Below are 57,671 nucleotides of genomic sequence, written 5' to 3' on the forward strand. Positions count from 1 at the left end.
CGCCGAATTTCGTAAGACCGAAAATCCCCAGCGAGCAAAGGAACTCGGGTTTTCGGAAAAGTTCTGGGAGGTAACTCATGATTTTGTACTGGCGGCTCACCCAAAGCGACTTCGGCGCACGCGCGAAGAATAACCTACAACATCAGGGCGGGTACAATTTTACCTGAGAGAACGAGGCGGATCAGCTTTTAAGTGTGACCGCTCGATCAAAAAATCACCCCATCCGCTCGAGGCTACCGCAGAATGACCGTCTGAGCCGTTGCCAAGACGAATATCTCGGCCTATCGGATCCAGCTAAGTGTGTCCGGCCTGCGGGGGCTGATGCAGTGCCGTTATTGGCGACCACCCCGACTATAGGTCAAATCAAGCGCGAGAGTGAAGAGAGCGGACAATACCAAGCCAGACCGGAAAATTTGTATGTCGAAGCCGGGCTCCAGTAATAGGTCAACATGTATCCCGTCACAATTGCGACGCTGCGGCCAAAGCCAATCACTAAACCGACGCCCGTACCGCGCAACAGTCGGATAGATCGCTGGGGTGATCGCAAAGTATGCGGCAATACCGCCGTTCGTGCAAATGCCGACAAAGAGCGCCAGCCTCTTCGCAAAGCTTTCATTGCGACGTTGGCCGCATAAAGATGGTAAGCTAGGCTAATCCTCTCGAGCCCACGATCAGAACAGTTGCAATTCGTGGTTTGATTTTTGTGGCCAGTACGGCAAAAATGAGTGCACCGGGCACACGGCCAGATGCGATCAGCATGCCGACGACAATGGCAAGCTGGGGATCGCCGGAAGCGTCCGTCACTATTTTGGCATACCAGGTGTCGGCACAATAGAAGGCCGAAGTAAATGATGCGTAGCCCAGCCACAAAAACATCGTTCGCCAGATCAGATCGCGCTCAAGAACACCACCCAGACCCCGATGCTTCCTTTGTTCACCTGTCACTTCTGGCAGTACCATGCTTCGGAGTGACCGATCAACCTCGCGATCCGATTGTAGGTTGCGAGAGCATGCTTTGGCCGTTTATGGAGGATAATTCCACCGATTTCGGCAAAGCGCAATACGCAGCGAGGAGAGATAAGCCGGAAAGCCCGGCTCCGAAATAGAAAGGTGCGCGCCAGTCGAACGCATCTGTCAACGGCGCGATTGCAAAACCAGCCAGCGATGAATCAAGAGGAAATCCATCCCGGAGATACCAAATACGGTTTCTCTGCGTTTCTCGGATGAATATTCAGAAACCATGCTATTGAAGCTCGACACTAGCTCACCAATGAACACCCCAGCGAAACCCCTCGCCATGAGAAGCTGAGCCAACGACTGTGCCAATGCCGAAAGAACCATCGCGATGGTAATTGCGGCAAGGCACAGCAGAACGTGCTTGCGGCGCCCAATGCGATCCGCAATGGGCGAGATGATCAGCGCGCCCATTGCCTTTCCAAAAACACTGGCGCTCAAAAAGTATCCCACCTCATAGTTCGGAAGGCTCCAAACCGTCGCAATCGAAGACATTCAAAAGGCATGACGACGACTTCGTAGCCGTCTATTTTGCCAAGACAAGGCAAAGCCCAACAATGCCTTATTGAGCTGCACTCATCGGTCGTTGTTTGATGGCATCATTGACAGTCACGAGATCCTCGCATTTTGTCTCTCGGTATCATCGATGCAGCGCATGCATCCTTGAGCCGGCACCGCGGCCGAGGCACTACCGCCTGCTGCTACGCTCAACGGTCCGCGACGGACTGACACCGCGTCGCGTCGGCACATCAAAAAAATCAGCGCGGGCGTGGTTGGCTTACCTTAGGCGTCTTGGAATGTGTCATCAGACAACGGGATTTGAAGCTGTCGAGCAAGCTGCAACGTGAGCTTGGATAAGCCCGCGCTATCATCCGCCACCCCGAATACATAGCCATCGGGCCGGAGAATGACAGCCTTCACGTTCCAATCCGCAAGGGTCGCGATGAGCTCGGCGCTAAGATCATCTATCATTATCGCGCTAAGATCCTCCCAGATGCCTCTAATGCTTGGATCGACTAACTCTAGTTGACTTGCGTCCCCGAGGACGGCAAAGCGCCCTCCGATCCGTTCTTCCAAAAAACGTCCATCTCTAAGGCGCGTCTCGGGAAATAACCGCCCATTTGGTGCCGGCCCTTGGTCCCAAATTCCCTGACCTAACTGTGGCCTAGGATACTCAAAAACGTTGTCGGCATCGATCGCAAGACGGTGATCGCGCTCGGTAGCTGCCTGTTTGTCGGTGGTTTGGATGATACTTCCAAGATGGACGGCAAGCTCGATGAACGTCCTAGCATGCGGACGCCTTTCGCATTCATACGTGTCTAAAATCCCGGGATCGGCGCCCCCCCTGATGACCGCATCGAGTTTCCATGCCAAATTAACGGCATCGCGGATGCCCGCGCAAAGCCCTTGGCCAAGGAAAGGGGGCGTCTGATGACAACTATCGCCGGCCAGCAGCAGCGCGCCGTGTCGCCAACCTTCGGCGATCAGAGAATGAAATGTGTACACAGCCGAGCGTTCAATGTTGGCGTCGTTGGGGCCAATCCACCGGGAAAGTAATGGCCAGAATACCGATGGATCGGTCATCCGTTCCGGATCGTCTGTCGGCATAAGCATGATTTCCCAGCGACGTCGGTTATCTCCAACCCAAAAAAAGGTCATTGGCCGCTGAGGGTCGCACCACTGTATGGAATACTCCGGGAGATTTCGTGCTTTGGACGAGTTCAAGTCCATAAGCAGGTCAACCACTAGCCAAGGCTGATGAGATCCAAGGTCTTCCATTGCGGAGCCTATTTGTCTGCGGACGAAGGAGCGGGCACCATCGCATCCGACGACAAATCGTGCTCGGAATTCTTGTTCCTTGTCGCCAATAAGATCTTTGGCTCTCAGCAAGGCATAAGCGCCTTCAGGCTCAATGGCAATCACTTCGTGCTGCTGCAACACCGTAATTGTACTGTAGCGATCAACACCATGGCGCAGCTCGGCTTCCAGATGGGGTTGATGAAACAGCCAGTTGGACCCACGCCGCTTGAGCAAAGTTTCTCCTTGCGCGTTGATGAAGTGAGTGCCCTGGGTCGATGGCCGGGCGATTGTTTCGATGGCGTCTGCCAGTCCGAGCGAACGGAATACCCGCATGATCTCGAGGTCGAAACTTACTGCCCTTGGCAGAGAGTTTGAGCCCGCTTCCCGCTCTAGTACAAGAACGGAGAGACCTGCTTTACCAAGCAAATTTGCCATCGTGGCCCCGACCGGCCCGTACCCCACGATTGCCACATCGAAGCTATTGTTCTCGAGAATCATTGGTTCGTCCTGAATATGCGTTATGGTTATGTCCCAGCAGACCTCGGCGGAGAAAAAAGCTGCCTGCGGTCCTTGCTGCCGTGTCATCAGTACGGCCTTGGCTTTGCCGATTGCTGGCGCGTGCTTAGAGGTCCCCGTGGAGGGCTCTCCCTAGAATTGCCGCCCCGACGTGCGCGATGACCACATCTTCCTTCGTCGTGTCTGGCGTTGTCGCCATGGTTCAGGCGTACTTTCGATACCTTTCGCGTCTAGATCCCATAGCACTTCGAGAGGCCGCTCTCCCGGGGTTGAACGCTTCGGATGCCCGATCGCTATGAAGATGTGAAGACGTTGGGTGCTCACATCGTCGGTGTTGTCCAAATCACTGAAAGTCCCTCCCACTGAATATTCGCGCTTGACGAGCCCTAGAAATATTCCGCTATATGGAAACATATTTCAAGAGGCGGATTGAAACTTTGACCGTGGGAGGGTCTTATGGCGGTGATGGATGAAACAATGACCGTAGCTGAACGGATTGCGCTATCGCTCAGGCGTCATGGCGTGAAAATGATCTTCGCGCAGAGTCTCCCCTCCGCTGTGGTTCTAGCCTGTGAAACGCTGGGAATCCGTCAAATCGCGTATCGGCAAGAGAATATGGGCGGGGCGATGGCCGACGGGTATGGCCGCATTTCCGGTCAGGTTCCTGTTGTATGTGCCCAGAACGGACCGGCTGCCACATTGCTAGTCGCCCCACTAGCGGAGGCGCTCAAAGCATCTGTTCCAATTGTCGCTCTGGTGCAGGAAGTAGAGCGTCCATACATGGACCGCAACGCGTTCCAAGAGCTCGATCATTTCGCGGTGTTTTCGGGCTGCGCCAAGTGGACGAGACGCATCATAACCAATGATCGGGTAGAAGACTACATCGACCAAGCGTTTGTCGCGGCCGCAAGCGGTCGTCCGGGACCTGCGGTACTGCTGCTTCCGGGGGACTTGTTACGCGAACCTGCCCGCGAACAGCTCTATGAGCGCGCTGACACATTGGGCAATTGGCCGTTGGACACGATCCAGCCCGGCGCCGCGCAGGTTCAGCATGCGGCCCGATTGATCGCTGAGGCAGCCCATCCCGTCGTCCTCGCTGGCGGAGGGGTTCATTCCGCCGGCGGCGCTACGGCCCTGGCCCAACTTCAAGAGTTGGCCCATTTGCCGGTTTTTACAACGAATATGGGTAAGGGAGCCGTCGATGAGCATCATCCGCTTTCATGCGGTGTACTCGGGGCGTTGAACGGACCAAGGTCAGTGGGACGGCACACGCGACCGATCCTCGAGCGGGCGGATGTGGTCCTCTTGGTCGGGACGCGCACTAACCAGAACGGTACGGACACGTGGCGGCTGATCCCGCCTTCGGCCCGAGTGTTGCATATCGATATCGATCCCAACGAGATTGGACGAAATTATGAAGCCGTGCGACTGGTGGGAGATGCCGCCAGCACATTGAACGCTCTTGCCGCCGCCCTGCAGACGTCTAAGCTCTCCCGTCGCCGTGCCGGACGTTACGCGCTTGAAAACCAGATCGCGGCCGCCTGGGCGGCGTATGCGCGGGACCTCGAGCCTACATTGTCGCAAAATGCCTCGTCGATCCGACCGGAGCGGGTTATGGCGGAGTTGCAGAAGCTGCTGACCGAACGAAGCATCGTCGCCGCGGACGCCAGTTATTCATCAATGTGGGTAGCGGGGCAGTTGCGATCGTCCGCCGTGGGAACGCGTTACATTACGCCGCGCGGGCTCGCTGGACTTGGCTGGGGCCTGCCGCTGGCCATGGGTGCCAAACTGGCGCGACCGGATGAGCGGGTCATCGCCATCGTCGGTGACGGTGGATTTGCCCATTCATGGGCCGAACTGGAAACAATGGCGCGGATGCAGATACCGGTCTGTGTCATTGTTTTGAACAACGGTGTGCTTGGTTACCAAAAGGATGCGGAATCGGTAAAATTTGGGACCTTCACAACGGCGTGCCATTTCGCTCCCGTCGATCATGCTGCCATCGCTCAAGCCTGCGGCTGCCGAGCAGCCCGGGTCGGAGACGTAGACGAACTCGTTTTGCGGCTTACCGAAGCCTTCAATGATGACAGTCCATGGTTACTGGACGTGATGACCGATCCGGATGCGCATCCGCCTCTGTCCCTTTTCGCGGGATCGCTTAATCCCTTTGAATGAGAAAGGGCGGGAGGCTTCGCTTTTGAAGCTGGGAAGTCCAACCAGCGCCGCGTCACCTCAGCGCGAATCAGAAGAGGAAGTTTTCGGCCGGCTCGCAAATGTTGCCGTCATGCGCCATCAACAAGGATGAACCTATCATGGCCCCTGTAGTTCTTATCGATTCCTGTCGACACCCCGTGGCATACGACCTGCGCGGGCCTGATGCCGCACCGCTCCTCGTACTGCTCCCCTCGCTTGGGATTTCGAAAGAGATGTGGGAGCCGCAGATGATGGCGCTCACCGGATGGTTCAGAGTATTGCGCGTCGAGCATCCCGGACATGGAGGAGAGGGCCTGACACCAGGTCCGTATACGGCCGAAACCCTGGGGAGGCGTGTGCTGGAAGTCGTTGACAGTATCGGCGGTCACACCTTTTCGCTGGTCGGATCATCAATGGGCGGGATGGTCGCAATGTGGATCGCCGCGCGCTATCCTGAACGTGTCACGCGCCTTGTTCTGTGCTGCACCGCCCCTGTCATCGGGCCGGCCGATTTATGGAACGAAAGAGCCGGCAACGTGCGTCGCGACGGGACACGGCCGACGAAGCAGGAGCTTGCTGGGCGCTGGTTTACCCCGCGGTTTTCCGCCGAGAACACCGTACTCATCGACAGTTTACATAAAAACTTCACTCAGATCGATGCAGAGGCGTATGCTCTTTGCTGTGAACTTCTAGCCGAGGCTGACCTCCGCCAGGAACTCCCTGAAATCAAGGCTCCTACACTTGTCATTGCCGGCGCGCTTGATTCGGTGATCTCCATACAATCTTGTACTGAAACGACGCTGGCGATTAAGGGAGCGGCCTTAACCGCTTTGGCGGACGGTTCGCACCTGCCGAACCTCGAGCAGCCGGCGTCCTTCAATGATCTGTTGCTCCGTCACCTGATCGGTGAAACAATGGAGCGGGGAAACACCGTGCGGCGGGCCGTTCTTGGAGAGGAGTATGTCGTTTCTCAGGGTGGAAACCTGCCCAGAGAACCGTTCGAAGAGTTTATGACGAAAGTCTACTGGGGAGAGGTTTGGAGTCGCCCGGGCCTCGATATCTCCACACGCCGACTTTTGAATATTGCTATGCTGACCTGCCTAAAGCACACCGATGGCCTGGCAATCCACGTTCGAGCGGCGCTTCGCGCCGGAATTTCCGCAAACACTATTCAAGAGGTCGTCCTTCAGGCAGCCGTAGTCGCCGGCGTGCCGGCGGCAAACGCGGCCCGATTTGTGATCAACCATGTTATTAATGAAGAGCAGGCGACGAGACTTTGACTTCTCTGAAACGTAAGAGGCCCAGGGTACAGGCCCCGCTTTTTCAGTGGCGGCGCATTCGAAATTCGACCTACTTGCGTGGTCTGCCGGTGGGTCCTGAGTCTCCGAACTTTAGGAGCCTATCGGCTAATTCCCGCGCCAGCGACGTTACGTAGCGAGAAAGCGCTTGCTGGTTTCCGTTCGAGAGATCTAGGTCGCCTATGCAAAGAACGGCCAGAATCGGCTGCTGATCCGTACCAAGCACCGGCGCCGCGATGCCACGGGTGTCTTCAAAACGCTCACCATTGTCGACTGCGTAGCCTTGCGCCTGAATCTGTCCCATCTCTTTCTCGAGTTCGACGATATCCGTAATAGTCTTCGAGGTGTAGGTCGGGAGCCCTTCGACCTCATAGAGATATCTGCGCTCCGATTCGTCTAAAAAAGAAAGGAGCAATTTGCCGTCAGCACTGGCATGTGCCGGTTGGGCTAGCCCCGGCTCGAACTTCAGCTCTGGCCTTAGGGTTTTCGGGCCAGCAACATGGGCAAGAGAAACGACGCGCATGCCTACCAGAGTGCTCAGTTGAGCATCATGACCCGTAGCCTCGACAAGTCGAGCAAGAAAGGCGGTCCCTTCGAGCACCGCGGGATTTGTAAGCAAAGCTGTGGTTCCGATGCCGAGCATTCGCGTACCCAACCGATACTTCGAGGTCCGAGAATTCTGTTCAATCCAGCCGAGGCCTACCAGCGTCGCCATAAGCCGATGAGTACTCCCAGGCGAGAGCTGTACACGTTCGGCCAGTTCAAGGATCCCCATCGGATAGGGATGTTCGGCGAGAGTTGTAACAATCCTGGCAGCTCTTTCGACTGCTCGTACTTTGGGCACGGAGATTGGCGTAACCACTTGTTCTTTTTCCTGTCGATGGTAACTCGTTATGCCACAGTTAGTATAACCGCCATCAAAGGGCAAATTGTTTCCGCCTGCCGGAATATGTGACGAGCGGAAGGACAATGCGCGTGTCCTGCAGGATGCCGAACCTGTGGCGGCCTTGAATGCAATCGTGCGTAGCGGAAATCAAAGTGAGTTTCGTCTCACCCTAATCGCCGCGCTGTGCGATCGGCCAACGACCAATTGTATCCCTTGATTGATCCTTTTCCATCCACATAGGACGTCCTTTGTCCGTGAAGGTATTGTCCAGCCTGGAAATGCATGCTAATGGAAATGAAATGATGTTCCGTCTGTTGGAATGTGCGGCGAGGAATATGGCTTAAACCGGCCGCGGGAAGATGTTCAGTGCGAGTTGAATGAAAGTGTAGGCGCCACTTCAGGCATGGCGCCAGCGAGGAGGAGTGAAGCAAATGTATTCTCAACACAAGGTTCTCGACGTGCATGGCCACATGCGCGCCGTAGTCCCTGCATCCAGCTATCTGGCACTTCTTCTCGGGAGCAACACGGCCATTCCCAGTCCGCTCTCAGGACTGGCGGACGATCCAGTAGCGCCGTTCCTGACGATGAAGAAGCGAGACATGGTGCCGCAGTCTTCCAATGAAGACATCCGCAAACTCGCAGACCAGCATGCGCGCTATTTGGAAGCGCGCAACATCGACGCCCAAATTCTTGGCCCACATCCGGTCGAGTTTCACGGTTGGCTCCCGTCGGCGCTCTTTAAGGAATGGACGATCTTCATCAACGATTTGATTTTTCGTTTCTGTCAGGCGCGACCTGATCGTTTTGTAGGAGCTTGCCAACTCCCGCAGCTATCGACTGAAAATGACGCGTCCCACATGCTTCCCGAACTTGAGCGTTGCGTAAAGGAATATGCCTTCGCCGCCACCTATGTGTTCCCAGATCCCACTGGACGACGCGACACTCCACTGCTCAATCACCGCTATTGGGATCCGCTCTACGACTACTGCCAGGAGCATGACCTGCCGATTATCGTGCATGGCTCCGGCTCGCTGGATCAGCGGTTCGAAACCATTCCGATCGACTCGCAAATGGCCTTTGTGTGGGAGCAATACTATTCGTTGATGGCGTTGCGGCACAGCGACGTCTTCGAGCGGTTCCCCCGCCTGCGTGTTCTCATCTGCCACTGTGGTGGCGCGCTTGACCGTTTCGTTCAGCAATCGCCGCTGGTTAATCCCAAGCCCGAGCGGGATTTATCAGAAAACCTCTTTTTCGACACCTGTGCGCACGATCTCGATTTTCTTGCGGCGGCCGTGCATCAGCGCACCCCGGCCCAAATGTGCTTTGGAAGCGAGTCGCCCGGAACTGGCGGATTAAGACGTGCAGGCACGGAGCGAACGGTGGACGACCTTGTTCCAATGTTTGCCGAACATCCCAAGCTTGCCTTCCTCTCAGACGAGGAGAAGCTTAAGATACTGCATCACAATCCTGCAAAGTTCTGTCGGGGACTTGCTGATCCCAGCGCCGCCAACAAAAAGGCCCGACGCGCAATTGGCGTGAATTAGCGACAAGGATTATCGGGGAGGAAATCAAAATGATTAAATCTCGGCGACTTGGTTACGCCAGCTTCAGTACACCTCGCATGCAAGAGCAGGCAGAATATTTCAAGGAGATCCTCGGGCTATCCGTTTCACAACGGACCGAGAGAAAGGTCGTCCTCGCCACATCTTGTGGCCTGGAATCGATCGTTCTGGAGCCAGGCGATACGGCCGGCTTGCTCGGGCTCGCATTTGAGATCGCGCCAGCGGTAAGCCTGGAATATGCAAAGCGGGAGCTTAAGGCGCTTGGTATCAAAGCTGAGATTAGAGAGGGTCGCGCCTCCTCCGTCGGGCGGGTTGTCGCCTTCCATGATCCAGAAGGAACCGAGATCGAGCTTTTCAATTCTTCCGCATTCCTTCCTGAGATTCCGCATTATCGCCCTATAAGTCCCCTGAAGCTTGGTCATGTCGCCTGTCAGGTACCAAATATTGAGGATCTAGCGGAATTCTATGTCAATGCCTTAGGATTTAGGAAGTCCGACTGGGCAGAAGGCTTGGCGGTCTTTCTACGGTGCAGTCCTGATCACCATACGGTCAACTTTTTCTCTGGACCGTCAAGGCTTGATCACATCGCATTTGAGGTAAAGGATTTCTCGGAGCTTGTCCGAGCGGCTGACCATCTCACGATAACTGGCTACCCTCTCGAATGGGGGCCTGCCCGCCATTCAGCCGGTCATAATTGCGCAAGTTACCACTTTTCCCCAGATGGCTTCCCAGTCGAGCTTTATGCCGAAATGGACCAGATGAAAGACGAGGAACTCGGGTATTTTGAACCTCGTCCATGGCATGCTGATCGCCCACAGCGGCCAAAGAACTGGCGTCCAGATGAGTTTGTGCGAAATATCTGGTCACCTCAACCATTCGATGGAAGCGGCCCGAACAAAGGCTGACGCCACAGATGGGATCGCGCGACCGTACTTAAGCCCAAATGCTTCACTCAGCGAGCAGCAAATCCTAGCGCCGAGGACGCGTGACCGCGAGAGATATCACCAGACGCAATGACCCATAGCGGCTACAATGGAGTGATCAATGACGAGTCTAATTCGGCAAATTGGTATCCTCACCTTCTCCTCATCAGATATCGACACGGTCGCGAACGATCTGCAACAAACGATTGGATTGCGACGGCGGGCCTGCGGAGACAATACAGTGCAACTCTCCAGTAACGCGCGGGAATGCGAGATAAATTATGTGACGGCGAAAGAAACCGGCGTCGTTTCGATCGGCTTAGAAGCAACTGACGCCGCTGCCGTCGACGAAATAATGCAGCGACTGAGGTCCGAAGACCTTGAAGTCGTTCGCGACGACTCTACGGTTCCTGGAGTCGAGAGATCCGTCACCTTTAGAACCGGTTTTGGGCCCGTATTCGAAGTGCATACTCCCGTCGCCCGAATAAACGGGCAGCTCCACCGCTACAATCCGTGCAGGATTGCGCGGCTTGATCACTGCACTACCAGGACGAATGATCCGCAGGGCTTCCATGATCTGGTCACAAGGATGCTGGGTCTGCGGCTCTCTGACCGGACCGAGAATTTCTCGAACGCGTGGTATCGGGGGGCGGATGGTTACCATCACCTACTTGCCGCAGGTATCGGGTCTGGGCTGCATCACTACGGTTTTGCCGCGAGATCGGTGATTGACATAGCGGACCTGGCAGACACACTCGCCGCAAAAGGCAGGCGCTTGCTTTGGGGCCCAGGCCGCCACGGGGCGGGGAACAATATCTTTTCTTACTACAGAGATCCGCTCGGGTGCATCGTTGAGGTCTCAACTTCGATGGAGCATATCGATGTCGATGACTTCAGAGAACCTGGTATCTGGTCCGACAACGATAAGCAGGATCTTATGGACCTGTGGGGCTCCACGGCTCCTGATGGTTTTGGTACCAAAACACTTCCGTATGTCGTCAACTGACCTTTCACAGGGCCTGACAACCAGTCATCACCAATACCGGTAAGACACCGATGCTCCCGCTGGCGGCATGTGATTCCAGAACTCCTGAGATGATTGGCGGTTGTTGAGATAGCGGATTACGGCGAGATTCACTTGACAAGTAAGCGCAATAGTGGTCAGATTTCGTCTGACGGAATTTTATTCCGTTTTGGCCCCTTGCTCAGCTACTCAGCCAGGCAGATTCAGGCGACCTCGCAGGCGAGTCGTGCTCGCGCGCTGCACTCGAAGAAACGAAAGGAACGGCGGAGTGACACATCAAACGGCCACTATCACCAATAGCTGCACGGCTGTTGATTCTGCAGAGCTGCTGCGGCGCGCACAGGCGTTGGTTCCTATCTTGAAGGCGCGTGCCTCCAAGACCGCCGAGGCCGGGAAAGTTCTGGATGAGACTGTACAGGATATTCTAGCCGCCCAGTTAAACAGGATTGGAGTTCCATCCCGTTTCGGCGGATTCGACGTTGAATTCGACACACATCACAAGGTGGCGATGGAGCTGGCTAGAGCGTGTGGCTCGACTGCATGGTGTTACTCCCTTTGGGGCGCGCATACATACTGGCTGGCTTATTTCGGCCCCAACGCTCAGGAAGAGCTTTTTGCTGACGGTCCCGATATCATCACCTCGTCCGCCAGCTTCAGTGTAAAGTCTGATTATAGAAGAGTCCAAGGCGGCTTTCACGTTTCGGGCCATTGGCGTTTCGTCAGTGGATGTGACCACGCTCAGTGGGTGTTTGCTATCGTAGACGGGCCTGAAGGCAAGATGGATGCGATCTTGCCGCGATCGGCCTTCAAAGTGATTGATGGAACATGGGCTGTGTCCGGACTTGAAGGTACCGGCAGCAAGGACATCGTCGTTGACGAGGTATTCGTGCCCGATTATCGAACCCAGTTTGGCGGGGGAGAACTTTATCACGTAGACCATCCGGCGCAGCGCCCGCCTATGCCATATCACTCGCAGCGCAGATACACCGTCCCGAAATATGCCTTGGTCGTTTGGGACCTCGTGGCTCCGACAATCGGCATGGCTCAGGGGGCGGTAGACGAGATCGTCGAGAGAATGCGCGGGACCTCCGGAGGACCCCGTTCCGCGGATTCTGCGGTGGTGCAAAATAAGATCGCTGAATCTTGTGCGGAAATCGACGCAGCAAAGGCTCTCCTCCATCTGGACTTTCAGGACGCGCAGAACAAAGGGGAGCGGGGCGAGACGTTCACCACCGTCACGTTGGCGCGTTATGCCCGTGACCGGGCATACGCCGCGAAGCTGGCGGTGAATGCAGCCGACCGTATGTTTGGAATGGCGGGGGCGCGAGCGCTATCGCTCAAAGATCCTCTTCAGAGGATCGTAAGAGACGTACATGCGGCCGTACATCGTGACGGTTTGGTGTTCGATTTCGCGTCGCAGCCATTCACGCGGGCACTCTTCGGAATGGATCCTGGCTTTAGCGTTTTGCGCAAAGGGGAAAATAGCCGGCAGTAGATTGGTACTCCAATCCTATTGACCATCAGCCAAGCTGGAGGAGCCTCCGGGGAGGCGGAACTATATAATCGGGAGGAGAGCACGTCGTGCAATATCGGCACCTAGGAGGAACGGGCCTAAAAGTGAGCGTAATGAGCCTGGGAACGGCCAACTTCGGCGCTTCGGGCAATCCGGACCATACAGAAGCGCAAAAGGTGATCCATAAGAGCCTTGATGTTGGCGTCAATCTGATTGACACCAATGATGTCTACTCAAACGGAGAGGCAGAAGAAATTGTCGGCGCGGCTCTCAAAGGCCGCCGCGACGATGTTATCGTGTCCACCAAATTTGGCAGCCCTTCGGGCCCGGAAGTCAATCGAGCAGGCGCCTCGCGGCGATGGATCATACAGGCGGTCGAGGCAAGCCTAAGAAGGCTGCAGACTGACTGGATCGACATCTATCATCTTCATCGCCCCGCGCCGGACTGTGATCTGGAGGAGACGTTGGAGGCGCTGACCGATCTCGTAAAGCAGGGCAAAATTCGTTATTTCGGTTCTTCATCGACAAGCGCGCCCGATATTGTGGAAGCCCAGTGGGTGTCTCAGCGGCGCAACCTCGGCCGGTTCGCCAGCGAGCAAATTTGTTATAACCTCCTTGCTCGAGGGGTCGAACGGGCAGAACTCGCAACTTGCCAGAAGTACCGCATCGGAGTGCTCGTCTGGAGCCCGCTCTGTGGAGGTTGGCTTTCTGGTGCCTATAGAGTTGGCGCTGAGCCGCCGCGTCCATTACGCTCCAAGATCCCGATCTTTGCCAGTCTCTACGATACAGCGATCCCCGAAAACCAGCTAAAGCTAGAGGCGGCTGATCAACTAGCGACTCTCGCAGAAGAGGCAGGGATTTCCCTGCCTGAGCTGGCGCTGGCGTTCGCGCTCAACCATCCCGCAGTTAGCTCGGTGATTCTAGGCCCCGATGGCCTTGCTCACCTCGAGAGTGCGCTGAGAGGAATAGATGTGGTTCTGGCGGACGACATCATGAACGAGATCGATAGGATTGTCCCGGCAGGCACTACTATCAACGCAGTCGATTGGGGCTTTTCGCCTTTATCGCTCAGTCCGAAGGCGCTTCGGCGTCGCCGTTGAAGTTGCATCAGCTACAAAATGCGATGCGACACAACAACAAGACCTTAAGGGAGAGCTACAATGCGTTTGGCTTATTTTGATAATACGCGATTGGGTGTCGTGGTTGGAAATGAAATTATCGACGTATCGGACGCCGTCCTTGCACAGAAGGTCGCGGTTTATCCAAATGAACCCGGTGAGGCATATATTCGGCCTGGCGACTTTGGGGCGCTGATCGAGCATTGGGATCGGTTCGGGCCGTTGTTGAGCGAGGCGGCGCGTTCCGGTTCGGGGCGGCCCCTAAGCAGTGTGCAACTACTGGCACCAGTCCGGCGGCCGATCAATATCGATTGCCTGGCAATGAACTTCATTGAAGATGGCAGCGGTATCCCTCCCGCACCCATCAATGCCTTTCACAAAACGGCCGGCGCAATCAGTGGTCCCGGCGAGACTATGGTACTTCCTGACGTTCCGGGCAGCATTTTTGAGGCCGAAGCGGAGATGGCCTTGATTGTTGGTAAGCGGGGCTATCAGGTGCCGGCATCACAAGCGATGGAGCATGTGTTCGGTTACGTAAACCTTATCGACGGTTCGGTGCGTGGGTTAGGACCCGACAGGAACAATTTTTACCAGATGAAATCGCGCGACACTTTCTGCACCGTCGGTCCTTACGTGGTGACGAAAGATGAGATCGCCGACCCACAAAACCTTGACGTCAAGCTTTGGAATAACGGCCAGTTGATGCAAGATTTTAACACTAGGGACATGGCTTATCGCATTGAGCGGTGCGTTGAATTTGTTTCCTCTGTGCACACAATCGAACCTGGAGACATCATAGCACTCGGCACCAATCACCAAGGCTTACATCCCCTGATGGACGGTGACCGAATTGAGCTGGAGGTCAAAGGTTTGGGGAGGCTCACAATGGACGTTATGGATGAGCTTAAACGAACCTGGGACCGGCAAACGAGGGCCGAGCACGAGAAAACTGGGCGACCTGGCTTCTTCGGTCCGCAGCTGACCGGAAAGTATGCCCCGTAATCTCTTTAATCGACCATCATCTGAGATGGCGTTGGTCCAAGTAAAGGTAGGTTCGCTATGACATCGATGAACTTCAGAGGGTTTGGGAACGCCACAATCAAAGGCGAAACCGTAGGTGATGCGGATGACCCGACCGTGCTGCTACTGCACGGCGGCGGACGTACCCAGGAGGCGTGGACGGATGTCGCCCGAGCCTTGGTCACTGCAGGTAGGCAGGTGATCTCTATCGATCTACGAGGTCCCGAGTTCATAGAAAGCCCCGGAACGCGGCGATTGACGTTCGATGAGCTTGTCGAAGGACTGCGATATGTTCTCAGCCAGCTTTCCTCGCGTCCGACCATCGTTGCGACCTCGGTAGGTGGATGGGTAGCATGCGCCGCGTTGGGGGAAAGCAGGGCGCCGGTGGCGTCCGGCCTGGTGATTTGCGATGCGCCACCTAATTTTGATCGCGATCCACAAGAGGAAGCCGGCAATGGAGGCTTCGATTGGGATCCCTCGTACGAAATCACTTTCGACGTAAGCGACATGCGAACTCGTCTCGAGGCCGCAGCATCGAACGTAACAGTTCCTCTGATGTTTGTTGCCAGTCGTCATGCCGACAGGGCAGAAGACGTATGCTTAAGTTTCCACCAAACGGCGCCCAATCTTGAAGTCGTCGAGATCGCTACCGCCGAATATCTCAATCCTGCAGAACGCCTCGATCTCTTTAACGCGGTCCTCCTAAACTTTTTGGAACAGAAGGACCCTCGCACTCCGCCCGACTATATTGCCGGATCTGATTCGCGAACACTCCGAAACGCGATGGGTTGTTTTGCCACCGGCATTACGATCATCACAGCACTTCGCTCCGACTCGACACCGATTGGCCTTACGGCAAATTCCTTTACGTCGGTGTCCCTTGATCCGCCGTTGCTATTGGTTTGTATAGCAAAAAGTTCCAGCAACCTTGTCACGTTTGAGCAGACCGATAGTTTTGCGGTCAATGTCTTGCATATTGGTCAGCAACCGACATCGAATCTGTTTACAAGCAAGTCGGGCGACCGCTTTTCTCACGTCGAATGGCGCGTCGGAGAGAGCGGTGCGCCAATTTTGCCAAAATCGCTGGCATCCATCGAATGTAGCACCCACGCAAGATATGACGGTGGAGATCACATTATCCTGGTTGGGAAAGTAGAGCGAGCAACCTTCGATCCTCGCCGCGACCCGCTACTGTATTTTAGTGGTAAGTATCGTCGATTGCATCTCGGCTGAGTGGGCCAGATTAGAGAGTGTTTTTATCTTCGCGAACATCGGCGCTGAGGCGGTAGGACGTCTCGACTAGCAGGGGCAGTTGGTAACTGGCGATCCGCCCCGCTCCAATGAATGCCGAGCATTCAACGTTCGCGGCGCCAACGTATCCGGAAGCCACTCATAAAAGCGAAATCTTATACGGCGCGTCTTATGTCGAATGGTTCGGCGAGGAGGCAAAACGCGTTTATGGCGACACGATCCGAGGTCACCAGCAAAATAAGCGCATCCTGGTGATCAAGCAGCCGATTGGCGTCGTCGCAGCGATCACGCCCTGGAACTTCCCCAACGTTATGCTGGCTCGCAAGTTTGCGCCGGCGGTGGCCGCCGGATGCGATGATTTCGAAGCGGGCATCCGAGACGCCACTCTCAGCCCTGTCGCTCGCCATTCTCGCAGAACGCGCCGGCCTGCCGGCAGGCGTCTTTAATGTCGTGACCTCGAAAGATTCGCCTGCGCTGAGGAAGGAATTCACCGAGAACGACAAGGTGCGCAAGTTGACCTTCACCGGTTCGACGAGCATTGGTAAAACCCTCATGCGTCCGGGCGCCGAGGAAATCATGAAGCTCGGCCTTGAGCTCGGAGGTTCCGCGTTGCCGAAGCTCTCGAATACGGCATGGTCGGCGTCAACACTGGTCTGATCTCGACCGAGGTTGCCCCGTTCGGCGGCATCAAGCAATCCGGTCTGGGCCGTGAAGGTTCGAAATACGGGATTGAGGATTATCTCGAGAATCAAGTCCGTGTGCCTGAGTGTGTAGTTCCTACCGCGTGAGCGCCGGTGACCCCGAACCTCTGGCCCAAGATCTGCCTGCGTTCCTGCGTTGCGCGCTAGACGGTTCACTTGCTTCTTAGGGATACTTGAGCGATTTGGAACCACATGCCAAACGAATAGCGTACCAAGTAGTCAGGGGCGTTGTCTCAGCGACGGATGACTATTGTACTGTTCGATTGCGATCATGGAACGATGGACTAATCCAACTTTGACACACCAGTGGCTGGATAGAAGAAACTAGCTCCATATAGCGGACGCTACCTCCTCTGAAATTCCGCTCTCTCGGATTTCTCCTAATAGGGACCCTTCGACGGCTTGCGGCCGCAGTTCGACAACCGAATTGCCGCAGCCAAGCTGAGCTATTCGCTTCACCACAGCAGAAGATGCTGTTGTGGTGGCTCCAAGATTGAATTGACCGACGAGTTCGCGCAATTTTTCCGCTTCTTGAGCGAGCGCTGTCGAAGCTGCCGTTGATTGCTCTACCATAGCCGCATTCTGCTGGGTAGTTTGGTCCAGCAAAGTGACAGCGGTATTGACTTCTGCAAGCCCGATTGATTGCTCTCGGGACGCGGTGGCGATGGCGCTCATGTGCTGATTGATGTCAGCAATCCGTGCAGCAATTTCTTTCAAAGCCATTCCAGTTTCACGCACAAGCTGGACGCCGGTATCGACCTCCATCGTAGATGCATGGATAAGTGCCTTGATTTCTTTTGCCGCGGTCGCAGAGCGTTGGGCCAGTTCACGCACTTCCTGCGCCACCAAAGCCTTTTCCTGCTTCGCCAGCACGAGCCGCCTCGACGCCTGCGTTAAGCGCAAGAAGATTCGTCTGGAAGGCAATCTCGTCGATGACGCCGATGATGTAAGAAATCTGAACAGAGGAATTTTCAATTCTCTGCATCGCATCTTCGGCCTGCGCGACGACCTTCGAGGAACGGGAAGCGTCTTCGTTGGCGGTCGCCGCATCGAATTGCGAATCAACAGTTCTCCTGGTCGAATTGGACACGTTGATGGTGATTTCATTCAACGCCGCGGCTGTTTGCTCAAGAGACGCAGCCTGCTGTTCGGTCCTGCGAGAAAGATCGTTGGCGTCGCAAGCGATTTCCCGCGAACCGTTGTTAATAGTAGAGATACTATCGGAGATCGCCCGTAGCGTATCTCTAAGCTGTTTGACCGACGTGTTGAAGTCGTGACGCAACGGTTCAAAGTCGCGGGAGAACGCTTCATTCAACTGCCACGAAAGATCACCGGCCGACAAGCGCTTCAGTCCAGTTGCAAGCCCAGATGTAGCCACTCTCAACCGCTCAGCTGCATCGGCTTCAGCGTTTTCCTGGGCGGCGCGACGATCGGATTCAGCCTGACGACGGGCAAGTTCAGCATCTGCTTCCAACTGCTCGTTGGCGATAGCCGCCTGAAGAAACACTTCTACCGCCGCGGCCATCGAGCCGATTTCGTCCTTACGCCCTATCACTTTACACTCAATGTCAGTTCTCCCGCTTGCTAGGGCCGCCATGTCCCTTGCCAACATAAGAAGGGGTCTGCTGACTGTTTTGCGGAAGAGATAGAATATTAGGCCCATCAGCAAGACTGCCGTTCCAAAAAGCCCGTGCAGAATATCTAAGATTATGTCGATACTGACCCAGTCCGAGCCCTGCTCAGAACGCGCATCTATCTGATCGCTTGCCTCTTCCATCGCGGTTTCGAGAGCCGAAAACTGCTTCGTGAAGTCAGACAAGGCCTTTTTGGCCTCGGCCTTGTCTGTTTGTGCCAATGCGACAAGGCGGGTGGCGCTATCAAGAAAGACCAACAGATGGGCTCGAAGCCAGCCGACACTTTTTGCATCTGGGAATCGTTGGCGAGCCTTTTGTTTTCTGCAAGCATTTGATCAAGTGCCGCAGCATGCTCCGTGAAATTTTGTTTCACGGCATCCAACGAAATCCCGGACGAGGGATCGGACGCCTACAGGGATGCGAGAACATCGCCACGAAGGGCATTATGCATCATGTTAGCCTGCATGTGGTTCTGTAAAAGTTTCGACGAGTACGTGATTTCTTCGGCCTTTTTCGCAAAGGTTAAAACAGACCAAAGACCGGTGCCGGTAGCCCCACCAGCCAACACGAAAATCGCGATGCTTGTAAGTGTGATCTTCTGCTGGATGGATGCCATAGCTGGTACCTCAATGAAACGCTAGGGAGTGCGCGACGGTGTTGGATAAAGTGCGGGACGGCCTTGAGCGCAAACGACGAGATTGATGAGGCACTTGCTTCCTTCGGCGCCGCTGGCGATGTCGGTGAGAACGACGAAACCGCGGGCAAGTGCCCAGCACAAGTGAGACAAAGCCCATAATGCTCCTGCCGGTTATGCGAGGCTAAGAGAGCGCCGTGTGGCAACTTTGGAGCACGGGAGTATGCGTTCTGATGTGTAGTGGCCCAAGCTCGGCGTACCGACCAGCATGAACTGCCGAAGGCTATTCCTTCGGACGCGCGGTCCGCGCGTCCGCCTATGGGTCACCATTGTCTCGAAGCAAGCAATCGTCCGTGTTTCTTTCATTGCTAAAGACTTTCCGAATTTGCCGCCGGCATAACGAAGGGTAGCCGGCGACCGTCCGTAGATAGAGCGGAAGAACCATTGCGGTTGCGGTCTGGAGACAGAGATCGGTATGGTTAATGTCTTCCACGCTCATGCGAGCTATTTGCTTCTATACCGATTGCCTGCCTGCTCCTCTGGCATGTCTGCGCCCTCGGGAAGGATTGGAAATTTCGGCATCGCGTAAGTGAGGGCAGCTATGGCCAATGTCATCGCAATAAGCGTTATCAGCAACGTGCCGCTCCCAAATTGTTCGCGCAAGATCTGGGCGAGAGTGGGAGCGGCCCCTGCGATTACGGCACTCAGTCCCATGTTCAGTGCGAGAGCTTGGGCAAAAAGGCCCTTTCCAAAATAGCGGAGCATCAAAAGCGGGGGGACAATGAGTTCCGCGCCGAATGGCATCCCGATCAGGAACATGGCCACGAGCAGAGCCCAGAACACATTCTGCGTTGTTGCGACGATAGCCAATCCGATGACGACGTTGACAAATAGGACAGCGATCACTCGCGGCGATGCCGCTCGGTCCAGCATGGGTCCAATGAAGATCAGCCCGATGACGGAGCCCACTTTTGCCGCCGACAACGACAGCGAGATTTGTCCGATAGTGTAACCAGATTCGCTCAGCAGAGACTCAGCGATGTTGAAGACGACAACGGTAGGCGCGAGCAACATCGCGTTGATTAGGATCGACGCAAGGAGAACTGGTCTGCGCAGCAATCCCCACATTGACTTTCGGGGGGCGCGCTCCTGATTAATTTCGCTGGCGTCTTGGTTTGTTGTAATGCCAACGGCAGTTCCACGCGTATCGTTGGTCGGTGTTGTCAGAAAGAACAGTTGCATCGGCAGGGCGACGATTATGTAGCAAAGCCCGATCGATACGAAGAGGGCGCGCCAGCCTATTGTGGCGGCTGTCTCGGCGAGGATGGGCGGCAACAAGACACTAACAAGGCTAGTCAAGGAACCAACGATTGCAAAAGCAGCACCACTATGAACGGGCATCCACCCGGCTACCGCTCTGAAAGCAACGGAGAAAACAAGGATGAAGCTGCAGCCTACGGACAACGTTAGTGCGATGAGGATCACTGTGAAGTTGCCTGGCAATACAGCAACCGCAGCAGTGCTCAGCCCGTAAAGAACTCCGAAGATCGCCCCAGCGGTGCGAAGCCCGGAGCGCCCGACCAAATAACCACCCAGCGGTAACAGCAGTGCAGGCGCGATAATTATCGGAAGCGTAAATGCCGCTACCGCATGCGATAGTGGCCAGTCGAACCCCGCTGAAACTGGCCCCACGGTGAAGGCCACAGCGGATTGGTAAACGGTGCTGCTGAAGAATACGACAGCGATCGCTGCCAGCAGCGTAGTCCATGCCTTCTTGGGATAGGTACGCATTATAGCTAGATATTGTCTGAACGAAGCGGGGGGGATGTTCGGAGTAAGAGCAGAAAGCGTAGAAGTTTGCGACATTTTCGTTGTTCCTCCGGATTTGACAGACTGTGTTGGTCTTTTTGTCAGAATTGTCGGTTGAGTATTGTGGACGTGGGGCTCGATTGACCGACCCCATTCTGGAGCCAAAATTGGTTTCGTTGCTTTTTGTAGGCATCCGCCTGATCCGTCCTCCTCGGATCAAAGCGCCCTACATTGAACGTTCCGATTAAACCGGCCGGTCGTTTCACGGGTACCGACGCTGCTGCGGTCAGGAAAGACAGGCCCGATAGCTGGTGGCAAAAATCATGTCGGATTCCGAAAAGCACCGAGAGCGACGGCGCCGTAACGCTGAGCGGTCGAATTATATTGGCTACCGCGGTGAGTGCGGTAAATCGCGATGTCGCGCAGGTACCGCTGCATGGGCTGATTCGCCATGGACGCGGAGGTCCCGGCCGAGCGGAACAAGATATCAACGGCGTCACACGCCAACTCTCCGGCTTCGAGAATCATGCCGGCGAAAGTATTGTCGGCCTTGACGTCAAATTGCCGGCTGCCGGTTACCGCGTCGCGGCTCAAGGCGCTCATAGCCTCAGCTGTGTGCAATACGATAGCTTCGGCAGCATCAGCTTTCATCTTTGCAGCACCAAAATCACGCTGATAAAACGGATCTTGGAACCGCAGTCCGCTTGTCCCCGGTGTCAAGGGAGCTTTGGTCTTGGCCAGTGCCTCATATTCGTCCAATGCTGCGCGTGCAGCACCGACGACGGTAACCACAAGTTCGAGTTGAGCAAAGGACACGGAGGGACCGCCGGCGTAGATCGGGTTATCGTGTAGACGCGCACCCGGAACGCTCCCCACCGGAGCCGGATCGGGCCCGAACCTGGCGACCTGATGGTCGGCGACGACAAGATCTTCAACAATAACGGAATTGGATCCGCTAGCCCGCATACCGAATACCCGATCGGCGCCCCAGTCATCACTGACTTTGAACTTGCCGGCGGGTATCAGCACGTGGAGCATTGCCGAAAAGTCGGCGACACGCGCTGGCGCGTCGGAGGCCGGCGCTTTGAGAGCCTGCTCGTCGACAGCGCGCACAGTGACGGTGGCATGGGTGGCGTAAGCAACACCGGATTGATAGGGCGAGCGGGCATTGACCAACCAGCCGCCTTCAACGCGCTGCGCTGTACCGCTGGGATTGACCCCGTGTGAAGCGCGAAAGTAGCCGCTGCCATTGTGGAATGCCTCGCGCTGGCCTTGTTCTGGCCAGTGCGTTGCAGTGGTCAACGCGTGACCTTGCCCCAAACACAGGCACCAAGCGGTACCGGGGTCTCCGCGGCCGATCTCGATCATGATCTTTGCAAATGTGCGCAGGTCGGTCTCCAACCCACCATAGCGGGTCGGGGTAAGGAGATTGTAGAAGCCGGATTTCAGGAAAGTTTGGTGCAGTTCAGGGGTATAGCGACCGAGACGTTCAGCTGCGCCGGCTTGGGCGCGTATCTGGTCCTTCAAACCGCAGGCCCGCAGGATCAGTTGATTTGATGCCTCCTTTTCAGGGAAGGTCTGGATGGTCATCTCTCTTGTTCTCCTAATGATGCGCCAGCAGTGGCGACTAGATGCCTGGCAGCACAGTGGCGCCAAGAACGGCTCGGTTAGATACATCGCGCAGAGCCTGGCCAGTCTCGCCAAGGCCATAGCTGCGCTGGGCAAGCGAGCTGAGATCGAGCTGGCCTCGTTCCGCGAGCCGTATCAGCCATGGAAGATCACGTCGCATTATGAGGGAGCCTTGTTGGCAGACGTGGATCACTTTACCACCGAGGGCAAATGGTGCCGCCGGAAAGCTGACCATCGCGCCGGGGCGGATATCTATGCCCGCGAGCACGACATGTCCGGCCGAGCGCGCCATTGCCCAAGCTTGTTCGACTGCACGAGCATCGGTCGCCGCTTCGAAGACGTAGTCGGCGCCACGGCCCTGCATCTCGCCTCCGGCATCGCCGGATAATTCCTGCACCGCGGCAACAGGATCGGTTTCGCGGGGATCAATGATATCCGTGGCGCCGCACCGCAGGGCCGCCTGGCGCCGCTGTGCCAACGGCTCAACGGCGATGATCCGTGAAGCACCAGCCAGCCGGGCAGCCATGATGTAAGACAGGCCAACCGGTCCGCATCCAATAACGGCGACGATGCTTCCCGCCTGGATAGGTGCGGTGACCAAGGCAGCGCCTACTCCAGTACTCACAGGGTTGCTGATCAATGCCAGCTGTTCTAGTGGCAGATCGCTGAAGATCGTCGTGACCTGGGTCTCGCGAGTGACGGCCAGTTCAGCGAAGCTGCCAACATACGAGTTGCCGTGCACTTCTCCGCCTGCATCGGAGCATGCGATGGGAGGACTCACCATTGTATTTTGAGCGCATTGATCCATTCGCCCCCGCCGGCAAAAGTGACACTGGCCACAATTAGCGGAACTCGTCACGAGGACGCGATCGCCTACTTTGACACCACCGACAGCCGAGCCAACGTGTTCAACCAGCCCCACCGCCGCATGACCGTGGATTATGTTAGCCGGAAGCCGCGGCAATGTAGGCAGGACTGATGAAGCTCCATCAGCGACTTTGTCGGCGGTTCCGGGGGGTGGCGGCGCATCAATCGACAGCACATCTGCGCTGCCGACATTCGTTGCTTGGACCCTGACAACCACTTCTTGTGGGCGCAGCGGCAAAAGTTCCAGAGTCTCCAGCTGCTCGCCGGACTCTTTGCACATCATAGCCTGGAAACGCATATCTCCTCCCTAGACGAGCGTCCAATAAACGGTACGGTGGTGACTTGTCCTCCTGACAGCCAGATCCACTCCCTCGACGCTTTCAGATTATTACTCGGAAATCTTGGAGTGGCTTATAGTGAATGCAATGAGTCGCCCTTGAGTGTGACGGAGTTCCGAGGCCGTCGGCTCAGAGCGAGGCGGCTCCGAATTGGTGGCAATGCGGCGTCACGAGCAACCTTAGATACTTCTCCAGTCGAAGCGGCGGCGGCGAGACGGCGCAAAAATTGCGCAGATGTTCCCTCAGCCCAATTGAATGGGAGATTAACAAGCCCTGACTCGCGGAGCCGGAGAGGCTCCTCAGCCCACAACACCAAGACAATCATTTGCTGCCGGAAAAATCGGTCTGTTACGGCCGTTGCCCGGGGATTTGCTAAGAACACTACCACGAGACTTTCTCCTCCCAGCCGTCGTGACACGATGGACAAAACGCCGTATTCCATCTAACGGAACATTATTTCATCGAAGGGAATGATTTCGCAAATGAGATCCAATGTCAAGGGTAAGCACGCGTAATGGGAGAGAGGCCTAGGATTTCGATTCCCCCTATTAAGCTCCCGGCACCCTCCGACAAAACGAGCAATTTATGTGATACAAATAGATCCATTCACAGTTGGTTCGCCCCTGGTGGGAAATCTGTCCCATTCCCAAAATCGACCTCGTTATTACAATCTCTGTGCCGAGCATCAGTGTAGCGGAATGCGGCGACTACAGTGCCCAGCGGTTGATTCCAGCTCAAGACGAGCGCTGCCTTCGAAAACAAGCGACAGAGAGCTCGCCCCGATAAGCCTATGAAAAGCCAGACAAGCACCGCACAGTCTTCGCGGGCTGCCTCCCCGTCATTGGGTCGTGAAGAACCTAGGTCCCGTCCCCGACAACACGCAACTACTCTTTGCTTCGTCTACCGTGTTATCGGGAGCAAGAACACATCGGAAATTATCAGAAATACCCCACTTGACCGATGAGGGCCTGCGCCATACTATGGAACTATATTCCGTCACGCGGAATAACAGGCAACACTTGGGAGGAGAAAATGGTGCAAATCGCCTTAATCGGAGCCGGACGAATGGGACAGGCTATTGCTCGGCTGGCATCCGCTGCTGGCCATGAAGTGATTCTGTCAAATTCTCGGGGACCAGATACGCTCTTAGATCTCGCTCAAGATCTTGGCCCTAAGGTTTCGGCTGCCAATGTCAGTGATGCAATCAAAGCAGCCGATCTGGTCATTCTTGCGACGCCGTGGGGTAAGACCAAGGATGCCGTCTCGACCATCAAAGATTGGAACGGCAAAATCGTTGTCGACACGACGAATAACCGGGCCGGACCGCAAATTTTCGACATTGGCGGCATTCCATCAAGCATGGTTGTCGCCGGTTACCTACCCGGCGCGCGCGTAGTGAAGGCCTTTAATCACAATGCGATTCATGTCTTTGCTGAAGCCTTGGAAAGCAAAAGTGAAGCCAATGCGCTTTATGTTTCAGGGGACGACGCTCAGGCCAAGAAGGTCGTGGCCGAGTTTATCTCCAGCATCGGCGGCGAACCGATCGACGCTGGAGATTTGGGCACCGGTGCCCGCCTTTACGGGACTGGTGGCGTTCTCCCGGGTAATCCGCTTGAAATGCTGCGCCCCGCGGAAGCCAGAGCTAAACTGACAGAGGCTATGGGCAAATGAGTATCACAGCGGATTGGTCGATCGACTGGCGGCTGAATGAAAGTGCGGACTTTCGGCAAGCAACCGATGCAATCTTAACAAAGGCGTGGGACCTCGCTCCGAAACTTAGGGAAAGAGCACGCGAGACCGAATTGCTTCGTCGTATGCCCGAGCAAACGATGGCTGACGCGAAAGACCTCTGGAACATGTTGGTTCCCAAGCGCTGGGGTGGATTGGGATTGGGCTCTCGGGCCATATGCGAAACCGCGCGAATACTCGCACATGGCGACGCATCGAGCGCCTGGGCGCTCTCTTTTCTCATTGAACACAGCCACATGGCTTGTCACCTCCCATGGGAGGCGCAGGAAGAATTGTTCGCCGATCGATCCTTCATTCTCGCCTCTGCTCCGCTTAGCCCCGGTGGGAACGCATTAAAGGTCGATGGAGGTTATCAACTAAGCGGCACGTTTAGATATGCGTCCGGCATAGGGAATTCAGACTGGACCTTTGCAACGGCTTTTGTCGACGAGAATGGCGTGGATGTTCCTTACACGTTTCTAGTGCCGCTCAACAACGCGAGTGTCACGGTAAATGACGATTGGCACATGTCTGGCATGGCTGCAACATCGAGTGCCTCGGTCACAGTTGATCACCTGTTCATACCCAAACAATATGCTATCAATACCGAAATATTCGACTCCGCTGACCTCCATCCAGGGGCTCGCCACGAGGAGGCTTTCCTGCGGTATCCACCGCTAGGCTCAATTCGGATCATGGTGGCGGCTGTTTCGCTGGGCTCGGCGGAGGCGTGCATAGATCTCGCCCGAGAACGCATGGCGCAATCGAAGATGTTCAATATACGTCGATTGGATCTACCCCTGGTAAGGGTACGCTGGGCGACGGCATTTCAGAAAGTGCGAGCCGCGCGGCTCATCTATCGCGATCTTGTCGAGCGGATGATCAAACAGTGCGAAGCGGTCGAGACCTGGACGGAGGAATTCACGGGGCAAGCTGAACTCGATCTCGTGACCATCGTGCAACTCTCCAAAGAGGCGGTATTTATGGGCACCGAGGGCTTGGGGTCGTCGGTCTTCAAGTTGGATGATCCGGTCCAGCGCTATCGTCGCGACGTAGATGTCATGTCTAGCCATCTCTTCCAGGAATATGACTTCGTCGCAGAGCGGGCAAGCCGGGTTCTTCTGGGATTGGGATACCTCCCGACAGACCCCTATCCGACCCGACCACCCAAGGTCAGTCATCACAACGAGCTGGAAAGGTTTGCCTCGATCAAGAAGACACGGTCGTCAGGGTGACGTGCCTCTGCGAAGCTATTGATAGATAGCTCAGGTAATCGCCAACGCTGCTTTCAGTGCGTTGAACAGGCAACTAGGCGACCAGGGGTGGCAAGCCAACCGATTGTGCTTCCGGACCTGTGCCTATTCGGCGGCGGTTGAATTTCCTGGCAAGGTGGCTGCGGCATCCTGAGTCGTCGCAGCCGCGTTTGGTTCATCCTACAGTTGCGAACGCCGGCACTTGAATGGCTGAACACGGACGAAACTATCGTGAAATAAATCAGGTGGAACGACAACTACCCAGGTCTATTACGATCCACCTGAAGCTATTCTTATGCTGACAGCAGGTTCTTTTGTCACGGCGGACAATTTTCCTTAGTTTCGGGGAGCAAGCCCAAGGTCAGTCCTGTTTCCCTTATTGAGGTGAAGGACAAATCTGATCTATCGGCTCAGGAAGCACATGAACGACTGGTAGCGGGGCTGACAGCAACGCTGCTTCTCGAGTTTTACAGCATCAGTTCGGTTGTATTTCAAAGACAATCCCGAAAGAGACACGCTGGGAGGAGAACACAGCGATGCGCAGAGTAAATCGTGCCCTTGCAAGTGTGGGGACATGCGGGCTGACGCTAATTGCCATTAGCAACATCGTATGTGCTCAGGACTCATCAAAAAGAACGGATAGGATTGCCCAAGCAAAGCAGGGCAATGTCCCGCTGTCCGAAAGCAAGAATTGTCCTAGCTCGAAAACCCAAAAGCCTGGCGCCCCCGCTACGGATGGGTGCCCATCCAACTTCGCCGCGGAGGAAAGCACACCTGCGCAGGGTCCTGGTGGCTTCGGCGGACCGCCGCAAACAGGCGCACTTCCCCCGCCACCACGTCGCATGACAATTTCGCCGCAGACTTTTGATGCTGGGCCACCGCTCGCAGGTCCAGCGGCGATCAACGGCGTTGGTCCCATATTCATACTGCCACCAGGGTTGGTCGGGGATCTGAAGCCTGGACAAACTCTGCTCGGGTTTAGTGATGTCGCTAAACTTCCTCCAAGTCCCGATGGTTTCACCCATAAAGGTATCGAGATCGGTGCGATGGGCGGCTCCTTCGGCCGGTATCGTTCGACCCTTCAGATCGGCCAGTCGAACGACAACTTTGCAGCCTATCTCGCCGGAAGCAAGATCAAGGATCCGGGATGGCGGGATCACGCAAACAGCGATCTCGAGGAGCTATATGGCGATTTAGGTTGGCGGGACGGTACTTCCAGTTTGCATCTGACCTTTAGTCAATCAAACAGTAGTTCCGCGGGTGGGCCCACTCCCATCGAATTACTTGCGAATGATCGCGGAAGTTCTTGGCTGTGGCCAAACGACAGGTCCGATGAGACCCGTAAAATCGAACTTTCGGGCGAGCATCAGACAGACAATGGGTGGACGTTAAGCGGCAAGACTTATTACGGATATACCTCTCGTCAGGCACGGCAAACCGAAGGTGCGCTTGGTTTGCCGTGTGCAGACGACCCTTCCACTCTTTGCGGCGTTTCGGGTGCCTATTTGGACACCAACGGAAGTCGATATCCGCTATATGCGACTTCGGGTCGATATGGATTTTTCAATGAACTCGAAGATAAAACGAATGCTTACGGGGTTTCGTTCAAGGCGCAGACCGAAAACCCGCTGTTCGATCGTCCGAACAATTTCGTCATCGGCGCCTCATTCGATGCATCGGATACTTCCGCATCAGTTTCTCGAACTTTGGGGGAGTTGACAACCGATCTGGGCTTCACAAACCGGCAGAACACCTACCAGTATACCTCGGTGAAATCAGAGGCCAAATACTTCTCTCTTTATATGGCCGACCAGCTTTCAGTGACTGATCGCCTTACGGTGGGTGCCACACTTCGATACAACCTTTCCAACATCGAACGGTATGACGGATCAAGCACAAACATTTCCTACGACTACAGCTTGAACGATAATCGAACCTTCCAAAGCCTCAATCCATCACTTGGGTTGACCTATAAGGTCACTCCGGATTTGGTTGGCTATGCCGGTTGGAATCGTGAAAATCGTGCTCCGACGCCCTTTGGCACGATGTGCGCCAACGTCGAATCGGCTTGTGCTTTCAGCAACTATTTCATTGCGGATGAACCTTTGGACCAAGTGCGGTACGACAATCTCGAAATTGGCCTGCGTGGACAGAATACACTATCCGGAGAAGCGACGCTTTCGTGGAATATCCGTCTGTTCTCCAAGCATGCCGACAATGACCTATGGCTCGTGCAACGCGAAGAACGGCCAATGTTCACCAATGTAGGAGAAACATGGCGGCGAGGCATTCAGCTTGGCGCAGCGTTGCAATCCGGTCCATGGAACGTCGGATTAGATTATATCCTTCAAAAGTCGACTTTCGAGGAGGAGTTCTCGTTTTATAGTCCAGAAAACCCTGCGGCTGACGCGTCCCGAAATATCACCGTTCCTCCCGGTTCCGAGATGCCGAATATCCCGAACCAAGTTTTGAATTTCAGTGTTGATTATGCCCTGAACGAGCGGTTGAACGTGGGAGGCATCGTTACAGCGGTTGCAGGGACTTACGCGTTCAATGATGAGAACAATCAATTACAAAAGTCGGATCCATATGCTGTTTTTTCGATCAATGCGCGCTATAAGGTTAGCGATCACTTTGAGTTATTTGGGCTCGTCTCAAACGTCTTTGACACGCAGTATGACACAATAGGCGCGTTGCTGCCGGTCAGTAGAGTGGAGGTTAGCTCGGTACCAGGTGCATCGAACCCCATCAGCTATATTCCAGGGGATCCGCGGACCTTCTATGTCGGAATGCGGGCAACCTTCTGAAAGGAGAGAGCGAGATGCCGGCACCACGGCGGCACTTGTTTATAGCGCTGTGTATTTCGGCCCTTCAAATGGCGTGATCATGGTCCTTTAGGTCATAGCTGTTGGTTGCCACGCGGAACTGAGGCGGTTTTGGAGTGAACCCCCTCGGGCTGGACCAGCGAGGAGCTTCAAACTAAGCCGCCTGCTGGGCGAGTTGGGTTTCAAACTCCGCTGGCGGTCTGTAGCCATGGGCCGAGTGCCGCCGCTTGGCATTGTAGACATCTTCAATGAACCTGGGCAATCGCTCGGCCACGTCCGCGAAGGTTTCGTAGCCAGCGGGGTAGAGGTCCTCCACTTTCAGGGTCTTCATGAAGCTCTCCGCCTGCGCATTGTGATATCGGTTGCCGACGGCGCTCATCGAACCCTGCAGGTCCGCGGCATCGAGCGCCCGTCGATAGGTTTCACTTGCGTATTGGGCAGATTCAACCGGTCGCTGCAACACCTTCGCTCATATCCGATTTAAGCAGGCCGTCCAGCGCTTCTGCCGGCGTGCGATAACCCAGCGACTTGCGAGGCCTGCTATTAAGGGCATGCGCCACAGCACTAAGCTCATCGGCTCCGTGCTGGCTTAAATCTGTACCTTCGGAAAGTACTGACGTAACAAACCGTCGGTGTTTTCGTTGCTTCCACGGTGCCAGGGGCTTTGAGAGTCACAGAAGTAGATATCCAGGCCAGTGTCAATCCCAAGCTGTGCGTGCTGCGACATTTCTGTGCCTTGGTCCCAGGTCAGGGATCGGCGTAGATGCGCCGGAAGTTCCATGATGGTCTCAGCGATCGCATCACGAACCGCTCCAGCACCGTGTCCAGCGAGTGCAGGACCGTTCTTGACGGATTTTTCGATTCCGTGACCTTCCATGCGTGGCAGGTGCAGGAGCATTGTGAACCGTGTCGTGCGTTCGACCAGAGTGCCGATCGCGGAGCTGCCGAGACCGAGAATGAGATCACCTTCCCGGTGACCGGGCGCAGCTCTGTCGCCGATCTCCGCGGGACGGTCGCTGATCATCGGTGCATCACCAAGAAAGGACTTACCACGGCTACGAGTCCGTTCGCGAGGCAACCTCAGCGCTCGACCGGAACGCAAGCAGGCCATAGTTCACGCTTCAGAGCGCCTCGACCTCGAATGTAAAGCGTCTGATAGATGGCTTCGTGGCTGATGCGCATCGTCATGTCCTCGGGGAAAGTCAAGTCTCAGACGCCCCGCAATCTGTTCTGGACTCCAGGCTTTGGACCAGCGTCGGCTTTGCCGATGAACGGCCTGTCGTCCTTTCCATACCACGGCAGGTCCATCAAACGCGATGCCATGGGGTGTGGCAATGAGGCCGTCGAGCCGGTCCTGTACTAGTCGCGAAGGGCAATATTGGCTGCCAGTTTCGCCACCTTCGGCCGTCGAGCCGCTCGATCAGCATGCCACTATGCAGTAATCGCACGACAGTCGAAGTCGCCGCCGCGCGTCGCTGAATTCAGCCTGATCTCGCGCGAGATTGTGCTCGGTGATCGTCCCAGCTTACGTGCGATGGCACGGATTCCAGCACCTCGGGCGCATTTTTCCAAAGCAATTTCCTCACGCTCTCTGAGCGTCAGGCTGCGGTTCCTGAGTGGTATTGCCGAGGGTGAAAGATGTGTGGCAGGCAGACCGCCTGAACTCCGAAACCACCGGTTCCTGTCAAGCGAAGCGAAGAATTGATCGATCATTTTGCACCCCCGTCTGACAGTGATGGCGGAGCATCTCCCGCTGTCGCCGGCGATCGGCTGGCGCGGTGTTTTTTCACTAGCCGGGTTACTGTCCTGTGCCCGCTGGCCAGCGTTGCGGCTGTGGGGATGATGCCTTCGTGAAACGATCATGGAAGGCGGCGCGCGGTGCTACGTCGGGATCGGCGACGGAGGCTGGAAATGGACTATTACTCGGGACTGGACGTATCGCTGGAGGCGACCAGCGTGTGCGTGGTGAATGGCGAGGGCAAGGCCCGTCCGGGAGGCAAAGCTGCCGTCCGACCCGGATGCGATCGAGTTGTTTTTGGCCGAATGGGGCGTCCACCTGAAACGTGTCGGGCTGGAAGCTTTTTCGTTCAGCGCCTGGCTGCATACGGCCCTCGACGACAAGGGCCTGCCGGTCGTGTGCATCGAGACGCGCCACACCAAGGCGGCGCTGAACGCCATGCTGAACAAGACCGACCGCAACGACGCGCGCGGCATCGCGCAGCTGATGCGCACCGGCTGGTTCCGGCCCGTGCATGTGGAATCCGAAGCTGCGCAGGCGCTGCGCGTGCTCCTGGCCAGCCGCAAGGCGCTGCTCGGCAAGATGATCGACATGGAGAACATGATCCGCGGCCTGATCCGGCCGTTCGGACCGAAGGTCGGACAGGTTTCGACAGGCCGGTTCGATGCCCGCGTGCGCGAGCTGGTCGCCGGCATGGCCGAGCTGGAACAGATCGTCGAGCCGCTGCTGGCGGCCCGGGCGGAGATGTGCCTCCAGTTCGCGCGGATGCATCGCATGGCGCTGGCGGCAGCGCGCAACGACAAGGCGGTGCGGCGACTGATGACGGTGCCCGGCGTCGGCGCGATCGTGGCGCTGACCTTCCGCGCCACCGTCGACGATCCCGGCCGTTTCAAAAAGTCCGTGACCGTTGGCGCCCACTTCGGGCTGACGCCGCGACGATGCCAGTCCGGCGAGACCGACTGGTCGGGACGCATCTCCAAATGCGGCAACGAAATGATCACATCCAACGCGTCGGGTATTAGCTGGCTTGCGGATGTAGTCGTTGCCAACGACATCGAATTTGCGTGCCTGGTTGGTGTCAAGAATCTGGATTCGAGACATGCGAAGCTTTGCTTAAACGACTTCACGAAAATACAGGTCAGGCGCTCGTCGTGACACTCGGCGCCAATGGCGTAATTGCTATCCGGCAAGGCCGGATCCATCGGGCCAACGGATTGAACATTCTTCCCGTGGATACCGTTGGTGCGGGGACACCTTTTGCTGATACTTGGTAGCTGGGTTGGACGAACAACTTGATTTCGATCATGCCTTGTGCCGGGCCGCCGCCGCGGCTTCTCTCGCCTGTCTCGCTTCTGGCGCACAGTCTTCGATACCCGACGCAGCGAGAGTTGCCGCGGAGCATCGAGTGCGCAGCAACCCTACTCGCTGACGATCCAGTGAAAATCAACAGAACCATCCTGCACAGATCCCCAGAATGATCCCTGATGGCTGTGGCACGCGGTGAGGACATTGCTACGTTCGACTGAACCCCCGCCAAATTTCCCGCTCAACCTAGAGTCTAAATGAAGGTAGAAATCGCCCAGCGCAAGAACTATTCATCAGTTTATCGCGCGACAAACATTGTTCGAGATCAACAGACCGCGTTTAGGATCCTAACCTGCCAGTGGAAGGCGAAGCCACAGCGTGATCGCACGGTCTCCGTCTTCTCCTCTAGATTAGGCCGTCGTGATTGAACCACGACCACCACAGGTAGTTGAAACGACTGACCATAGTCAGTTCTGAAGTCTAAGTTGATTCAGTGTCTCTGTTGCCAGCGCAGCAGGCGCCGCTCTATCGTGGCGAAAATCACCGATGTCAGATAACCAAGCCCGCCGAGCACAATAATCCCTGCATAGAGATCTGGCGCGCGAAAGGCCCGAGCCGCGAGCAGAATCCAGCTACCCAGACCTTCCTGACTGGCTAGCATTTCACCGACAACCGAGAGGATCAGCGCCACGGTCAGGCCAAGCCGCATTCCGGCAAGGATATCCGGCATCGAACTTGGCAGCGCGATTTTGAAGATGACCTCTCCACGCGACATCCTGAACATCCGCGAAACTTCGTAAAGCCGGGGCTCGACTGCAGAGAACCCATGAATCGTGGCCAGAAGCATAGGCCAGATTGCTCCGAAGGCGATGACAGCCAGCACCATGGTTTCGCTGAGGCCGAGTAGCGCTATCGCCAAGGGCACGACGGCCGAAGCCGGCAACGGACGCAGAAACTCGACACCGGGTCCCAAATATTCGCGAATGCGTGGCGAGATACCGATGAAGGCGCCAATCGCGATGCCCAAGAGTGATGCGAGCAGCCAACCATACAGCATTCGCCGCACTGTTCCGAGCGTATTGTCAATCAAAACACCGCTTTCCACGCCGCGAAGTAGCGCGTTCCAAGCGCTGGCTGGTCCGGGAAGGAAGACGGGTGACACAAGGCGTTGAGCGGTGATCCACTGCCATAGCAGAACGAGAAGCGCGCCGACGCAAACGCTGACAGCGAGCCAAATTATGCGTTCCGACCGGGTCATGCGGTGCCCTCGACAAGTGCTGCAGGCCCGAACAGAGTTCGCTGGATCATCAGAAGTATGGCGCCGAGTGCCCAGCCAACAATGCCGATCCACACCAGAAGCGCCAAGGCATCATCTGGTCGCAGCGACTGTTGTGCGTTCATGATCGCATACCCCAATCCAAGCGTGTTGATGCTGATCTCGACGGTGACCGCGACGATGAGAGAAATGCCCACCCCCAGCCGCAACGCCACGAAAATTCGGGGAAGGGCAGCAGGCAGGATGATTTTTGTAATTCTATCGATCAGTCCGAATCGCAGCACGCGTGCGACATCGTTGAGCTTCGGTTCAATCCCCGCGACGGCGCTCCGCGTCAGAATGAGCGCGGGCCAGAGAGTTGCGAAGGCGACGATCGAGTACTCTAGCCTGTATCCGAAACCGAACACCAGAAGCCCGATTGGCATCAGGGCGATCGGAGGCACGGGACGTATTGCCTCTACGCTGACTTCGAACATCCGATCGAACACCGGCAAGACCGCGAATAATATGCCGAGGATCATCCCGAGCGAAAATCCGATCGCAAGGCCGGCTAAGGCTGCGGTCAGGGTCTGAACGGTAGCAAGAAGGATCGTGCCATCGACGAGTTGCCTCCAAAGCGCAACGAAGATTGCGCTCGGGGCTGCCAAGCTGTCGCTTTGAAGATGCGATACCTGTGCGCCGACTTCGGCGAGCAGCACCAAGGCGATCGGTAGAACGAAGCCACGCCAGCGGATTTTTCGCGCGCCAGTTTTGTCCGGCCCACTCATCTTTTTTCCGCCTCCGCGATGAAATCGAAGAGCTGGCGGCGCATATGCAGGAATTGCGGCAGCTCCCGCGTCGTGAGCTGGTTGCGCGGCCGCGGCAGATCGACATTGATGGAGAGCGCCGTGCGTCCCGGATACGGGAGTAGGCCAATCACCCGATCGCCGAGGTAGATTGCCTCTTCAAGATCGTGAGTGACGAAGAATACCGTAGCTCCCGATTGGGCGACGAGGGAAAGGACTTCGTCCTGCAAGTGCTGCCGCGTCATCGCATCGAGCGCTCCGAAAGGCTCGTCCATCAACAGAACGGCCGGCTGCTGAGCGAGACAACGAGCGATCTGCAGGCGCTGCTGCATCCCGCCGGACATTTGAGCCGGAAATTTCTCGGCTTGCCCAGCCAGTCCAACCTTAGCGAGAAGCGCATTGATGCGATCAGGTCTTTCAGCCTTCGGAACACCGAGCGATTCCAGCGCCAGCGAAACGTTTCCGGCGGCAGTGCGCCACGGAAGCAGTGCCTTTCCGTAATCCTGGAAGACGAATGCGATATCCGGTCGTGGCTCCGTAACCTTTTGTCCGTCTATCGAGACAGTGCCGGTTGTGGGTTGATGAAGGCCGGAGAGAAGGCGCAGCAATGTCGTCTTACCGCAGCCCGACGGGCCTACAACACAAACGAATTCTCCCCTGCGAATGTCGAGATTGATGTCTCGCAGGATTTCATATCCACCCAGTGAGAGACCCACACCGGACAACTTCAAGAGTGACGAGTTGCCGACTGCCCGGTTTTTCAGTTGTGAAAGATATTTATCCGGGTCTGCTGATACCACTTTGTCTCTCCCGTGCATTGACCACCATCATTATAATAGGCACAGCGTCCTGCAGACGCCCCTCCTCAGAACTGAAGAGAGCAGACCGAGTGGCCCAGACGATCTGCGCGCGTGTCGTTCGGCTCACATGGAGCTGACGGCAGACACTATGCCATTTATGGCCAGATCACATCGGCAACGGCAATTTTCGAAATCCGGCCTTGGCGCTTCATCTCGGCCATCCACCAGTTGAAACCGACCTCGCTGATCTCGGGGCTGAGCGTCGGCAGACCGAAATTGGCGAGAACCTCCGGCGTCAGCTTGAGATATTTGCCGATGCTCGCGCGAAGTTGCGTCGGGTCGGCCTGCCCCTTCGAGACACCCTCCTTCATGGACTTGCGGAAAGCGGCGAGCAATTCGCTATTGTTCTGCGCCCATTCGCGCTTGGTAACGTAGAGATTGAGAGGCAGGTTGTCGGGAAGTTCAGCGGGGAGAAGCGCCAGAATTTCGCCAACGCCGGAGTTGATGATGTTGGTCATGAACGGGATGGATGAGATGGCCGCATCCAGAGTTCCGGCTTTGATCTGGTCGAGTTGTGTCGGGAACGTTGCTTCGACGATCTTGACCTTCTTGACGTCTATCCCCTTTTGACTGAGCCAGGCACGCAGAATGACGTCGAACACCGCGCCAAGGCCGGGCACGCCAATGGTTTTGCCAGCCAAATCTTCAACCCTGCTCACTCCACCGCCCTTGCGGACCACGATGCCGTAATCAGGCTTGTTCTTGTTGCTGACGGCGGCACCGCCGACAATCACGATATCAAGCCCGTTCTCTGCCGCCTGCAGAATGGTTGAAACCGTGCAGACACCGATATCAATAGATCCTGCGAGCAATGCTGGCGGCACGTTCGGATCAAGGCCAATCAGAAGGTGTTCGTAACTGATGCCGTTCGCTGCGAAAATCCCCGTATCGGCAGCAACAAAGCAGCCGGCGGGACCGGGTTGAGGTGTACTTCCCAGTCTGATGGTCGTTGCCGCCGAAGCCGGTGATCCAAATCCAAGTGCCATCGCTCCCCCGCCCAGGAAAGCCATAAAATCTCTTCGAAGCACATTCTGAAACATTTAATCCTCCCAAATCGCGCTCAGGGCGCCACCTACTGACTTCTCAGGTCTCGGCGCAGGATCGGCTCTTATGGTCGTTGCGACGTCGCAATCCCTGCTCCGACGAGGGAGATCGCACAAATAGATATAATTAGCAAGAAAAAATATTTTCTGTGGACAGGTCGCCATAGCTTCCGCTACAAGAGCGCCACATGACACTGAAGGGAGAGAAGATGCGCTTCATAGCTTTTAAGGAAGATGGCAAGTTAGGTATGGCCGTTAGTCAGGACGGTAAGACATGGAAAGGTCTGAAAGTCGGCGACCCCGGTTATCCAGGCAATCTTGAGGAGATTTTGCGGGCGGGCGAGATCGTCGAAGCTGGCAAGGTGCTTCTGCAAGGACGCTCGGTTGATCTTGCCGAGATCGAATTTTTGCCGCCGGTTTCGAATGCATCGAAAGTCATCTGCGTTGGTCTGAACTACGCGGACCATGCTGCCGAGGGTGGTTCGAAAGTGCCGGACTATCCGACTGTCTTCGCCCGCTTCAACTCCAGCCTGATTGGCCATGGTGCGCCTCTTGTGTGCCCGAAGGTGTCCGAACAGTTCGATTACGAAGCTGAGATGGTCGCCATCATCGGAAAGGGCGGCCGTGCGATATCGGAAGCCGAGGCCCTCTCGCACGTTGCCGGTTACTCCGTCTTCAACGACGGTTCGGTACGCGATTATCAGCTTCGCACACCGCAATGGACGATCGGTAAGAATTTCGACGGAACCGGAGCATTCGGACCGGCCTTCGTGACTGCTGACGAACTCGAGCCCGGCGCGACCGGTCTGCGCATCCAGACCAGGCTGAACGGCCGTGTCCTACAGGATGCCTCGACGAGCGACCTCGTTTTCAGCGTGGCGCGTCTTGTCTCCCTCATCAGCGCGGCCATGACCCTTGAACCGGGCGATGTCATCGTCACCGGCACTCCTGCGGGCGTCGGCCTTGGCCACAAACCCCCGATCTTCATGAAGGAAGGCGATGTCTGCGAGATCGAAATCGAAAAGATCGGTCTTCTGAGCAATCCGGTCGTCAAGGAAAAGTGAGGCGGACGGTTCGGGCATCGCAAGCGGAGGAATAAGATGACTTACATGATACGACAGATGGGCCACGTGGCCTTCTACTCACCCGATCCGGAGAATGCCGCCCAGGATCTCGTCGAAATCGTCGGGATGAGGATTACCGAGCGCGACGGCGACACGGTCTATCTGTCCAGCAATGACCGTCACCATGAGATCAGCTTCACCAAGGGTGGATCGGGCACCGCGATCGCGATCGGCCTCGAAGCCGTCTCAGTCGAGGCCGTCGATGAAGTGAAGCGACGTGCCCAATCCGACGGTCTGGAGATCATCGACGACAAGCCCCTCGGAAAACATTACGACAAGGCCGTCCGGCTGGTCGCTCCGGGTGGCGCTGTCCTGGAAATACATACTCCGATCGCTCGCAACCAGCCCCGGCGTTATAATGGTGTCGGCGCCAATCCCAAGCGTATCGAACATGCCAATGCATTCGCGCCCAACGTTGCGGCATTCGGAGACTTCGTCGAAAAGGTCCTGGGCATGAAGTTGTCGGATCGCACCGCCGATGACAAGTTGCGATGGTACCGCGCCGAGGACGGCTTCCATCATGCGATCGCGATGGGGACGGGAGACAGCGTCCTGCATCATTACGCGTTTGACCACTTTGCAGTGGAAGACCTCGTCAAGATCGCCGACACGCTCTCGCTCAAGGGCAGAGCTATGGCCTGGGGGCCAGGACGTCATGGGGCCGGCGAAAACATCTTCACTTACTACGCCGATCCGCACGGCTGCATCGTCGAGAATTCGGTGCAGATGGCACATATCGATAACGATGCTGTGTACCAGCCCGGCAATTGGGATGCATCCGAAGGTTTGAATGGCCGCTGGATCAATCTCTGGGGAACTCCGCCGACCCCGGCATTCCTCGTACCCGGAATTCCGTTCGCACGCTGAGAAGATGCGCCTCCCGGCATGGCTTGAATGCCGGGAGGCCGTTTGAAGACGAAGATTGTAGTTTTGAACCGATGGGCGGTGTCGCGCCCATCGGAACGTTAGCTGATTGCCGCGAAGACGACGTCGTAGTTGGCGCAACAGGTCAGGGAGGACAGGTCGTGAGGATTGGAGTGACCGGAGCCGGCGGTTTTGTCGGTACTGCGCTGATCCATCGCCTTGTAGCGAAGGACATTGGTTGCGGATTTGCAAATCCGACCATCGTCGCGATTGATGCAATGTTGCCTGCCGATCTGCCAACGACGGTTGAACGCGCGGAAGGCGATCTGTGTGATCCCTCATTTCGACAGCAGCTTTTTGCCGAACCATTCGATGTTCTGTTCCATCTGGCAGCCGTTCCGGGTGGCGCCGCCGAGCGAGATTATTCTGCCGGGTGGAATCTCAACGTAGAAGCTGCCGTCGCGATGCTGGAATTGCTCGCGCAGCAGAAAACGCCAGCCAGACTGGTCTTCGCATCGTCGATCGGGGTGTTTGGCGTGCCGCTGCCGAAGACGTCGGTAGATGACGAGACGCTGCCTCTGCCTTCAATGAGCTATGGCACGCAGAAGCTTATCCTGGAGGCATTGATTGCGGATTATGCCCGGCGGAAGCTCGTTGACGGTATTGCTGTTCGGCTGCCAGGAATCTTGGCGCGTCCACGCGTCAAGGGCGGACATCTCTCTGCTTATATGAGTGACATCCTTCATTCTCTTCGCGCAGGCGAATCCTTTACATGTCCAGTTTCAGAGGATTCATCCTCGTGGTTCATGTCGCGGTACCGATGTGTCGAAAACCTGGTCCATGCGGCTGCACTACCGAGCTTTTCTCTCGGCCCACGCCGCGCCTTCAACCTTCCGGCCCTACGCCTGACAATGACAGAACTGGTCGACGGTGCCGCTGTTCATTTTGGCTCGCGAGTCCGTTCGCTTGTTTCTTACGAACCGGATGCGGCGCTTCAGGCCCAGTTCGGATCCTATCCGCCGCTTGTGACGGCAATCGCCGACAGGCTCGGTTTCAAACATGACGGCAGTGCGGCGGTGCTGGTCGCGGAAGCGTTGGGCCTCGACCCGGTCGAAATCGGCGTGGGTGCGGCATGAGTGCTGCTTTGACGCTGCCCATTTCCCCCGGCTTCCGCCTCGACGGACGCCATGCTCTGGTGACGGGCGCAGGCCGCGGGCTTGGTCTCGCAGCGGCGACGGCACTGGCCGAGGCCGGGGCTGCGGTGACACTTGCGGCGCGGACGCTCGCGGAGATCGAAGACGCAGCCAGGGCCCTTCGCGACCGAGGTCTGAAGGCTTCGGCCCATGCCGTGGATGTCACCGATACCCAGGCGATAGCCGCGCTGATGGTAGGCGCCGACGCGCCGTTCGACATCCTCGTCAACAATGCCGGCACCAACAAGCCTGGACCGTTCGTCGAGGTGACGGAGGCGAACTACGACCTCGTCATGGGTTTGAACGTCCGCTCAGCCTTCTTCACGTCGCAGGCCTTCGCGCGGCGGCTGATCGTGGAGAACCGGCCGGGCGTCATCATCAACATGACCTCGCAGATGGGGCATGTGGGCGCTGCTAGACGGACGATCTATTGCGCGTCGAAGCATGCGCTCGAAGGCCTGACGAAGGCGCTCGCCGTCGAGCTTGCGGAGCATGGCATCCGCGTCAACAGCGTGGCGCCGACCTTTATCGAAACCCCGATGACGAAGCCCTTTTTCGAAGACGAGGAATTCCGGCGGCAGACACTCTCGAAGATCAAGCTCGGGCGCATCGGCAGGGTCGAGGATATCATGGGCGCGATCGTCTACCTGGCCTCCGATGCGGCGGCCCTGGTGACGGGAACGTCCCTTCTGGTGGATGGCGGCTGGACCGCCGAATGATGAGTGCCGCGTTTTGCGGCTGAGTGAGGAAACGATGATCCGGTACCTGAAAAAGGGCGGCAATGCCGCCGAATCCGCCGAGGCCGACCGCAAGGTCCGCCAGACCGTCGAGGCGATCCTGGAGGACGTGACCACCCGCGGCGACGCGGCGGTCCGCGACCTTTCGGTGAAGTTCGACAAGTGGTCGCCCGAGAGCTTCCGCCTGACGAAAGAAGAAATCGATGCGCTGATCGCCAGCGTACCGGTCGGCGTCATCGACGACATCAAGTTCGCGCAGGCGCAGATTCGTCGGTTTGCCGAAGCCCAACTCGCCTCGATGAAAGAGATCGAGGTGGAGACGCTGCCGGGCATCCGGCTCGGCCACCGCCACGTGCCGATGGAAAGCGTCGGCTGCTATATTCCCGGCGGCCGCTACCCGATGGTGGCCTCGGCCCATATGAGCGTGCTGACCGCCAAGGTCGCGGGCGTGAAACGCGTCATCGCCTGCACGCCGCCCTTGAACGGTGCTGCGCCGGCCGCGACCATCGCCGCCATGGCGCTTGCCGGCGCCGACGAGATCTACGTGCTCGGCGGCATCCAGGCCGTCGCAGCCATGGGTATCGGCACCGAGACGATCAAACCCGTCGACATGCTGGTCGGCCCCGGCAACGCCTTCGTCGCCGAAGCCAAGCGACAGCTCTACGGCAAGGTCGGCATCGACCTCTTCGCCGGCCCGACCGAGACGCTTGTGATTGCAGACGATACCGTCGATGCCGAGATCTGCGCGACCGACCTTCTCGGCCAGGCCGAACATGGCCCGACCTCTCCGGCCGTGCTGCTCACCACCTCGCAACGCATCGCCGACCAGATCGAAGATCAGATCCAGCGGCAGCTTTCCCGCCTTCCGACCGCCGATATCGCCTCGGTCTCCTGGCGCGACTATGGCGAGGTCATCCTGTGCGATACGGACGAGGAACTGCTTTCCGAAGCCGATCGCATCGCCTCGGAACATGTGCAGGTGATGACCGCCAACCCGCGCTGGTTCCTGGAGAATATGCGCAATTACGGCGCGCTGTTCCTCGGCCCGCGCACCAACGTTGCTTATGGTGACAAGGTGATCGGCACCAACCACACGCTGCCGACCAAGCGCGCGGCGCGCTACACCGGCGGCCTGTGGGTCGGCAAGTTCCTGAAGACCTGCACCTATCAGGAGGTGACGACGGATGCCGCCTCCGCACTGATCGGCGACTATTGCTCGCGGCTCTGCGCCATCGAAAACTTTGCCGGCCACAAGGAACAGGCCGACATCCGCGTGCGCCGCTATGGCGGCAAGAATGCCTGAGTATTCGGAAGGGAGGAAGACATGAAGCTTGCGACAATTCCGAACGGCACCCGAGATGGCGAACTGGTGGTCGTCTCGGCCGATCTTTCCCGGGCGGTCTCCGCCCGTGAGATCGCGCCGAACCTTTTGACCGCCTTCGAGGACTGGTCATCCGCCGAACCGAAACTCAGGGCACTTGCCAAGGACTTGGCCGAAGACCTCGCCAAAAACACCTTCGCCTTCGACCAGGCGACGGCGCTTTCGCCGCTGCCGCGGTCCTTCCAGTGGATCGACGGTTCCTGCTTCAAGAACCATCTCTATCTGATGGCGAAGGCGACGGGCCGTGATCCCGAGATCGAGATGAACTCGCCCTTTCCGCTGATGTACCAGGGCATGTCGGACGACTTCTACCGTCCGCATGGCGATATCCCGTTGCCGCGCGAGGAGGACAATATCGACTTCGAGGCGGAAGTCGGGATCGTGCTGGACGAGGTGCCGATGGGCACGACGGCCGCAGAAGCTCCGCAATACGTCAGGCTGATCCTGCTGATCAACGACGTCTCCTGCCGCGTCTATGTGAAGCGGGAGATTACCGTCGGCTTCGGCTGGATGAACGCCAAGCCGTCGACCGCCTTCTCGCCGGTTGCCGTGACGCCCGATGAATTGGGTGCGGCATGGACCGGGAAGGTGGAACTGCCGATCCGGGTGGACTGGAACGGCATCCGGTTCGGCGAACCGAACGGCCGGGAAATGTCCTACACGTTCTACGAACTGATCGAACACGCTGCCCGCACCCGCAAGCTTGCCGCCGGCACGATCTTCGGTTCCGGCACGATCTCCAACGCCGACTACAGGAATGTCGGCTCCGCCTGCATCGCCGAGCGTCGCTCGATCGAAATGCTCGAACATGGCGAACACCGGACCGGCTTCATGAAGTTCGGTGATACCGTCCGAATCGAGATGTTCGACAAGGACGGCATCTCCATCTTCGGAGCTATCGAACAGACGGTCACCAAGTACGAAAAGGTGGCGTGATATGGCTGTAGCAAACGAACTTTTCGACCTGACGGGAAAGGTCGCCCTCGTCACCGGAGCTCATCGCGGGATTGGCTTTGCGATAGCCGAGGAGCTGGCAAAAGCCGGCGCGCGGGTTGCGATCTGCAGCAACGATCAGCAGGCTGTCGCACAAGCAGCGAACACGCTTCGCGAAAGAGGCCATGACGTCCGTGGTTTCTGCTGCGACGTGTCCTCCAATCCCGCACTGGATGATCTGGTGTCGGCGACGCGGAAGGCTTTCGGCCGGATCGACATCCTCGTCTGCAACGCCGGGATCGCACCCCATTTCGGGCCGATGGCAACCGCCAGCGACGAAGAGTACGACGCGACGATGCGGGTAAACCTCTACAGCGCCATGCAGCTTGCCAACTGCGTCATTCCGGAGATGGTGGAGCGCCAGGACGGCGTGGTGATCTTCACCTCAAGCATTGCTGGACTGCGTGGTAATGGAAAACTCGGCGTTTATGCTCTGTCCAAAGCCGCAATCGCCCAGCTTGCGCGCAATCTCGCCGTGGAGCATGGACCGGACAATGTCAGGGTCAACGCTATTTCTCCCGGACTTACCAAAACCGAGTTCGCCACCCCCATCCTCAGCAACGAAGAGGGGCTTAAGGTGAGGCTCGGGAAAACGCCATTGCGTCGAGCTGCAGACCCCCGGGAGATTGCCGGTGCCGCGGTGTTTTTATCTGCGGCGGCAGGCGGATTCATAACAGGGCATAATCTGGTCATTGACGGGGGAACAATGATTTCGGATTGATTCGAAAACATGCGACTGAATCGACAATAGAAAAGGCGAGGGCACCAAATATTCGACACAAAAGTATTTTTTTTTGAAAAAAATATTTTATTGTGCCATCAAGGTGGCGGAGGATCTAAATGGTCAATACAAGTCGCATTGTTCAAGCTTACGATACGCTGAAGCAGAGCATTCTGAACGGCTCCTTCCGACCTCGGACAAGGCTGCGCATCGAACATCTCTCGGAAAAGTTCGATGTAGGGCCTGGAGCGATCCGTGAGGCGCTGTCTCGGCTGACCTCGGAAGGCATGGTCGTGGCGGAGCCGCAACGCGGGTTTCTGGTTGCGCCGATCTCGAAGTCGGATCTTCAGGATCTGACCACAGTCCGGATAGAAATCGAGGTGAAATGCCTTCGCCGTTCGATCGAGCTGGGAGACGTCGCTTGGGAGACGCAGGTTTTGTCTGCAAACCACCTTATGGCAAGGACTCCCGAATATACGGATAACGGCGAAAGCCACCCGGACTGGGCGGTTGTTCATACCAATTTTCATGACGCGCTTGTCGCTGCATGCGGAAGTCCCTGGCGGCTGAAGCTTCGCGGCCAGCTTTTCCTTCAAGCCGAACGCTACCGCCGCCTGTCAGTACCTCATGCACGGTTGGAGCGTGATGTTGCCGGCGAGCATCGGATGCTGGCAGAGGCGACGCTTGCCCGGGATGCTGATACTGCGATGAAGCTGGTGGAAGAGCACTTCCAGAAGACGGCCGATCTGCTGTTGGCTTCCGATGCCCCATTCGATGACTGAGACACCCGACGATCATTTTTGGTCCGCGGTATCCCGGAAACCTTTCGAGGCAATATCCGAATTTCGGCTTCATCCCGTCGGCTTTGCCGGATGGGCCTCTGACGACTTTTACCCAGGATTGCCGCCACGCGCGCGAAACCCCATCAATTACGGAGATCAAAGATGCCAAAGCTTCTCGTTATCGCCTGCAGCACACGCCCAACCCGCGTCGGCTTTCCAATTGCCGAATGGACAGTCGAGCGCGCGCGACTTGATGGAAGGTTCGAGGTCGAGCTCGCCGATCTACGTGAGCTCAATCTGCCGAACTACGACGAACCGCACCATCCGCGCCTTCATCAGTACCAGCACGAGCATACCAAGAAATGGAGCGCAGTCGTGGAGCGTGCAGATGCGGTCGTTTTCGTGACGCCGGAATACAATCACAGCTTTCCCGGGGCCCTTAAGAACGCGATCGATTATCTCCATGACGAATGGAAGTTCAAGCCTGCTGCTTTCGTCAGTTATGGCGGTATCGCTGCCGGAACGCGTTCGGTCCAGGCGCTGAAGCCGGTGATAGATTGCCTGCGTATGATCCCGGTCTTCGAAGGGATCAACATCGCCTTCGTGCACGAGCTTCTCAAGGACGGAAAGTTTGCCGCAACTCAGCCGCATGAGGTCGCAGCCACATCGATGTTTGACACCTTGTTTTTCTGGTCGGGACGTAACAGCGAACTGTATGTGCATTGAAGGCCTCAGTGTAAACCCGGCCCAAACTGTCGTTGCGGTTCGCAAATTCGCTTGCTTGGCCGGATCGCACCAAGCCGATTCAGAAAAACTCCGGGAACGCTTTTCATATCACACTCTCTGCTTCTTGTGAGATAAGAAGCGCTGGCTCGGGTAGCGGCGCTTGCCGGCGATGGGGGATGGACCGTAGAACGCGAGGCACCATTTTAAGGAATGCCGGGCCGGGTTAGAGCGTCCCAGGGTATCGCTTGCCCACTCCGTGATCGGACTGTCTCCATCTCCGCTTCAATCTCACCGCCATTCCAAATTTCGACCGGCCTGCTTGGGAATCTCAAGCACCACTGCCAGCCCGCCACCGGCCGCTGTCGATGCCGAGACACGGCCGCCATGCTGCTCGACCGCGTGCTTTGTGATGGCGAGGCCCAGGCCAAAGGCGTTTGACGCCGTGTCGCTTCCGCGCGCAAACGGCTGGAATATCCAGTCGACTTGAGGCGCAGGCAGACCTGGCCCCATGAATAATCTCCGAGCGAATGGAAACGCGAGAGTTGTTGGGGGAATATTTCAGGGCGTTGCGGATGACATTCGCGAAGGCGCGATAGATTAGCTCCCCGTTGACCTCGGCGATGAAGGTGGCGGAGCCGTCATGGGACACCGCGCCTGTCCCTCCAAAGCCGCGTCTTCGATGATCCCATTCAGCAGATCCATCAGATCGAGAGTTTGAACGACGTTGCTACCGGAGCCGGCGGTCAATCGCGCGAGGGTGAGGATCTCGCCAACCATCCCGTCGATGCGCTCAATCTCACCGCCCATGCGGTCCATCATTATCTCAAGCTTCGAAGGATTCTGCCGCAGCACCCCAATGGCCGCCTGAAGGCGGGACAGCGGCAAGCGCAGTTCATGGGACACGTCGTGAAACGGGCGTTGTTGGACCTCCTGAAGTTCCTGCAGGCGCGCGGCACTGGCGTCGAAGTCATGAGCCAGAGCGGTTACCTCGTCCTTCCGACCGTCCATTTTGTCACCGATGCGGACGTTGAACCGGCCATAGGCGAGAGCGCTCAGGCCGTGACGGAGGTGGGCGACAGGACGAATGAGATAGCGAGCGAGCCAGATGGCGGAGATCGCGCTTGCGATCAGGGCCGATGCCAAGGGCACCAGCTTCGGCCAGGTCTCCGCGACAACTCCTGGTTCCTGCGCGATGACCGTCGCGCGGTAGCAAGCGTCACCGACAACGACGTTGCGCATGTTCGTTGTACCGACATCCGGGCAAGCAGTCGCCGGACCGATGTCCGATATGGAAAGGTCGACGGGCTGGTGCACCGCCCTTGCGGCTCGCGCAAACGATTTGGCAGCTTCCCCCTTCTAGCGCCAGCAACTGTTGCGCTACGTCAAGCGCGAAAACCCGCTGCTGGCGGGCCGATGTCCTGAGAGAGCGGGCCGACATCGAGTAGAGCGCCGATTGCAAACAAACCTGCGATTGATGCAGCCATCATCAACCATGTGATGGTGAAGAACTTCCAGAACAGGGCACGCATCATCCATCTTGCAGGAGTAGATAGCCCTGTCCCCGCACCGTTTCTATCCAGGATTGGCCGTCATCCCTGGTGCCGAGCTTCTGGCGGACGCTGCTCAGGTGAACGTCGATCCGCCGGTCGAACGGCGTCAGGGGGCGTCCGAAGGCGTGCTTTGATATTTCCTGCTTGGAGACGAGCTGACCGGCACGGGCAAGCACCTCGAACTCAGTGCCTGTCAGTCCCAGACGCTTTCCGCGCCATTCCGCCGTCCTGTTTCCCGGATGGATGGCCAATTCTCCAGCCCGGAGCGCGTCCTGCGAGATGCCGGCGCCAGAGGAGCCGGCCCGGCGCAATATGGCCTTCAGCCTTGCCGCGAGCTCGCCGGGGGAGCATGGCTTTGGCACATAATCGTCGGCGCCGAGATTGAGCCCGGCGATGCGGTCCACGTCGTCGCCCCGGACCGTCAGCATAAGAACGGGCACTTTGCTCACTCGCCTGATCCGTTGCAGGAAGTCGATGCCATTCATGTGTGGCATCATGATGTCGAGAACAATGATGTCGGCGGCGCCTGATGCGGCCTGAACGATCGCGGCGCGCCCGTCCTGCGCGGTCGCGACGTCGAAGCCCTCTTCGGAGAGATACTCCTTGAGAAGCGTTGTGAGATCGGCGTCGTCGTCGATGAGAAGAGCCTTTGCCATTTGGAAAGCATATCACTCGTTCACAGGGGGCAGCCATACAGGACAAACCCCTGTCGGACAGTGCATTTTACTTATCTTAACATCGGCTTGACAGCACTTGACGTTCGATCCGCTACGGACAGGGAAATTCCTCGCTAGTCCGGGCAGGTCAATGAAAATCGCATTCAGAAAAAGATCCAACCCGCCTTTGGCGGTCACGCTCTGCCTGCTCCTGTCCGGTTGCGCGACATTCGCGGAGCTTCAACCATCCGACGTCAAGGTAGCGAATGTCTGGCATGCCACCCTGCCGCATGGCGGCAATGCATCAAGCCTCTTGTCGTGGTGGTCGACCTTCAACGACCCGTCGCTGACAGCACTCATCGGCTACGCCCAGGAGGAGAATCCGAGCCTTGCCTCGGCCACCGCCGAGATCGACAAGGCGCGCGCAACGCTGGCTTCCGCGCGATCGAGTCTGTTTCCCGGACTGGACGGCTCGGCCTCGGTCACACGGTCCGGCACTGATGGTGACGCTGCCAACCGTATTACCGCCTCGACAGCGTCAAGCGGCGGCCTGGACGCTTCGTGGGAAATCGATCTGTTCGGTAAAACGCGGCAAACGAGCGAAGCAGCGCGTGTTCGGGTCGATAAGCAGATCGCCAACTGGCACGACGCACGGGTCTCTCTCGCCGCCGAGGTGGCCGACTACTATGTCCAGTACAAGGCCTGTCGGCAGCTCGAGAATGTCTACAGCGTCGAACTCGCCTCGCAACGGGAAACGATCCGTGCTACGGAAACGGCTGCGACATCGGGCTTCACCTCCACCGCCGATCTCGCTCTGGCGCGGGCGAGTGCCGCCTCATCCTCCTCGACACTGACGGCGCAAAAGGCCGAATGCGAGGTCCTGGTCAAGTCACTGGCGGAGGTCACCGGTGGTGACGAGGCAAGGGTCCGGCAATTGCTGGCCAAAGGCAAGGCTGGCATCCCGGCGCCGAAGACCTTCAAACCCGCGGCAGTGCCGGCAGAAGCGTTGCGGCAACGTCCGGACATCGGGGCACTCGAACTGGAACTGGCCGCGTCCATTGCCGATGTAGGCGCGGCAAAGGCAGATCTCTATCCAAGCCTGAGCCTTGGCGGTTCCGTGACGGTCAGCAGCTCGACATTGACCGGTGGATCCCTGCCCTGGTCCTTCGGCCCGGCGCTGACCATTCCCCTGCTGGACGGCGGATCACGACGCGCTGCCGTCAGGAGCGCAATCGCCGATTACGACACAGCGGTCGCCAACTACAAGTCCGGCGTGCTGAGCGCTGTTTCCGAGGTGGAAATCGCGCTCGTTCGGGTCGACAGCACTCGCAGGCGGATCGGCGACGCGAGCAGTGCAGCCCGCAATTACCGCAGTTACTTTACCTCCATCGACTCAAACTGGCGCGCAGGCGGTGCCAGCCTGCTGGATCGGGAGGAGGCCCGGCGGTCGGCGCAGTCTGCGGAAATCTCGCTCATCGAAATCCGGCGCGATGCGGTGCGCTACTGGATTGCCCTCTACAAGGCGCTGGGCGGAGGCTGGAACGCCGATGCCGTTACCCCGGCGCAGCGCCAAACGAAATCACAAGGAAATTCTCTCTGATGCGAATAGCCCCTTATTTTGTTGTCCTCCTCACGGGGGCAAGCCTCGCATTCTCTGGTCAATCTTCACGCGCGCAGCAAGAAGAAGCTGCGGCCCTCACCGTAGCCGTCGTGAAGCCGTCTGAGCGCCAGTGGGCGGAGACCGTGCCGGCGAGCGGCTGGCTGAAGCCATGGCACGAGGCGATCATCGCATCGGAAATCAGTGGGCTTCGCATCACCGATGTTCTTGTCGATGTCGGCTCGGTGGTCGCGAAGGGTCAGCCGCTTGTTCAGCTGGCGGACGAAACCGTGCTTGCGGATTTGCGCAAAGAGGAGGCGTCGGTTGAGACCGCCAAGGCAGACCTCGCCAAAGCGAAGGCCAATGCCGACCGCGCGCGGCAGGTGCGGGGAAGCGGCGCGCTTTCGGATGAGAAGGTCACGGAATACCTGATCGCCGAGCAGACAGCCGAAGCGAGCCTCAAGTCGGCCGAAGCCACGCTGGACAGCCAGAAGATCAAGGTCAGCCAGACCAAGATCGTCGCGATCGATGACGGGCTGATCACATCCCGCTCCGCCCAACTCGGCGCGGTGGTTTCCTCCGGTACGGAGCTGTTTCGCATGGTCCGGCAAAACCGTGTGGAGTGGCAGGCCGAGGTCTCCGCCCGGCACTATCCTCACATCAAGGAGGGCCTTGCTGCCGCGATTGCCGGTCCCGGCGGCAGGCGCATCGAGGGCAAGGTCAGGCTGGTCGGACCGACGGTCAGCACCGATACGGGTCGCGCGATCGTTTATGTCACGCTGCCACCGGAGGATCATCCTCCTGTCGGCATCTATGTCACCGGACAGATCGAGCTGCAGTCGACAAGCGCCCTCACGGTGCCCGAGACCGCGCTCGTGTTCCGCGACGGCATCAACTACGTCTTTACGGTCGATAAGGATCGGCGCGCCTCTCGCGTGCGCGTCGAGACCGGACGCCGCAATGGGGGCGAGGTGGAGATCCTGTCGGGAATCGATCGATCAACCTCAGTTGTAAAATCCGGTGGCGCATTCCTTTCGGACAAAGCGCTGGTGCGGGTTGAAGGAGATGCGCAATGAACTTCTCCGCCTGGTCGATCCGCAATCCCGTTCCCGCCATTCTGTTGTTTGCTCTCCTGACGGTGGGCGGCCTGCTCGCCTTCGAGCGGCTTGCGGTCCAGAACTTTCCGGACATGGACCTGCCGACGGTCAAGATTACAGCGACGCTTGAAGGCGCCGCGCCGTCGCAACTGGAGACCGAGGTCGCCCGCAAGATCGAGGACAATCTCGCCTCGCTCAGCCTTCTCGATCATATCACGACGACCATCACGGACGGATCGGTGTCGATCAGCGTCTCCTTCAAGCTGGAGAAGGACAGCGAGGAGGCTCTCAACGAAGTTCGCAACGCGGTGGACAGCACCACCGATCTTCCTGCAGCCATGGAGTCTCCGAGCGTGACGAAAGTCACGGTGCAGAGTTCTCCGCTGATCACCTATGCCGTGCGCTCGACGCGCTTCAACGAAACGGAGCTGTCCTGGTTCGTCGATAACGACATGACCAAGGCGCTTCTTTCTGTATCCGGGGTCGGCGAGGTCGGCCGCATAGGCGGCATCGACCGCGAAGTGCATGTCGATCTCAACCCGCAGATCATGGGATCGCTGGGGATTACGGCCGCGACGGTCTCTTCCCGACTGAAGTCCGTTCAGGCCGACAGCTCGGGCGGTCGTGGCGAAGTTGGCGGCAGCAGGCAATCGATCCGCACGCTGGGGGCCGTCGCCTCGGTGGAGGATCTTAAGGCGCTCGCGATCCCGCTTCCGAGCGGGGAACTGGTGCGCCTCGACGAAGTCGGCACGGTAACGGACAGTTTCTCCGACCGCTCCTCGCTCGCCTATCTTGACGGTCAGCCGGTGATCGGCGTTCAGGTCAAGCGCTCGAACGGCTTTTCGGACACGGGCGTCGCAGCCGACATCCAGGCCGCGATGAAGATGTTCGCGGCCGCCAATCCCGATGTGGAGATCGTCCAGGCCTACAGCACAGTCGGGCCGATCATAGAGAATTACGACGGCTCCATGCACATGCTCTATGAGGGCGCGATTCTCGCTGTTGTGGTCGTCTGGCTGTTCCTGCGTGACTGGCGGGCGACCTTCCTGTCCGCCGTGGCTTTGCCCCTGTCGGTCATCCCGACCTTTCTGGCGATGTACTTCGCTGATTTCAGCCTGAATACCGTGACGCTGCTCGCGCTCTCCCTGGTGGTCGGCATCCTTGTCGACGACGCCATCGTCGAGGTCGAAAACATCGCCCGTCATCTCAACATGGGAAAATCGCCGATGGACGCGGCGCTGGAGGCCGCCGACGAGATCGGCCTTGCTGTCATCGCCACGACCTTCACCCTCGTCGCCGTGTTCCTGCCGACCGCGTTCATGAGTGGCATTCCCGGCCTCATCTTCCGGCAGTTCGGGATCACCGCGGCCGTCGCGGTGCTGGCCTCGTTGCTGGTCGCACGTCTGCTGACGCCAATGATGGCCGCCTACATGATGAAAGCGCATCCGACGGAAGAGAAGGATGGCCGTATCATGCGCGCCTACCTGGCCGTTGTAAAAGCCTGCCTCGGCCACCGGAAGCTGACGATTTTCGGCGTCTGCGTTTTCCTCGGCCTCTCAGTTTCGGCCATCCCTCTTCTCAAATCAGGATTCCTGCCGGCGTCGGACGACGCACAGACGAAAGTCACGCTCACACTGCAGCCGGGAAGCACTATAGAGCAGACAGACGCCGTGACGCGCCAGGCCGCGGGCATCATCGCGAAGCTGTCGGACGTGACCCGTGTGTTCTCCTCGGTCGGCACCGCCTCCTCGGGAGGCGGCCTGGAGTCCTCAACAACAAATGACGTCACTTCAGCAACACTCGTCGTTGATCTGACACCGATCGGAGATCGTGATCGCAAGCAGTCAGAGATCGAAAACGCCATCCGGCAGGCGCTTGCCGTGCTGCCGGGCGTGAGGGTCGAAGTCGGTTCGGGAGGCAACGGAACCACGCTCGAGATCACGCTTGCCAGTGACGACTCCAATGTGCTCGATCAAGCCGGCAGCGCGCTTGAGGAGCAGTTGCGCACTCTCAAGGGCATTGGCGCCGTTACCTCCAGTGCCTCACTCCAGGCCCCGGAGATCCAGATCGTCCCCGATTTTACGCGCGCCGCAGCACTTGGCGTGACGTCGGAGTCGATTTCCGAGGCGGTGCGCGTCGCGACCAATGGCGACTACTCTTCTTCGATGGCAAAGCTCAATCTGCCGCAACGCCAGGTATCGATCCGCGTGCGGCTCGATCCCGGGAACCGCACGACCCTGGACGACATCGCCAATCTCCGCGTCAGCGGGACCAACGGCAGCGTCGATCTCGGTTCCATCGCCGAAATTGGCATCGGCGGCAGCCCGTCGGAAATCAACCGCATCGACCGCTCCCGCAACATCACCCTTTCCGTCGAGCTGAACGGCCGGATTCTTGGCGACGTTAACCGAGAAGCCCAGGAACTACTCGCACTGAAGAACCTTCCGCAGGGCGTCCACCTTGTCGAACAGGGAGAACTGCAGCGCAGCTCTGAATTGTTTGAAAGCTTCGGCATTGCCATGGCCATTGGCGTGTTCTGCATTTACGCCGTGCTGGTTCTTCTCTTCCACGATTTCCTGCAACCACTCACAATCCTCATGGCGTTGCCGCTGTCGCTCGGCGGAGCACTTCTGCCGCTCATTGTCACCGGTACAAGCTTCTCGATGCCAGCGGTGATTGGACTGCTCATGCTGATGGGCGTCGTAACGAAGAATTCCATCTTGCTTGTTGAGTATGCCATCATGTCGAGACGCGGTGGCATGTCGCGATTTGATGCTCTGGTGGATGCGTGCCACAAGCGAGCGCGGCCGATCATCATGACCACGATCGCCATGGGATGCGGCATGCTGCCCGTGGCACTGAGCCTCACCGGCGGCGATGGAAGTTTCAGGCAGCCTATGGCAATCGTCGTGATCGGCGGGCTACTAACCTCGACGTTCCTCAGCCTCCTCGTTATCCCGGTCATCTTCACCTTCATCGATGACTTTCTCGAGCTGCTCAAGCGGCCGTTTCGTGGGAGGCAGGCGAAAGAGACGCAGCCAATGCCGGCGGAGGCTGGCTGACGCCTCCGCGGTGGGAGCATGAAATGTGCGAGGACACGTCAACATGGACGATCATCGGATGCGAAGCCGGTTGGCGCAACATCTTGCAGCCCATCTGATGGCGCTGGTGCGGCTCATACTCGCACAGGCGATTCAGACGATCGCAGTTCTCCTGCTTCGGAGCCTGAGCGCCACTGTGCTCAATGGGAGCATTCTCGCCGGAAGTTCATGGGAGCGGATCATTGAGTGGGGTAGCAGGTTTCTCAGTAAGGATGCCGAATGGATCGACGTTTCGCCTTCGCGTGGTTTGCATTTAAGCGTTCGACGCCAGCAGCTTTGGCTGAACCGGCGCGCGTTGATAGCTCACTTTCACGCTCAGGTACGCGAAGGATGCGCAAGCCAGGGAACAGTGTGCTTTCATTCATCCTTGTCGTTGTGCTCTGCATCCCTGTGTACGGCTGCGTGACGACAACCCGGGCAGTCTATTCGGCCAGCGAAGCGGCAGTTGCCGAAGTCGATGGCTTCGACAACATCCGTGCTTATGCCGATGCCCCGGATAGCAGCATTAGAGACCAGACACAGTGGTTGCCCCGCACGACCGGCAGGAACCTCAACGTTCTCTGCGTCTCGGGGGAGGTTCGGGAGGGGCATTTACGGTTGGCTCCTGTCCGCCTGGAGCGATCAACATACACGGCCAGTATTCGATGTTGTCACAGGTGTCAGCACAGGTGCGCTGATAGCACCTTACGCATTTCTCGGCTCCGCATACGACAAGTCGCTCGCCGGCCTTTACACCGGTGGTCAGGCGAGAGAGCTCGTGGACATGAGGTGGATGGGAACCGGTCTTTTTGGAACAAGCCTTCTCAAGGGGGAGCGCTTGCGGCAGATGGTTTCCAACTACATAACAAATGATATCCTGCAAAAGGTTGCAGCTGAGCACCGCCGCGGAAGACGGCTGTTCGTTCTGACGACCAATCTCGATTCCCAGCGGGGCGTGCTCTGGAACATGGGCGCTATTGCAAACAGCGGCCGGCCCGATGCGCTGGCGCTTTTTCGGGATGTCCTGATCGCCTCCGCCAGCATACCGGGCGTCTTTCCAGCGGTGACAATCAAGGCGAAATCCGGGGCCAGGCAGATCGAGGAGCTGCATTCCGATGGCGGCTCATCCATGCAATTCTTTGGATTGCCTGACGCGGTGCTCGCCTCGCCAGGCAAACCACCACCTCTCAACAATCGCCATCCCGAAATGTACGTGATCGTGAACAACGCCCTCATGCCGGAGTTCGCCGAGACGAAGAATTCGACGATCTCGGTGGCCGGACGGTCCTACGCAACGATGGTTAAATCTCAGACCAAACAGGCTTTGCTTGCCCTCTATAACCATAGTCAAAGAACCGGCAGTCGATTGAGGATCGCATGGATCGACAAACAGATTCCCTATTCGATGCTCGATCCCTTCAATACCGACTATATGCGAGCTGTCTATGCGGACGGATACAATCAGACCAAGGTCGGTATGATATGGAAGAACGCGCCAGTCTTTTGAGCCAGGCGTTGCAGCAAGCGGCGGGGGTCTGTTTCAGGAAGGCAGAAGAGAAATCAACTTCGCCAACGCCGCAACCAAATCGCGCCGTTCGGAGAATTCAAGAGCACGAATGCCCTGGAGCAGATGAGACGACTTCGCAACTTCTTCCCTCGTCCTGTTCAAAAGTTCCCGACCTGCCTCCGTAATTTCAACGTAGATCGTTCGCTTATCTGAAGGATGCGGTACCCGTTTAAGGCACTTTCGCTGCTCCAGTTTGGTTAGCCGCCCCGTGATGGCGCCAGTCGTCACCATGCAGAGTTCCGCAAGATCGCTCGGTCGAACAGGGCGGTCCTCCGGACGCTGAGCGAGATGGGTCAGAACATCGATATCACCCACTCCAAGACCAAAAGGCGTGAGAATTGCCTGGAGAGATTCCTGATCCAGCTGATAAAGGTGCCGTATCCTCATAGCAATCGCAATCGGAGAGCTGTCTTCGCCGGGGAAATCAATTTCCCACTGTCGAACAAGTTCCTCGAACACCTTTTGGGTTTGAGATACAACGCGATCGCTACTATCTAACATGTCTAAATCCGATTCATGCGGCCTAGCCTTTACTTACCAAAGCCGGGCATGATGCGCAAAGGGTCCACGCGTAGCCGCGTCCATCACTAATCGCATATGACGCTTGACAGACGATATCTTAGATCTAAGATACCTCTAAACGATATGGGAGGTATCGATGAAAATAAATGCTGCTGCTGCGCCGCCGCTTCCTTATTCGCCACAGGTACAAGCTTACCCCAGCCGGAACGAGTTGAAGGACGTCTTTGGTCGTCTCCCGTCCGGAGTGGTAATCGTCACAAGTATCGCCGAAGATCAACTCACGGGCGCGACTGTCAGCTCCTTCAGTTCGCTATCATTTGACCCACCTTTGGTCGTCTTCGGCCTCGCACAAAAGTCAAAGACGCTCCAGGCGATTTTGCACTCGAGGAAGTTTGCTGCTCACATCGTTTCCGAGCCCAACCGCGAGCTCGCCCTCCGGTTTTCATCGGACGGGCATGACAAATTCGAAGGGTTGGTCTGCACGCTATCTCGCTACGGAGTTCCGGTCCTTCCCGGGTTCGATGCGTCCATCGAGTGCTCCTTGGACGGTACGCATATCATCGGAGATCACCAACTCCTGATCGGCGGGGTTCTTGCCACCTCGACCAATGATGAAGTCAGCGCGCCGGTGGCGTGGTTTCGCAGAGACTTTCATTCATGTGTACCCTTTGCCGCCCCGTGAACACAGGGCACCATCAGCACCAAAAAACAAGGAATTATAGCGTGGACATGAACTTGAAGCTGTTTAAGGAGTCGGCCACGAACGTGCTTGAATCGCCTTACTCCAGTGAGATCGGACGCGGCGTTCGGGAAAAAGCCGCTAAACTCGTTCCCCTGTTGCGCAAGAATGCGTTGGAGGGCGAAAAGCTCGGCGCCTTGAGCCGCGAAAGCCTTCAAGCGCTTAACGATATCGGCGCGTTTCGGCTTACGCTTCCGACCGATTTCGGAGGTTATGCGCTCGGAGCGCGTGACGTGGTCGAGATTGTCAGCGAAATCGGTCGCGGCGACGGTGCCGCGGGGTGGATGGTGTTCGTCGCGGGGGGCTTGCGCAATATCATCTCCTTTCCGGACGACGCGGTCCGGGAAATCTTCGACGGGGGACAGAATTGGGTCGGACCGCTTGCCGCCGGAGCCTCAATCTTCGCGACCAAGGTTGGTTCTGCTCGCCGCGTCGAAGGGGGCTGGATGCTCAGTGGATCGTGGCACTTCGGCAGCGGCTGCAAGCATGCAAAATGGATCGCCGTTGGCGTCGATTACGAGCGTGCCCCGGGAGAGATGAGCCGTGCAATGGCCATCCTTCAAGCTGACCAGGTAGAGATCGTCGACAATTGGCACGTGATGGGATTGAAGGCGACATCATCGAACAGTCTCACAGTAAAGGAAGAGCAATTCGTTCCCGATCGACGCTTCATGGACATGCGTGATTTCCCGATAAGGATGGACGAAACGCGCCGGCGTTACAGCGGCCTCGCCAGCAAATTCGATGCGCGTGGCCTGATGCTTCTCACCAACCTTACTCACATGGCGATTGTCCTTGGGATGGCTCGAGGCGCATTCGAATGCTACGTCGAGATGGCCAAGAAGCAGCAACCCTTCAATCTGCCTTATGCAAAAGTTGCTGAAATGGCCTCGACGCAGGTCTGCGCGGCGAAGGCCTATGCCATGATCAAGATGGCGGAGGCGGTTGCCGATCGCAGCGCCGACATTCTCGATCGCCATGCACTCGAAGGCATCGAGATCACTCGCGACCAGGAACAGGCAATGATGATGGAGTCCGTCTACGCGACAAACTCCCTCGATGCCGTCCTCAGCATGCTTCAACTCAGTATCGGGTCGGCGACCGCGAGCGAAAACAATCCAGTGCAGCGCTTTGCCCGCGATGTACGCGTCGCTCTGCTGCATGGTGCGGTTCGTCTCGACCCGACGGCAGAAATTTTCGGGAGGCACCTTATGGGAATTGAACCATTCCCGATGTTCGCGGGTGGTCTTCCAGACCGGTCGCCACCCGCATCGGCCGCATGAATCAGGGGCTTGTGCGGTAGGAGGCCGCGCAAGAAGCAACTCGGGAGGAGAGAGTTTTGGAACAGGGAGTAAGAGCGCACGCGGTCGGCAGGCCAGTGGCGGTGCGTGGATTTGAATACAGCGCGGAGGCTTGGAGGGTTCTCGGGGCGCTTTGGCTGGTAGTGCTCCTGGTTGTGGCGGTGCCTAGCGCCGGCATCTCCGTAATCAACGCTCAGATGATAGAAGATCTCAATCTCGATCGTTCAGTCTTCGGTTTGGGCTTCGGCGTGTTCGTCTTGATGATGGGCCTCCAGGGTCCTGTCGTGGCGATACTGATGAGGAAATTCGGATATCAGCGCACAGTCACGTTTGGCTGTTTCGTTCTGCTTGTCGGATCTGTTTCCATGGCGTCCGTCGTGAACACCGGCTGGCAGTATGTCATCGCCTTCGGGTTAGTCGTCGGGACCGGTGTATGCGTCGCTGGCATGTTGCCTGCGCAAGCGGCTATTGCGCGGTGGTTTCACGTCCGCCGCGCCT

At 57.4% G+C, this 57,671-nt stretch carries 48 protein-coding genes and 3 pseudogenes (2 of these 51 cut by a window edge); 32 read left to right on the forward strand and 19 right to left on the reverse strand.

The genetic code is table 11. The features are described from left to right. Positions 1 to 133, forward strand: the 3' end of a protein-coding gene (locus IEI95_RS07560; RefSeq protein ID WP_071205824.1) for an intradiol ring-cleavage dioxygenase. It extends 776 nt beyond the left edge of the window; the window shows 133 of its 909 coding nt (coding positions 777-909); its start codon lies beyond the left edge, outside the window; its stop codon occupies positions 131 to 133. Positions 134 to 645: 512 nt separating this feature from the next. Here IEI95_RS07560 and IEI95_RS07565 read toward each other — a convergent pair. The 3 genes from IEI95_RS07565 to IEI95_RS07575 all read right to left on the reverse strand — a co-directional run bounded on the left by IEI95_RS07565 (position 646) and on the right by IEI95_RS07575 (position 3,399). Then, complete coding sequence (locus IEI95_RS07565; protein ID WP_071205826.1) at positions 646 to 960, reverse strand: hypothetical protein; 315 nt, start codon at positions 958 to 960, stop codon at positions 646 to 648. A 174-nt stretch (positions 961 to 1,134) separates the two neighbouring features. Then, the gene (locus IEI95_RS07570; RefSeq protein WP_071205828.1) at positions 1,135 to 1,509 is read right to left on the reverse strand and encodes an MFS transporter; all 375 of its coding nucleotides are present in this window, start codon (positions 1,507 to 1,509) and stop codon (positions 1,135 to 1,137) included. Between the two features lie 288 nt (positions 1,510 to 1,797). After that, the gene (locus tag IEI95_RS07575) at positions 1,798 to 3,399 is read right to left on the reverse strand and encodes a bifunctional 3-(3-hydroxy-phenyl)propionate/3-hydroxycinnamic acid hydroxylase MhpA (RefSeq protein ID WP_234892422.1); all 1,602 of its coding nucleotides are present in this window, start codon (positions 3,397 to 3,399) and stop codon (positions 1,798 to 1,800) included. 387 nt (positions 3,400 to 3,786) lie between these two features. Between IEI95_RS07575 and IEI95_RS07580 the strand changes: the two genes are divergently transcribed. Both IEI95_RS07580 and pcaDC read left to right on the forward strand, forming a co-directional pair. Further along, the gene (locus IEI95_RS07580) at positions 3,787 to 5,505 is read left to right on the forward strand and encodes an acetolactate synthase catalytic subunit (protein ID WP_071205830.1); all 1,719 of its coding nucleotides are present in this window, start codon (positions 3,787 to 3,789) and stop codon (positions 5,503 to 5,505) included. A gap of 137 nt (positions 5,506 to 5,642) precedes the next feature. After that, a complete protein-coding gene (gene pcaDC / locus IEI95_RS07585) occupies positions 5,643 to 6,803 on the forward strand; it encodes a bifunctional 3-oxoadipate enol-lactonase/4-carboxymuconolactone decarboxylase PcaDC (protein WP_071205924.1) in 1,161 nt (386 codons plus the stop codon). A gap of 70 nt (positions 6,804 to 6,873) precedes the next feature. On the opposite strand, the gene IEI95_RS07590 is transcribed toward pcaDC, so the two are convergent. After that, positions 6,874 to 7,791 carry an IclR family transcriptional regulator gene (locus tag IEI95_RS07590; protein WP_081356559.1) on the reverse strand — a complete coding sequence of 306 codons (918 nt, stop codon included), beginning with the start codon at positions 7,789 to 7,791 and terminating at the stop codon, positions 6,874 to 6,876. A gap of 347 nt (positions 7,792 to 8,138) precedes the next feature. On the opposite strand from IEI95_RS07590, the gene IEI95_RS07595 reads away from it, so the two are divergent. The 8 genes and pseudogenes from IEI95_RS07595 to IEI95_RS07630 form a co-directional block, all read left to right on the forward strand. Further along, a complete protein-coding gene (locus IEI95_RS07595; protein ID WP_071205834.1) occupies positions 8,139 to 9,251 on the forward strand; it encodes an amidohydrolase family protein in 1,113 nt (370 codons plus the stop codon). Positions 9,252 to 9,280: 29 nt separating this feature from the next. Beyond that, positions 9,281 to 10,174: a VOC family protein gene (locus IEI95_RS07600; protein ID WP_071205836.1), complete on the forward strand. Its 894-nt coding sequence runs from the start codon at positions 9,281 to 9,283 to the stop codon at positions 10,172 to 10,174. Between the two features lie 139 nt (positions 10,175 to 10,313). Then, entirely contained in the window at positions 10,314 to 11,198 is an 885-nt protein-coding gene (locus IEI95_RS07605) for a VOC family protein (RefSeq protein ID WP_071205838.1), read from the forward strand. Positions 11,199 to 11,484: 286 nt separating this feature from the next. Beyond that, positions 11,485 to 12,711 (forward strand): acyl-CoA dehydrogenase family protein, encoded by a 1,227-nt coding sequence (locus IEI95_RS07610; protein ID WP_071205840.1) that lies wholly within the window; start codon positions 11,485 to 11,487, stop codon positions 12,709 to 12,711. Between the two features lie 131 nt (positions 12,712 to 12,842). Further along, on the forward strand, positions 12,843 to 13,829 hold the full coding sequence (locus IEI95_RS07615) for an aldo/keto reductase (protein WP_081356558.1): 987 nt from the start codon (positions 12,843 to 12,845) through the stop codon (positions 13,827 to 13,829). A 60-nt stretch (positions 13,830 to 13,889) separates the two neighbouring features. Next, positions 13,890 to 14,849 carry a fumarylacetoacetate hydrolase family protein gene (locus tag IEI95_RS07620; protein WP_071205844.1) on the forward strand — a complete coding sequence of 320 codons (960 nt, stop codon included), beginning with the start codon at positions 13,890 to 13,892 and terminating at the stop codon, positions 14,847 to 14,849. Between the two features lie 57 nt (positions 14,850 to 14,906). Continuing rightward, positions 14,907 to 16,100, forward strand: coding sequence for an alpha/beta fold hydrolase (locus tag IEI95_RS07625; RefSeq protein WP_081356557.1), 1,194 nt, complete (start codon positions 14,907 to 14,909; stop codon positions 16,098 to 16,100). 146 nt (positions 16,101 to 16,246) lie between these two features. After that, positions 16,247 to 16,892 (forward strand): annotated as a pseudogene (locus tag IEI95_RS07630) (aldehyde dehydrogenase family protein); the annotation flags it as partial. Positions 16,893 to 17,143: 251 nt separating this feature from the next. Here the strand turns inward: IEI95_RS07630 and IEI95_RS07635 are convergent. From IEI95_RS07635 to IEI95_RS07650, 4 genes and pseudogenes are all read right to left on the reverse strand, one after another. After that, a pseudogene (locus IEI95_RS07635) lies at positions 17,144 to 19,069 on the reverse strand (methyl-accepting chemotaxis protein). 522 nt (positions 19,070 to 19,591) lie between these two features. After that, positions 19,592 to 20,953: an MFS transporter gene (locus IEI95_RS07640; RefSeq protein WP_071205855.1), complete on the reverse strand. Its 1,362-nt coding sequence runs from the start codon at positions 20,951 to 20,953 to the stop codon at positions 19,592 to 19,594. 264 nt (positions 20,954 to 21,217) lie between these two features. After that, positions 21,218 to 22,486: an acyl-CoA dehydrogenase family protein gene (locus IEI95_RS07645; RefSeq protein WP_071205857.1), complete on the reverse strand. Its 1,269-nt coding sequence runs from the start codon at positions 22,484 to 22,486 to the stop codon at positions 21,218 to 21,220. A 37-nt stretch (positions 22,487 to 22,523) separates the two neighbouring features. After that, positions 22,524 to 23,690: a zinc-binding dehydrogenase gene (locus IEI95_RS07650; protein WP_081356556.1), complete on the reverse strand. Its 1,167-nt coding sequence runs from the start codon at positions 23,688 to 23,690 to the stop codon at positions 22,524 to 22,526. Between the two features lie 1,072 nt (positions 23,691 to 24,762). On the opposite strand from IEI95_RS07650, the gene IEI95_RS07655 reads away from it, so the two are divergent. The 3 genes from IEI95_RS07655 to IEI95_RS07665 all read left to right on the forward strand — a co-directional run bounded on the left by IEI95_RS07655 (position 24,763) and on the right by IEI95_RS07665 (position 29,518). Beyond that, on the forward strand, positions 24,763 to 25,401 hold the full coding sequence (locus IEI95_RS07655) for an NADPH-dependent F420 reductase (protein WP_071205861.1): 639 nt from the start codon (positions 24,763 to 24,765) through the stop codon (positions 25,399 to 25,401). Next, on the forward strand, positions 25,398 to 26,693 hold the full coding sequence (locus tag IEI95_RS07660) for an acyl-CoA dehydrogenase family protein (protein ID WP_071205863.1): 1,296 nt from the start codon (positions 25,398 to 25,400) through the stop codon (positions 26,691 to 26,693). The genes IEI95_RS07655 and IEI95_RS07660 overlap by 4 nt, the downstream gene beginning before the upstream one ends. A 554-nt stretch (positions 26,694 to 27,247) precedes the next feature. Next, entirely contained in the window at positions 27,248 to 29,518 is a 2,271-nt protein-coding gene (locus tag IEI95_RS07665; RefSeq protein ID WP_081356554.1) for a TonB-dependent receptor, read from the forward strand. Between the two features lie 172 nt (positions 29,519 to 29,690). On the opposite strand, the gene IEI95_RS07670 is transcribed toward IEI95_RS07665, so the two are convergent. Both IEI95_RS07670 and IEI95_RS07675 read right to left on the reverse strand, forming a co-directional pair. Next, on the reverse strand, positions 29,691 to 29,996 hold the full coding sequence (locus IEI95_RS07670) for an integrase core domain-containing protein (RefSeq protein ID WP_139190133.1): 306 nt from the start codon (positions 29,994 to 29,996) through the stop codon (positions 29,691 to 29,693). Next, a pseudogene (locus tag IEI95_RS07675) lies at positions 29,980 to 31,249 on the reverse strand (IS30 family transposase). Before IEI95_RS07675 ends, IEI95_RS07670 begins: the two are co-directional and overlap by 17 nt. Before the next feature lie 256 nt (positions 31,250 to 31,505). On the opposite strand from IEI95_RS07675, the gene IEI95_RS07680 reads away from it, so the two are divergent. Further along, a complete protein-coding gene (locus IEI95_RS07680) occupies positions 31,506 to 32,429 on the forward strand; it encodes an IS110 family RNA-guided transposase (protein ID WP_081356553.1) in 924 nt (307 codons plus the stop codon). Next, entirely contained in the window at positions 32,339 to 32,548 is a 210-nt protein-coding gene (locus tag IEI95_RS29740; RefSeq protein WP_420360034.1) for a PfkB family carbohydrate kinase, read from the forward strand. Before IEI95_RS07680 ends, IEI95_RS29740 begins: the two co-directional genes overlap by 91 nt. A 521-nt stretch (positions 32,549 to 33,069) precedes the next feature. On the opposite strand, the gene IEI95_RS07690 is transcribed toward IEI95_RS29740, so the two are convergent. The 4 genes from IEI95_RS07690 to IEI95_RS07705 form a co-directional block, all read right to left on the reverse strand. Next, entirely contained in the window at positions 33,070 to 33,837 is a 768-nt protein-coding gene (locus tag IEI95_RS07690; protein ID WP_071205867.1) for an ABC transporter permease, read from the reverse strand. Beyond that, positions 33,834 to 34,622, reverse strand: coding sequence for an ABC transporter permease (locus tag IEI95_RS07695; protein ID WP_071205869.1), 789 nt, complete (start codon positions 34,620 to 34,622; stop codon positions 33,834 to 33,836). Before IEI95_RS07695 ends, IEI95_RS07690 begins: the two co-directional genes overlap by 4 nt. Next, the gene (locus IEI95_RS07700; protein ID WP_234892425.1) at positions 34,619 to 35,371 is read right to left on the reverse strand and encodes an ABC transporter ATP-binding protein; all 753 of its coding nucleotides are present in this window, start codon (positions 35,369 to 35,371) and stop codon (positions 34,619 to 34,621) included. Before IEI95_RS07700 ends, IEI95_RS07695 begins: the two co-directional genes overlap by 4 nt. A gap of 224 nt (positions 35,372 to 35,595) precedes the next feature. Beyond that, positions 35,596 to 36,510: an ABC transporter substrate-binding protein gene (locus IEI95_RS07705; protein WP_174096654.1), complete on the reverse strand. Its 915-nt coding sequence runs from the start codon at positions 36,508 to 36,510 to the stop codon at positions 35,596 to 35,598. A 221-nt stretch (positions 36,511 to 36,731) separates the two neighbouring features. On the opposite strand from IEI95_RS07705, the gene IEI95_RS07710 reads away from it, so the two are divergent. The 9 genes from IEI95_RS07710 (at position 36,732) to IEI95_RS07750 (ending at position 45,064) form a co-directional block, all read left to right on the forward strand. Further along, positions 36,732 to 37,607 carry a fumarylacetoacetate hydrolase family protein gene (locus IEI95_RS07710; protein WP_234892421.1) on the forward strand — a complete coding sequence of 292 codons (876 nt, stop codon included), beginning with the start codon at positions 36,732 to 36,734 and terminating at the stop codon, positions 37,605 to 37,607. A gap of 36 nt (positions 37,608 to 37,643) precedes the next feature. Then, positions 37,644 to 38,534 carry a VOC family protein gene (locus tag IEI95_RS07715; protein WP_071205877.1) on the forward strand — a complete coding sequence of 297 codons (891 nt, stop codon included), beginning with the start codon at positions 37,644 to 37,646 and terminating at the stop codon, positions 38,532 to 38,534. A gap of 158 nt (positions 38,535 to 38,692) precedes the next feature. Then, a complete protein-coding gene (locus tag IEI95_RS07720; protein ID WP_071205928.1) occupies positions 38,693 to 39,667 on the forward strand; it encodes an NAD-dependent epimerase/dehydratase family protein in 975 nt (324 codons plus the stop codon). Continuing rightward, positions 39,664 to 40,443 carry an SDR family NAD(P)-dependent oxidoreductase gene (locus tag IEI95_RS07725; protein WP_071205879.1) on the forward strand — a complete coding sequence of 260 codons (780 nt, stop codon included), beginning with the start codon at positions 39,664 to 39,666 and terminating at the stop codon, positions 40,441 to 40,443. The genes IEI95_RS07720 and IEI95_RS07725 overlap by 4 nt, the downstream gene beginning before the upstream one ends. Before the next feature lie 34 nt (positions 40,444 to 40,477). Then, a complete protein-coding gene (hisD, locus tag IEI95_RS07730) occupies positions 40,478 to 41,764 on the forward strand; it encodes a histidinol dehydrogenase (RefSeq protein WP_071205931.1) in 1,287 nt (428 codons plus the stop codon). A gap of 21 nt (positions 41,765 to 41,785) precedes the next feature. Then, the gene (locus IEI95_RS07735) at positions 41,786 to 42,778 is read left to right on the forward strand and encodes a fumarylacetoacetate hydrolase family protein (RefSeq protein WP_071205881.1); all 993 of its coding nucleotides are present in this window, start codon (positions 41,786 to 41,788) and stop codon (positions 42,776 to 42,778) included. Position 42,779: 1 nt separating this feature from the next. Continuing rightward, positions 42,780 to 43,556: an SDR family NAD(P)-dependent oxidoreductase gene (locus tag IEI95_RS07740; RefSeq protein WP_071205883.1), complete on the forward strand. Its 777-nt coding sequence runs from the start codon at positions 42,780 to 42,782 to the stop codon at positions 43,554 to 43,556. A 119-nt stretch (positions 43,557 to 43,675) separates the two neighbouring features. Then, on the forward strand, positions 43,676 to 44,338 hold the full coding sequence (locus IEI95_RS07745) for a GntR family transcriptional regulator (RefSeq protein ID WP_071205885.1): 663 nt from the start codon (positions 43,676 to 43,678) through the stop codon (positions 44,336 to 44,338). 162 nt (positions 44,339 to 44,500) lie between these two features. Further along, positions 44,501 to 45,064 (forward strand): NADPH-dependent FMN reductase, encoded by a 564-nt coding sequence (locus IEI95_RS07750; RefSeq protein WP_071205887.1) that lies wholly within the window; start codon positions 44,501 to 44,503, stop codon positions 45,062 to 45,064. A 288-nt stretch (positions 45,065 to 45,352) separates the two neighbouring features. Here the strand turns inward: IEI95_RS07750 and IEI95_RS29695 are convergent, their stop codons facing one another. The 4 genes from IEI95_RS29695 to IEI95_RS07760 form a co-directional block, all read right to left on the reverse strand. Beyond that, the gene (locus IEI95_RS29695) at positions 45,353 to 45,574 is read right to left on the reverse strand and encodes an ATP-binding protein (RefSeq protein ID WP_337926566.1); all 222 of its coding nucleotides are present in this window, start codon (positions 45,572 to 45,574) and stop codon (positions 45,353 to 45,355) included. A gap of 87 nt (positions 45,575 to 45,661) precedes the next feature. Further along, the gene (locus IEI95_RS29700) at positions 45,662 to 46,303 is read right to left on the reverse strand and encodes a histidine kinase dimerization/phospho-acceptor domain-containing protein (protein WP_337692723.1); all 642 of its coding nucleotides are present in this window, start codon (positions 46,301 to 46,303) and stop codon (positions 45,662 to 45,664) included. Positions 46,304 to 46,446: 143 nt separating this feature from the next. Further along, positions 46,447 to 46,593: a hypothetical protein gene (locus tag IEI95_RS29705; RefSeq protein WP_337692722.1), complete on the reverse strand. Its 147-nt coding sequence runs from the start codon at positions 46,591 to 46,593 to the stop codon at positions 46,447 to 46,449. Further along, on the reverse strand, positions 46,593 to 47,270 hold the full coding sequence (locus IEI95_RS07760) for a response regulator transcription factor (RefSeq protein ID WP_071205890.1): 678 nt from the start codon (positions 47,268 to 47,270) through the stop codon (positions 46,593 to 46,595). The genes IEI95_RS29705 and IEI95_RS07760 overlap by 1 nt, the downstream gene beginning before the upstream one ends. Positions 47,271 to 47,421: 151 nt before the next feature. On the opposite strand from IEI95_RS07760, the gene IEI95_RS07765 reads away from it, so the two are divergent. From IEI95_RS07765 to IEI95_RS07780, 4 genes are all read left to right on the forward strand, one after another. Continuing rightward, positions 47,422 to 48,870 (forward strand): efflux transporter outer membrane subunit, encoded by a 1,449-nt coding sequence (locus tag IEI95_RS07765; RefSeq protein WP_071207464.1) that lies wholly within the window; start codon positions 47,422 to 47,424, stop codon positions 48,868 to 48,870. Then, entirely contained in the window at positions 48,870 to 49,943 is a 1,074-nt protein-coding gene (locus IEI95_RS07770) for an efflux RND transporter periplasmic adaptor subunit (RefSeq protein ID WP_071205894.1), read from the forward strand. Before IEI95_RS07765 ends, IEI95_RS07770 begins: the two co-directional genes overlap by 1 nt. Next, complete coding sequence (locus IEI95_RS07775) at positions 49,940 to 53,026, forward strand: efflux RND transporter permease subunit (protein WP_071205896.1); 3,087 nt, start codon at positions 49,940 to 49,942, stop codon at positions 53,024 to 53,026. The genes IEI95_RS07770 and IEI95_RS07775 overlap by 4 nt, the downstream gene beginning before the upstream one ends. A 526-nt stretch (positions 53,027 to 53,552) precedes the next feature. Then, the gene (locus IEI95_RS07780; RefSeq protein WP_234934185.1) at positions 53,553 to 54,551 is read left to right on the forward strand and encodes a patatin-like phospholipase family protein; all 999 of its coding nucleotides are present in this window, start codon (positions 53,553 to 53,555) and stop codon (positions 54,549 to 54,551) included. Between the two features lie 33 nt (positions 54,552 to 54,584). Here IEI95_RS07780 and IEI95_RS07785 read toward each other — a convergent pair whose 3' ends face one another. Then, a complete protein-coding gene (locus tag IEI95_RS07785; protein WP_060716695.1) occupies positions 54,585 to 55,112 on the reverse strand; it encodes a MarR family winged helix-turn-helix transcriptional regulator in 528 nt (175 codons plus the stop codon). A gap of 157 nt (positions 55,113 to 55,269) precedes the next feature. Between IEI95_RS07785 and IEI95_RS07790 the strand changes: the two genes are divergently transcribed. The 3 genes in view from IEI95_RS07790 to IEI95_RS29290 are tightly spaced (at most 56 nt apart) and all read left to right on the forward strand, a layout consistent with a single transcriptional unit that may run on beyond the window. Continuing rightward, entirely contained in the window at positions 55,270 to 55,815 is a 546-nt protein-coding gene (locus IEI95_RS07790) for a flavin reductase family protein (RefSeq protein WP_060716694.1), read from the forward strand. Between the two features lie 47 nt (positions 55,816 to 55,862). Further along, positions 55,863 to 57,155, forward strand: coding sequence for an acyl-CoA dehydrogenase family protein (locus IEI95_RS07795; RefSeq protein ID WP_060716693.1), 1,293 nt, complete (start codon positions 55,863 to 55,865; stop codon positions 57,153 to 57,155). A 56-nt stretch (positions 57,156 to 57,211) separates the two neighbouring features. Beyond that, a protein-coding gene (locus tag IEI95_RS29290; RefSeq protein ID WP_234823938.1) for an MFS transporter crosses the window boundary here: on the forward strand, positions 57,212 to 57,671 show its 5' portion. The gene runs 260 nt beyond the window's last position; only the first 460 of its 720 coding nucleotides appear in the window; the start codon lies at positions 57,212 to 57,214; its stop codon lies off the right edge, out of view.

Origin of the sequence: Agrobacterium vitis, assembly GCF_014926405.1 — a bacterium.
GTDB classification, from domain to species: Bacteria; Pseudomonadota; Alphaproteobacteria; order Rhizobiales; family Rhizobiaceae; genus Allorhizobium; species Allorhizobium vitis_H.

What these genes read in the sequence shown, in the direction of transcription:
- IEI95_RS07565 (WP_071205826.1), bottom strand. Translation starts at nt 960, where the DNA reads ATGGTACTGCCAGAAGTGACAGGTGAACAAAGGAAGCATCGGGGTCTG.
- IEI95_RS07570 (WP_071205828.1), bottom strand. Translation starts at nt 1,509, where the DNA reads ATGTCTTCGATTGCGACGGTTTGGAGCCTTCCGAACTATGAGGTGGGA.
- IEI95_RS07575 (WP_234892422.1), bottom strand. Translation starts at nt 3,399, where the DNA reads ATGACACGGCAGCAAGGACCGCAGGCAGCTTTTTTCTCCGCCGAGGTC.
- IEI95_RS07580 (WP_071205830.1), top strand. Translation starts at nt 3,787, where the DNA reads ATGGCGGTGATGGATGAAACAATGACCGTAGCTGAACGGATTGCGCTA.
- pcaDC (WP_071205924.1), top strand. Translation starts at nt 5,643, where the DNA reads ATGGCCCCTGTAGTTCTTATCGATTCCTGTCGACACCCCGTGGCATAC.
- IEI95_RS07595 (WP_071205834.1), top strand. Translation starts at nt 8,139, where the DNA reads ATGTATTCTCAACACAAGGTTCTCGACGTGCATGGCCACATGCGCGCC.
- IEI95_RS07600 (WP_071205836.1), top strand. Translation starts at nt 9,281, where the DNA reads ATGATTAAATCTCGGCGACTTGGTTACGCCAGCTTCAGTACACCTCGC.
- IEI95_RS07605 (WP_071205838.1), top strand. Translation starts at nt 10,314, where the DNA reads ATGACGAGTCTAATTCGGCAAATTGGTATCCTCACCTTCTCCTCATCA.
- IEI95_RS07615 (WP_081356558.1), top strand. Translation starts at nt 12,843, where the DNA reads ATGAGCCTGGGAACGGCCAACTTCGGCGCTTCGGGCAATCCGGACCAT.
- IEI95_RS07620 (WP_071205844.1), top strand. Translation starts at nt 13,890, where the DNA reads ATGCGTTTGGCTTATTTTGATAATACGCGATTGGGTGTCGTGGTTGGA.
- IEI95_RS07625 (WP_081356557.1), top strand. Translation starts at nt 14,907, where the DNA reads ATGACATCGATGAACTTCAGAGGGTTTGGGAACGCCACAATCAAAGGC.
- IEI95_RS07640 (WP_071205855.1), bottom strand. Translation starts at nt 20,953, where the DNA reads ATGTCGCAAACTTCTACGCTTTCTGCTCTTACTCCGAACATCCCCCCC.
- IEI95_RS07645 (WP_071205857.1), bottom strand. Translation starts at nt 22,486, where the DNA reads ATGACCATCCAGACCTTCCCTGAAAAGGAGGCATCAAATCAACTGATC.
- IEI95_RS07650 (WP_081356556.1), bottom strand. Translation starts at nt 23,690, where the DNA reads ATGCGTTTCCAGGCTATGATGTGCAAAGAGTCCGGCGAGCAGCTGGAG.
- IEI95_RS07655 (WP_071205861.1), top strand. Translation starts at nt 24,763, where the DNA reads ATGGTGCAAATCGCCTTAATCGGAGCCGGACGAATGGGACAGGCTATT.
- IEI95_RS07660 (WP_071205863.1), top strand. Translation starts at nt 25,398, where the DNA reads ATGAGTATCACAGCGGATTGGTCGATCGACTGGCGGCTGAATGAAAGT.
- IEI95_RS07665 (WP_081356554.1), top strand. Translation starts at nt 27,248, where the DNA reads ATGCGCAGAGTAAATCGTGCCCTTGCAAGTGTGGGGACATGCGGGCTG.
- IEI95_RS07680 (WP_081356553.1), top strand. Translation starts at nt 31,506, where the DNA reads ATGGCGAGGGCAAGGCCCGTCCGGGAGGCAAAGCTGCCGTCCGACCCG.
- IEI95_RS07690 (WP_071205867.1), bottom strand. Translation starts at nt 33,837, where the DNA reads ATGACCCGGTCGGAACGCATAATTTGGCTCGCTGTCAGCGTTTGCGTC.
- IEI95_RS07695 (WP_071205869.1), bottom strand. Translation starts at nt 34,622, where the DNA reads ATGAGTGGGCCGGACAAAACTGGCGCGCGAAAAATCCGCTGGCGTGGC.
- IEI95_RS07705 (WP_174096654.1), bottom strand. Translation starts at nt 36,510, where the DNA reads ATGGCTTTCCTGGGCGGGGGAGCGATGGCACTTGGATTTGGATCACCG.
- IEI95_RS07710 (WP_234892421.1), top strand. Translation starts at nt 36,732, where the DNA reads ATGACACTGAAGGGAGAGAAGATGCGCTTCATAGCTTTTAAGGAAGAT.
- IEI95_RS07715 (WP_071205877.1), top strand. Translation starts at nt 37,644, where the DNA reads ATGACTTACATGATACGACAGATGGGCCACGTGGCCTTCTACTCACCC.
- IEI95_RS07725 (WP_071205879.1), top strand. Translation starts at nt 39,664, where the DNA reads ATGAGTGCTGCTTTGACGCTGCCCATTTCCCCCGGCTTCCGCCTCGAC.
- hisD (WP_071205931.1), top strand. Translation starts at nt 40,478, where the DNA reads ATGATCCGGTACCTGAAAAAGGGCGGCAATGCCGCCGAATCCGCCGAG.
- IEI95_RS07735 (WP_071205881.1), top strand. Translation starts at nt 41,786, where the DNA reads ATGAAGCTTGCGACAATTCCGAACGGCACCCGAGATGGCGAACTGGTG.
- IEI95_RS07740 (WP_071205883.1), top strand. Translation starts at nt 42,780, where the DNA reads ATGGCTGTAGCAAACGAACTTTTCGACCTGACGGGAAAGGTCGCCCTC.
- IEI95_RS07745 (WP_071205885.1), top strand. Translation starts at nt 43,676, where the DNA reads ATGGTCAATACAAGTCGCATTGTTCAAGCTTACGATACGCTGAAGCAG.
- IEI95_RS07750 (WP_071205887.1), top strand. Translation starts at nt 44,501, where the DNA reads ATGCCAAAGCTTCTCGTTATCGCCTGCAGCACACGCCCAACCCGCGTC.
- IEI95_RS29695 (WP_337926566.1), bottom strand. Translation starts at nt 45,574, where the DNA reads ATGGGGCCAGGTCTGCCTGCGCCTCAAGTCGACTGGATATTCCAGCCG.
- IEI95_RS29700 (WP_337692723.1), bottom strand. Translation starts at nt 46,303, where the DNA reads ATGCGCAACGTCGTTGTCGGTGACGCTTGCTACCGCGCGACGGTCATC.
- IEI95_RS29705 (WP_337692722.1), bottom strand. Translation starts at nt 46,593, where the DNA reads ATGCGTGCCCTGTTCTGGAAGTTCTTCACCATCACATGGTTGATGATG.
- IEI95_RS07760 (WP_071205890.1), bottom strand. Translation starts at nt 47,270, where the DNA reads ATGGCAAAGGCTCTTCTCATCGACGACGACGCCGATCTCACAACGCTT.
- IEI95_RS07765 (WP_071207464.1), top strand. Translation starts at nt 47,422, where the DNA reads ATGAAAATCGCATTCAGAAAAAGATCCAACCCGCCTTTGGCGGTCACG.
- IEI95_RS07770 (WP_071205894.1), top strand. Translation starts at nt 48,870, where the DNA reads ATGCGAATAGCCCCTTATTTTGTTGTCCTCCTCACGGGGGCAAGCCTC.
- IEI95_RS07775 (WP_071205896.1), top strand. Translation starts at nt 49,940, where the DNA reads ATGAACTTCTCCGCCTGGTCGATCCGCAATCCCGTTCCCGCCATTCTG.
- IEI95_RS07780 (WP_234934185.1), top strand. Translation starts at nt 53,553, where the DNA reads ATGCCCCGGATAGCAGCATTAGAGACCAGACACAGTGGTTGCCCCGCA.
- IEI95_RS07785 (WP_060716695.1), bottom strand. Translation starts at nt 55,112, where the DNA reads ATGTTAGATAGTAGCGATCGCGTTGTATCTCAAACCCAAAAGGTGTTC.
- IEI95_RS07790 (WP_060716694.1), top strand. Translation starts at nt 55,270, where the DNA reads ATGAAAATAAATGCTGCTGCTGCGCCGCCGCTTCCTTATTCGCCACAG.
- IEI95_RS07795 (WP_060716693.1), top strand. Translation starts at nt 55,863, where the DNA reads ATGAACTTGAAGCTGTTTAAGGAGTCGGCCACGAACGTGCTTGAATCG.